The organism is Mesorhizobium sp. M1399 (genome assembly GCF_040317735.1).
Classification (GTDB): Bacteria; Pseudomonadota; Alphaproteobacteria; order Rhizobiales; family Rhizobiaceae; genus Mesorhizobium.
Genome location: NZ_JAMYKZ010000007.1, coordinates 114,598 through 172,268 on the forward strand (window position 1 = coordinate 114,598; position 57,671 = coordinate 172,268).

The 57,671-nt window shown below is 60.6% G+C and carries 52 protein-coding genes (2 of these 52 only partly in view); 26 read left to right on the plus strand and 26 right to left on the minus strand.

Features of this window, described 5'->3' with window-relative positions; all coding sequences use genetic code 11:
* On the plus strand, positions 1-675 hold the 3' portion of the coding sequence (locus tag NKH05_RS13870; RefSeq protein ID WP_353025572.1) for a GumC family protein. The gene continues 1,548 nt to the left of window position 1, outside the view; only the last 675 of its 2,223 coding nucleotides appear in the window; its start codon lies beyond the left edge, outside the window; it ends in the stop codon at positions 673-675.
* Positions 672-2,213, plus strand: coding sequence for a lipopolysaccharide biosynthesis protein (locus NKH05_RS13875; RefSeq protein ID WP_352639368.1), 1,542 nt, complete (start codon positions 672-674; stop codon positions 2,211-2,213). Before NKH05_RS13870 ends, NKH05_RS13875 begins: the two co-directional genes overlap by 4 nt.
* 182 nt (positions 2,214-2,395) lie before the next feature.
* Here the strand turns inward: NKH05_RS13875 and NKH05_RS13880 are convergent, their stop codons facing one another.
* Both NKH05_RS13880 and NKH05_RS13885 read right to left on the minus strand, forming a co-directional pair.
* Positions 2,396-3,478 (minus strand): NAD-dependent epimerase, encoded by a 1,083-nt coding sequence (locus tag NKH05_RS13880; RefSeq protein ID WP_352589636.1) that lies wholly within the window; start codon positions 3,476-3,478, stop codon positions 2,396-2,398.
* 305 nt (positions 3,479-3,783) lie between these two features.
* Entirely contained in the window at positions 3,784-4,494 is a 711-nt protein-coding gene (locus tag NKH05_RS13885) for a helix-turn-helix transcriptional regulator (RefSeq protein WP_031193850.1), read from the minus strand.
* Between the two features lie 289 nt (positions 4,495-4,783).
* On the opposite strand from NKH05_RS13885, the gene NKH05_RS13890 reads away from it, so the two are divergent.
* Positions 4,784-6,523 (plus strand): sensor histidine kinase, encoded by a 1,740-nt coding sequence (locus NKH05_RS13890; protein ID WP_352964315.1) that lies wholly within the window; start codon positions 4,784-4,786, stop codon positions 6,521-6,523.
* A gap of 182 nt (positions 6,524-6,705) precedes the next feature.
* Here the strand turns inward: NKH05_RS13890 and NKH05_RS13895 are convergent, their stop codons facing one another.
* Positions 6,706-7,380 carry a LuxR C-terminal-related transcriptional regulator gene (locus NKH05_RS13895; RefSeq protein WP_352484593.1) on the minus strand — a complete coding sequence of 225 codons (675 nt, stop codon included), beginning with the start codon at positions 7,378-7,380 and terminating at the stop codon, positions 6,706-6,708.
* A 511-nt stretch (positions 7,381-7,891) separates the two neighbouring features.
* Between NKH05_RS13895 and NKH05_RS13900 the strand changes: the two genes are divergently transcribed.
* The 5 genes from NKH05_RS13900 (at position 7,892) to NKH05_RS13920 (ending at position 12,877) form a co-directional block, all read left to right on the plus strand.
* Positions 7,892-8,614 carry a nucleotidyltransferase family protein gene (locus NKH05_RS13900; RefSeq protein ID WP_031193847.1) on the plus strand — a complete coding sequence of 241 codons (723 nt, stop codon included), beginning with the start codon at positions 7,892-7,894 and terminating at the stop codon, positions 8,612-8,614.
* A gap of 47 nt (positions 8,615-8,661) precedes the next feature.
* Entirely contained in the window at positions 8,662-9,798 is a 1,137-nt protein-coding gene (locus NKH05_RS13905) for a DegT/DnrJ/EryC1/StrS family aminotransferase (protein WP_023718557.1), read from the plus strand.
* Positions 9,795-10,469 carry a sugar transferase gene (locus tag NKH05_RS13910; RefSeq protein ID WP_031193846.1) on the plus strand — a complete coding sequence of 225 codons (675 nt, stop codon included), beginning with the start codon at positions 9,795-9,797 and terminating at the stop codon, positions 10,467-10,469. The genes NKH05_RS13905 and NKH05_RS13910 overlap by 4 nt, the downstream gene beginning before the upstream one ends.
* A gap of 74 nt (positions 10,470-10,543) precedes the next feature.
* Complete coding sequence (locus tag NKH05_RS13915) at positions 10,544-11,548, plus strand: SDR family NAD(P)-dependent oxidoreductase (protein WP_023718555.1); 1,005 nt, start codon at positions 10,544-10,546, stop codon at positions 11,546-11,548.
* Between the two features lie 66 nt (positions 11,549-11,614).
* Entirely contained in the window at positions 11,615-12,877 is a 1,263-nt protein-coding gene (locus NKH05_RS13920; protein ID WP_352964319.1) for a polysaccharide biosynthesis/export family protein, read from the plus strand.
* A 46-nt stretch (positions 12,878-12,923) separates the two neighbouring features.
* Here NKH05_RS13920 and NKH05_RS13925 read toward each other — a convergent pair whose 3' ends face one another.
* Positions 12,924-14,222 (minus strand): HlyD family type I secretion periplasmic adaptor subunit, encoded by a 1,299-nt coding sequence (locus tag NKH05_RS13925; protein WP_352589441.1) that lies wholly within the window; start codon positions 14,220-14,222, stop codon positions 12,924-12,926.
* 242 nt (positions 14,223-14,464) lie between these two features.
* Positions 14,465-16,216, minus strand: a complete 1,752-nt coding sequence (locus NKH05_RS13930; RefSeq protein WP_023718552.1) for a type I secretion system permease/ATPase — start codon at positions 16,214-16,216, stop codon at positions 14,465-14,467.
* 408 nt (positions 16,217-16,624) lie between these two features.
* On the opposite strand from NKH05_RS13930, the gene NKH05_RS13935 reads away from it, so the two are divergent.
* Positions 16,625-17,317: a N5-glutamine methyltransferase family protein gene (locus NKH05_RS13935; protein WP_023718551.1), complete on the plus strand. Its 693-nt coding sequence runs from the start codon at positions 16,625-16,627 to the stop codon at positions 17,315-17,317.
* Between the two features lie 87 nt (positions 17,318-17,404).
* On the opposite strand, the gene NKH05_RS13940 is transcribed toward NKH05_RS13935, so the two are convergent.
* The 9 genes from NKH05_RS13940 to NKH05_RS13980 form a co-directional block, all read right to left on the minus strand.
* Positions 17,405-17,671 carry an acyl carrier protein gene (locus NKH05_RS13940; protein WP_023718550.1) on the minus strand — a complete coding sequence of 89 codons (267 nt, stop codon included), beginning with the start codon at positions 17,669-17,671 and terminating at the stop codon, positions 17,405-17,407.
* A gap of 56 nt (positions 17,672-17,727) precedes the next feature.
* On the minus strand, positions 17,728-19,284 hold the full coding sequence (locus NKH05_RS13945) for a class I adenylate-forming enzyme family protein (RefSeq protein WP_352855582.1): 1,557 nt from the start codon (positions 19,282-19,284) through the stop codon (positions 17,728-17,730).
* Complete coding sequence (asnB, locus tag NKH05_RS13950) at positions 19,281-21,302, minus strand: asparagine synthase (glutamine-hydrolyzing) (RefSeq protein ID WP_023718548.1); 2,022 nt, start codon at positions 21,300-21,302, stop codon at positions 19,281-19,283. Before asnB ends, NKH05_RS13945 begins: the two co-directional genes overlap by 4 nt.
* A 3-nt stretch (positions 21,303-21,305) precedes the next feature.
* Positions 21,306-22,289 carry an NAD(+) synthase gene (gene nadE / locus NKH05_RS13955; RefSeq protein WP_031193946.1) on the minus strand — a complete coding sequence of 328 codons (984 nt, stop codon included), beginning with the start codon at positions 22,287-22,289 and terminating at the stop codon, positions 21,306-21,308.
* Positions 22,286-25,024, minus strand: coding sequence for an AMP-binding protein (locus NKH05_RS13960; protein WP_352494499.1), 2,739 nt, complete (start codon positions 25,022-25,024; stop codon positions 22,286-22,288). The genes nadE and NKH05_RS13960 overlap by 4 nt, the downstream gene beginning before the upstream one ends.
* Before the next feature lie 267 nt (positions 25,025-25,291).
* The gene (locus NKH05_RS13965) at positions 25,292-25,540 is read right to left on the minus strand and encodes a hypothetical protein (RefSeq protein WP_023718545.1); all 249 of its coding nucleotides are present in this window, start codon (positions 25,538-25,540) and stop codon (positions 25,292-25,294) included.
* A gap of 12 nt (positions 25,541-25,552) precedes the next feature.
* Positions 25,553-25,984, minus strand: coding sequence for a hypothetical protein (locus tag NKH05_RS13970; protein ID WP_352494498.1), 432 nt, complete (start codon positions 25,982-25,984; stop codon positions 25,553-25,555).
* A 98-nt stretch (positions 25,985-26,082) separates the two neighbouring features.
* Positions 26,083-26,982, minus strand: coding sequence for a proline iminopeptidase-family hydrolase (locus tag NKH05_RS13975; RefSeq protein WP_031193844.1), 900 nt, complete (start codon positions 26,980-26,982; stop codon positions 26,083-26,085).
* A gap of 172 nt (positions 26,983-27,154) precedes the next feature.
* Entirely contained in the window at positions 27,155-27,880 is a 726-nt protein-coding gene (locus tag NKH05_RS13980; protein ID WP_023718543.1) for a LuxR family transcriptional regulator, read from the minus strand.
* A gap of 301 nt (positions 27,881-28,181) precedes the next feature.
* Between NKH05_RS13980 and NKH05_RS13985 the strand changes: the two genes are divergently transcribed.
* The 10 genes from NKH05_RS13985 (at position 28,182) to NKH05_RS14030 (ending at position 38,876) form a co-directional block, all read left to right on the plus strand.
* Complete coding sequence (locus NKH05_RS13985) at positions 28,182-29,855, plus strand: ABC transporter substrate-binding protein (protein WP_352494496.1); 1,674 nt, start codon at positions 28,182-28,184, stop codon at positions 29,853-29,855.
* Positions 29,856-29,962: 107 nt separating this feature from the next.
* A complete protein-coding gene (locus NKH05_RS13990; protein WP_023718541.1) occupies positions 29,963-30,991 on the plus strand; it encodes an ABC transporter permease in 1,029 nt (342 codons plus the stop codon).
* The gene (locus NKH05_RS13995) at positions 30,991-31,965 is read left to right on the plus strand and encodes an ABC transporter permease (protein ID WP_023718540.1); all 975 of its coding nucleotides are present in this window, start codon (positions 30,991-30,993) and stop codon (positions 31,963-31,965) included. The genes NKH05_RS13990 and NKH05_RS13995 overlap by 1 nt, the downstream gene beginning before the upstream one ends.
* Positions 31,955-32,977 carry an ABC transporter ATP-binding protein gene (locus NKH05_RS14000; RefSeq protein ID WP_352494495.1) on the plus strand — a complete coding sequence of 341 codons (1,023 nt, stop codon included), beginning with the start codon at positions 31,955-31,957 and terminating at the stop codon, positions 32,975-32,977. Before NKH05_RS13995 ends, NKH05_RS14000 begins: the two co-directional genes overlap by 11 nt.
* Positions 32,974-33,960: an ABC transporter ATP-binding protein gene (locus NKH05_RS14005; RefSeq protein WP_023718538.1), complete on the plus strand. Its 987-nt coding sequence runs from the start codon at positions 32,974-32,976 to the stop codon at positions 33,958-33,960. Before NKH05_RS14000 ends, NKH05_RS14005 begins: the two co-directional genes overlap by 4 nt.
* A gap of 345 nt (positions 33,961-34,305) precedes the next feature.
* Positions 34,306-35,514: an ABC transporter substrate-binding protein gene (locus NKH05_RS14010; RefSeq protein ID WP_352484604.1), complete on the plus strand. Its 1,209-nt coding sequence runs from the start codon at positions 34,306-34,308 to the stop codon at positions 35,512-35,514.
* Positions 35,515-35,525: 11 nt separating this feature from the next.
* Positions 35,526-36,299 carry an ABC transporter ATP-binding protein gene (locus NKH05_RS14015; protein ID WP_023718535.1) on the plus strand — a complete coding sequence of 258 codons (774 nt, stop codon included), beginning with the start codon at positions 35,526-35,528 and terminating at the stop codon, positions 36,297-36,299.
* The gene (locus NKH05_RS14020; RefSeq protein ID WP_352484605.1) at positions 36,292-37,002 is read left to right on the plus strand and encodes an ABC transporter ATP-binding protein; all 711 of its coding nucleotides are present in this window, start codon (positions 36,292-36,294) and stop codon (positions 37,000-37,002) included. The genes NKH05_RS14015 and NKH05_RS14020 overlap by 8 nt, the downstream gene beginning before the upstream one ends.
* 7 nt (positions 37,003-37,009) lie before the next feature.
* Positions 37,010-37,897 (plus strand): branched-chain amino acid ABC transporter permease, encoded by an 888-nt coding sequence (locus NKH05_RS14025; RefSeq protein WP_031193840.1) that lies wholly within the window; start codon positions 37,010-37,012, stop codon positions 37,895-37,897.
* Position 37,898: 1 nt separating this feature from the next.
* Positions 37,899-38,876: a branched-chain amino acid ABC transporter permease gene (locus NKH05_RS14030; RefSeq protein WP_352855580.1), complete on the plus strand. Its 978-nt coding sequence runs from the start codon at positions 37,899-37,901 to the stop codon at positions 38,874-38,876.
* Between the two features lie 19 nt (positions 38,877-38,895).
* Here the strand turns inward: NKH05_RS14030 and NKH05_RS14035 are convergent, their stop codons facing one another.
* The 4 genes from NKH05_RS14035 to NKH05_RS14050 are packed head-to-tail and all read right to left on the minus strand — an operon-like array spanning position 38,896 to position 42,922.
* On the minus strand, positions 38,896-40,068 hold the full coding sequence (locus NKH05_RS14035; protein WP_023718531.1) for an ABC transporter ATP-binding protein: 1,173 nt from the start codon (positions 40,066-40,068) through the stop codon (positions 38,896-38,898).
* Complete coding sequence (locus tag NKH05_RS14040; RefSeq protein WP_353025575.1) at positions 40,061-41,203, minus strand: extracellular solute-binding protein; 1,143 nt, start codon at positions 41,201-41,203, stop codon at positions 40,061-40,063. Before NKH05_RS14040 ends, NKH05_RS14035 begins: the two co-directional genes overlap by 8 nt.
* A 22-nt stretch (positions 41,204-41,225) precedes the next feature.
* Positions 41,226-42,047: an ABC transporter permease gene (locus NKH05_RS14045; protein WP_352855578.1), complete on the minus strand. Its 822-nt coding sequence runs from the start codon at positions 42,045-42,047 to the stop codon at positions 41,226-41,228.
* Positions 42,044-42,922 (minus strand): ABC transporter permease, encoded by an 879-nt coding sequence (locus NKH05_RS14050; protein WP_023718528.1) that lies wholly within the window; start codon positions 42,920-42,922, stop codon positions 42,044-42,046. The genes NKH05_RS14045 and NKH05_RS14050 overlap by 4 nt, the downstream gene beginning before the upstream one ends.
* A 247-nt stretch (positions 42,923-43,169) precedes the next feature.
* Here NKH05_RS14050 and NKH05_RS14055 point away from each other — a divergent pair, with 247 nt between their 5' ends.
* The 7 genes from NKH05_RS14055 (at position 43,170) to NKH05_RS14085 (ending at position 50,131) form a co-directional block, all read left to right on the plus strand.
* Positions 43,170-44,096 carry an ArsR/SmtB family transcription factor gene (locus NKH05_RS14055; protein WP_352494491.1) on the plus strand — a complete coding sequence of 309 codons (927 nt, stop codon included), beginning with the start codon at positions 43,170-43,172 and terminating at the stop codon, positions 44,094-44,096.
* A 4-nt stretch (positions 44,097-44,100) separates the two neighbouring features.
* Positions 44,101-44,262, plus strand: coding sequence for a hypothetical protein (locus NKH05_RS14060; RefSeq protein WP_156948152.1), 162 nt, complete (start codon positions 44,101-44,103; stop codon positions 44,260-44,262).
* A gap of 18 nt (positions 44,263-44,280) precedes the next feature.
* Entirely contained in the window at positions 44,281-45,792 is a 1,512-nt protein-coding gene (gene arfA, locus NKH05_RS14065; protein ID WP_352855762.1) for an arabinosylfuranosidase ArfA, read from the plus strand.
* Between the two features lie 50 nt (positions 45,793-45,842).
* A complete protein-coding gene (locus tag NKH05_RS14070) occupies positions 45,843-46,934 on the plus strand; it encodes an ABC transporter ATP-binding protein (RefSeq protein WP_352589459.1) in 1,092 nt (363 codons plus the stop codon).
* A 19-nt stretch (positions 46,935-46,953) separates the two neighbouring features.
* Positions 46,954-47,871, plus strand: coding sequence for a carbohydrate ABC transporter permease (locus NKH05_RS14075; RefSeq protein WP_051409714.1), 918 nt, complete (start codon positions 46,954-46,956; stop codon positions 47,869-47,871).
* Positions 47,868-48,716 carry a carbohydrate ABC transporter permease gene (locus tag NKH05_RS14080; RefSeq protein WP_352484059.1) on the plus strand — a complete coding sequence of 283 codons (849 nt, stop codon included), beginning with the start codon at positions 47,868-47,870 and terminating at the stop codon, positions 48,714-48,716. Before NKH05_RS14075 ends, NKH05_RS14080 begins: the two co-directional genes overlap by 4 nt.
* A 95-nt stretch (positions 48,717-48,811) precedes the next feature.
* Positions 48,812-50,131 carry an ABC transporter substrate-binding protein gene (locus NKH05_RS14085; RefSeq protein WP_023720710.1) on the plus strand — a complete coding sequence of 440 codons (1,320 nt, stop codon included), beginning with the start codon at positions 48,812-48,814 and terminating at the stop codon, positions 50,129-50,131.
* Between the two features lie 181 nt (positions 50,132-50,312).
* Here NKH05_RS14085 and minE read toward each other — a convergent pair whose 3' ends face one another.
* The 8 genes from minE to NKH05_RS14125 form a co-directional block, all read right to left on the minus strand.
* Positions 50,313-50,585, minus strand: a complete 273-nt coding sequence (gene minE, locus NKH05_RS14090; protein WP_023720709.1) for a cell division topological specificity factor MinE — start codon at positions 50,583-50,585, stop codon at positions 50,313-50,315.
* Positions 50,582-51,397: a septum site-determining protein MinD gene (minD, locus tag NKH05_RS14095; RefSeq protein ID WP_023720708.1), complete on the minus strand. Its 816-nt coding sequence runs from the start codon at positions 51,395-51,397 to the stop codon at positions 50,582-50,584. Before minD ends, minE begins: the two co-directional genes overlap by 4 nt.
* Positions 51,398-51,416: 19 nt before the next feature.
* Entirely contained in the window at positions 51,417-52,136 is a 720-nt protein-coding gene (gene minC, locus NKH05_RS14100; protein ID WP_031194495.1) for a septum site-determining protein MinC, read from the minus strand.
* A gap of 233 nt (positions 52,137-52,369) precedes the next feature.
* Entirely contained in the window at positions 52,370-53,371 is a 1,002-nt protein-coding gene (locus NKH05_RS14105; protein ID WP_031194494.1) for a substrate-binding domain-containing protein, read from the minus strand.
* 107 nt (positions 53,372-53,478) lie between these two features.
* Positions 53,479-54,531 carry an ABC transporter permease gene (locus tag NKH05_RS14110; protein WP_352484056.1) on the minus strand — a complete coding sequence of 351 codons (1,053 nt, stop codon included), beginning with the start codon at positions 54,529-54,531 and terminating at the stop codon, positions 53,479-53,481.
* Positions 54,531-56,048: a sugar ABC transporter ATP-binding protein gene (locus tag NKH05_RS14115; RefSeq protein ID WP_352494489.1), complete on the minus strand. Its 1,518-nt coding sequence runs from the start codon at positions 56,046-56,048 to the stop codon at positions 54,531-54,533. The genes NKH05_RS14110 and NKH05_RS14115 overlap by 1 nt, the downstream gene beginning before the upstream one ends.
* The gene (locus NKH05_RS14120; RefSeq protein WP_352484067.1) at positions 56,045-57,043 is read right to left on the minus strand and encodes a LacI family DNA-binding transcriptional regulator; all 999 of its coding nucleotides are present in this window, start codon (positions 57,041-57,043) and stop codon (positions 56,045-56,047) included. Before NKH05_RS14120 ends, NKH05_RS14115 begins: the two co-directional genes overlap by 4 nt.
* A gap of 258 nt (positions 57,044-57,301) precedes the next feature.
* A protein-coding gene (locus NKH05_RS14125) for a glycosyltransferase (RefSeq protein WP_352494488.1) crosses the window boundary here: on the minus strand, positions 57,302-57,671 show its end. It continues 737 nt past the right edge of the window; the window shows 370 of its 1,107 coding nt (coding positions 738-1,107); its start codon lies off the right edge, out of view — the gene reads right to left on this strand; the stop codon is at positions 57,302-57,304.

The following is a 57,671-nucleotide window of genomic DNA, read 5'->3' on the forward strand; positions in this document are numbered from 1 at the left end:
TCCAGCTACAGCCGAGCCATCACTTCCCTCCTCGTCACCGTGACACTCAACAAGGCGAGGGGCCGCGCTTCGCACGTCATCCTCGTAACGTCCAGTATCCGGCATGATGGCAAGACCGAGCTTGCATGGAGCCTGGCGTTGGCAGCTACCCGACTTGGGGGACGAGTGCTTTTTCTCGATCTTGACAGCACGGGCGCCCGCCTCACGAACGAGTTCCTGAACGAATTCGGCGCGCTCCGGCCGCATAAATCCTTTGGAGACTATATGAACGACCGTTGTCCCCTGCACGACGCGGTCACGGGAATGCCTGAAATTGGAATCGACTTCATGGCGCTGGCACCATCAGAGGATCTGCTGCCGCAGCTGTCGATGATCGACGGATCCCTGGTCACAGATGAGCTGCGCTCAATCTACAGCGTCGTCATTATAAATGGACCGCTGGGACTTGGAGGACCTGAGGCCAGGCTACTGACGGGCTGGGCTGACGTGGTTCTGTTCGCCGTTCGCTGGGGCAGGACGCGTCGCAGCATCGCGCGCGGTGTTCTGCAGCTGCTGACGGAGGACGAGACGGCTCAGGTCCCCGTAGGCAGCGTTCTCACGCACGTCAATCTACAGAAACACGCTGGCTATCGGTTTGGGGACAGCGCAGATCTCTTGCTCGAGAGAACATCATGAGTGTCACATGCGGGCTTCCGCGTAACGACCGTCGCGGCAGTCAGTCTGTCGAGCGGAAGATAATATCGAAGAGTTCGCAGACCGGAGCTGGGCCCGCCGGCGCAAGAGACATCGACGATTGCAGCGATCCGAAGCTCGCCCGCTTCCCTGCGGCCTCCGTTGCTCCAGCAAATATGGTTTTGCCGCACGAGGAGGACACGGGCCGGGGTCTCGGCTATGCCAGCATCTTCGCTCTTTTGGTCTATATCGGGGGTGCGGGCTTGACCAGCTTGGCGCAGTTATTGATTGCGCGCATCGTTGGCTCCACCAGCTATGGCATCTACTCCTATGTTCTGGCCTGGACCTCGGTGCTTGCCTATCTTGCAACGCTTGGGTTCCATGTATCCTTGCTGCGTTTCGTCTCCGCCTACAGTGCCAAAGGGCGGCTTGACCTGGTACACGGGGTAATCAGGTTTGCTCTGCAAAGGTCGCTGGCGGCAGCGACACTATTCGGCATCATTGGCGCCGCCTTGGTCTTGTTCTTTTCGGATTCTTCTCACAAGGAGCTTCAAACCAGCCAGCTGCTAGGCATGGCAGCAGTGCCTTTGGTCACCGCCTACGCGTTGGGCGCAACACTTGTTCGTGCTTTCGGCGGCGGTGTCTCGGCCCTCATGCCGGAACGCATCGTGCGCGACGGCCTATTGTTGACGTTGCTGGGAATGGCGGTCTTATCCGGATCATGGACCCCCAACGCACCCCTGGTGATGCAGGCGGTGCTGGCAAGTTCAGCCATCACGGTCGGCCTGGTGTTCATCATGGCGGCAAAATTTCAGCCGCCCGGCTTGCGGCAGGTTCAGCCAGGCGACGAGTCGCGGGAATGGTGGTCCGCGGTTCCGCCAATGATGCTCATGGCCGGGCTCGATGTTTTCATCAGCCGGGCCGGGGTCATGGTGCTGGGCTGGACGCATCACATTCGCGAAGCGGGCATTTTCGCCTTGGGATTGAACGTCGCATTGCTTGTGAGCCTTTCCCTGGTCGCTGTCTCGACGATGTTTGCGCCGACAGCGGCCGCCCTTCATGCCCGAGGCGATCGGATGGCTCTGCAGCAGCTGTTTTCACGGGCCGCCCTACTTTCCTCTGGCGGCGCCATAGCGATGGCCATCCCGATGCTTGCGATTATTGAACCTCTGTTGAGCTGGTTCGGCGGAGATTTCAGTACAGCGGCACCCGTCGCGCGGATACTCATTCTCGGATATGTCTTTGTCGCGCTATGCGGACCCCAGATGCTCCTCTTGATGATGACTGGAAACGAATGGGCGGCAGCCGCAACCATGATCGCCGGCGCCGCGGCCAGCATCATGGGCTGTGCCGCAGGAATTGCGCTCTACGGCGCGCCGGGCGCCGCAGTGGGCCTCGCGCTTGCGTTGGCGATTTGGAATGTGGCGATGTCGATTTATATCAGCAAACGGCTGAAAATTATCCCTGGGCTGATCTTTGCGCTGGCGTCGCTCAGAACGCGCGCAGTCGAAGGCCAGCCGCCTCATTGGTTCCTGCGCTGATCTGATGTTATCGCGCCCGATACTCGACGGCATCAGCGTTCAGGAATTTCGAGTCCAAGATTGTGTCGGATAGAGGCTGGCGGGGGCGGCTTTGGGGCCGACACTCGCTTTATTCTCTGTCCGAAAAAAATGCGAAATCTCAAATTTGCCGAGTGGCAGATCGTTGCCCGACAAGGCGCGGCCTACACTGTGGCCTCATCATTCACCGACGTTTGTTGCCGTATGCTGACCGCGTCATCCGTTCCATGAAAGTCCCGGTACCATTCGACAAAGCGTTGCACTCCGTCCTCAAGCGGTGTCGCCGGGGCGAAGCCGACGGCCTTGCGGAGATCGCTGACGTCGGCGCGCGTCTCCAGAACGTCGCCAGGCGGCAACGGCACATCCACGCGAAGCGCCCGGCTGTCAAGGGCGGTCTCGATGATCGAAATCAGTCGGTTGATTTCCTCGGGCCGGTCGTTGCCGATATTGTAGACGCGACACGGCGCGGAACTTGTAGCAGGGTCGGCGGTGCAAGGGTCCCAATTCGGATCGGGCCGCGGCGGTGCAGCGAGTGCCCGAACCACGCCCTCAGCGATATCGTCGATATAGGTGAAGTCTCGCCAGACGCGGCCGGCATTGGCTACTTCGATTGGCTTGCCCTCGATGATCGCGCGCGTGAACAAATAGACTGCCATGTCGGGCCTGCCCCAGGGGCCATAAACGGTAAAGAAGCGCAGTCCCGTCACGGGCAGGTCGAACAAATGGCTGTAGGAATGCGCCATGAATTCATTCGAACGCTTGGTGGCGGCGTAGAAGCTGACGGGATGATCGGCGCCGTGGTGCTCGGAAAACGGTATGGTTCGATTTAAGCCGTAGACGGAGCTCGAGGAGGCGTAGACGAGATGACTGACGCCGTAATGCCGGCAGCCCTCAAGGACGTTTAGAAACCCCACTATGTTCGATTGCACGTAGGCGTGCGGGTCAACAATTGAATGACGCACGCCGGCCTGAGCCGCGAGATGGACAAAGTGTGAGGGGCGAACGTTTGAAAACAGCAACTGAACGCGCGCGGCATCCGCCAGATCCATTCGTATCGGCGTGAACTCCGCCTCGCTACAGAGGCGTGCAAACCGCGCTTCCTTGAGCCGCAGATCGTAATAGGGTGTGAAATTGTCGACGCCCACGACTTTGACACCCAGACGCAAAAGCCGCGAGGCCACGTGAAAACCAATGAAACCTGCTGCGCCGGTGACGACGATCGGTCCTGTCCGTGCAAGTCTCTTCACCGCTTGATCCGAACGCGATCGGGCGATTTCCACCTTCTCCGTTGCGGCAAGGACAGACTCGCTGCATAGATCGTTGTCCAACTTGTCGCCTTTCGAATTCCGTTCGACAGTACCGAATTGCCGGTCCGAGATTCCAGCTTCCGATATTTACGTCAGCGCATCGAACCTGGTGGAGTTCAGGCGACGTCGGTGCCACGAACCGCGCAACGCGATGCACGACCTGCCAAATCATGACACTCCAAATTGCGTCGTCTGGATCCCGGGCGGACGCCGACGTCCGGCGATTGCATTTAAGTGGCCGGCCCTTATGGCAGGACCGAAATACGCCCAAGAAGGGCCACCAGTTCCGCCTGGCGTTTCGTTTCGGTCTTGGCGAACAGCGAGGCAAGCTGGGAACGGATCGTGGTGCGGCTGAGACGCCAGCTGCGAGCGATCTCCAAAGGTGCGTCGCCCTGAGCCAAACGCAAGGCGAGGTGCGTTTCTGCGCTCGTCAAGCCAAACATTCTTTGCAACGTGCGAGGATTTGGCCCCGACCTGTTGTCCCGGTCCAGCAACGCCACGATGCTCGTTCCGTCGGGAGCAATAACTCCGTTCTCGTTCAATATCACCGGCCGGTCGCCCCTGCTGCGGATTACCACCCAGGATAACGAGCCCGGCAGGAATTGGCCCGGAACATTCGCGATCAGCCGCCTTAGTGCGGCCGTAAGCCCGCTCGCCGTGTCAGCCGCTTCGCCCTGGCGCTCAAGCGTGGTTTGGGCGGCTGCGTTCCACTCGACTACTTTTCTTTCGCGATTCAGCACGAGATAGCCACAGCCAATGCGATCAAGCACGCCGGTTATGGATTCCAGACTGCGGCCTTTTGGTTCCCCAAGCCGTGCGTCCAATGGATCCGATGCGCGATCGGGAAGGTGACCAGAAGAGGGTCGCGTATTCCGCGCGTCAAAATCGTACTTGGTCCTCGTAGCAATGTACCTACCGCCCGAAGAAGCATCAACATGTCTATCGATCAGGTTCATTTTCTACCCCTAACCCAAAGTTTCACACACGCCCGAAAATAAGTATTCGGGATTCGGATAGTCTTTTATGTTTAGATGGATTCTAGTCTTCTATGCGCTGACGGATAACGTGTTCATCACCACCTTGAAAACTCAATATGATCTGACAGTTCTAAGGCAGCTCATAGCCCCTGCTGCATCCGATAAAATGCGCGCTATGATAGCGGTATGGCAATCCGGCAGTGGTACTAAGCTGTACGTTTTTTGCTCTAGTCTCGACGGGCTAGTCAGAAGGTTGTAGTCTGTGTCCATGAGCTCGCAGTCGCGCAGGTCGAATTCGAAACCGTCGGGCAGATTGCTAACTCATATTGCCTCTGCATCCGTACTAGCTGCCACACTGATATTTGAAATAAAATCGTCAGCCTATATTGGGCAAGGCGCCAGTTTTCTGGAATTTGTTCCGGCTATTATTATTATCGCTTATCTCGAAGATCGTGTGCCTGCGCTCGCTGCGACCATTCTGATGGTGGCGGTCGGCCTTTGGGCGCGAGGATACGATCAGATTTCAAATGGCGATTGGGCACGCGCAATCCTGCTTCTGGTTTCGGGTGGGGTGATTGCCATGACGTTCCATCGCCTGCGGCAGGACTTGCGTGAGCTGCTGGAAGTCGCGGAGGCCAGGCTCGCTGCCGTCGAGGCGACCGAAAGCCGCTATCGTTGGGCCTTCGAACGTGCTGCCATGGGATTCGCGAACACCAACGAGAAAGGTGAGTTGCTGCAATCCAACAGACGCCTTTGTGAGATGACCGGGTACAAGGAGGAGGAGCTTGCCCAATTGCAGCTCGATACGCTCGCCCACCCGAACGACCGGGACACCTTGGCGCAATTGTTGGCGGGCCTAGGCAACGACATTGCTTCGTTCGTTTCGGAGGTCCGTCTTTTAAGAAAGGACGGTACGGCATTCTGGGCCAGGCTAACGCTTTCTTCGTCCGTGCCCGAGGGGGGACTCTCGGAGAGCATCTTCGTGGTGGTCGACGATATTTCGGAACGACGAGCTGTTCACGAAGCGCTTCGGGCTCAGAAGGAATGGCTAGACCTCGCTCTGTCTGCTGGACGCTTGGCCACGTGGCGGATCGACCTTAAAGACGGGACAGTCACAGGCTCGGACACGTTCTGGGACGTTCTCGGCTTGGCCCAGGCCAATAGCCGCAGTTTGGAGGAACTATCAGCTGTCGTTCATCCGGCGGACTGGCCAAAGCTGGCGGCATCGAGAAAGCCCGCATCATCGGTCATGAATTACGATGTTGAGATACGCGTCCGTCGACCGGACGGGCATATCCGCTGGGTTGCCCTGCGCGGAAGGGAGGAAAGACAGGGTGATGGAGGACAGCGGCTTGGAGTGGCTGCCGACCTGAGCGAGAGACGACAAACCACGCTGCTGCGCGCCGCGGCAAAGAAGCGGGAGCGCATTATGCTCGAACAACGCCACAGGTTCGGCAACGTTTTCGCGGTGATCACGGCGCTCGTGAAAATGGTCGATGTTCCTGGAAACAATGTTGCCAAATACAAGGAAATGCTGATCGACCGGATACGCGCGCTCGAGGCAACCCATCTGCTTCTTTCACGCAACGGCAGCGTATCGGGGGCGCTAAACGATCTCGTTGCTCAAGAGTTGCAACCATATATGGGAACACGCGCCATATCGGTCAGCGGTCCTTCCGTGGTGATGTCGGGAGGCGCCGCCGAGAGTTTTGCAATGATCGTCCACGAGCTTGCCACCAATTCCATGAAATATGGAGCGCTTGGCGATCCAAAAGGCCGGATCGACGTAAGCTGGACATTTGCACCTGAAGACACAGGCAGTGAGATCGTGTTCGAGTGGGTGGAATCGGGACGGCGGCGGACCTCGAGCGTAGTCCGTCATGGCTTCGGTTCCATGATAATCGGAGTAGATGGAGCGCCGCTTGTCGGTCACTCTCCCAAACTGGAAATAACTGACCACGGGTTGCGGTATTCGCTGCGGCTGTCACGCAAGGAAATCGGATCCTAGTGCAGTGCTCCGATCGAAAAGCAGATACCTAAAAGACGCGTCGCGCTGAATGGCCTTGGAGATGCGCTTAGGTTCTTTTCCAGGGATGTCGTTGGCCAAAGGCCGCAGCGCAGTTTCGGTATATGCAGTATATGCATGAAAGCTTGGGCGCCGTTTGCATGTCCAAAAGGACGCGCGGCGCCCTAGCTGGCATGTCTCGAAAGCCATGTCTTCAGCATAACCGCAGCTTCTGTCCGATTGCGTACCCCCAACTCACGCAGGACCGCAGCAGCGTGGATTTTCGTGGTCGCCTCTGCGATTTCCAGGTCGCGAGCAATTTCCTTGTTTGAATAGCCTTCCGCCATCAGCTTGAGGACTTCCTTTTGCCTCGAGGTCAGCCTGCCAAGGTTGAGGCCTGTGGTACGTCGCTGTGGGCCTTTCTCGGAGTGTGTATGCGCGTGGGTTGTTTGCGTTGCACCCGGGCGTGACAGAAGTGCAGGAACATAGATGCGGCCGGAGAGGATTTCATTGACAGCCAAAACGACCTCTTCGTCCGTCTGCGACTTTACGATGTAGCCGTGAAGCCCGATCGAAAGAGCCGTGAGTATTTCCGAGCGTGAATCGTTTCCGGAAACGATCGCAAATCGCGTGTCCGGATAGGCGGACAGGATCCCGCCGAGCACCTCCTGATTGAACAGGCCCGGCATATTCAGGTCCAGGATCGCAAGATCCACGAACGATTGCTCTGCCAGCAAACTGAGCACCGCGTCGAAACAAGACGCTTCAAATATCTCCACACCTGGAATGCCTGCGGTCAGTGCCAATCGCAAGCCACGACGATACAAGCCGTGATCGTCGGCGATGACGATTCGATACATTGAACTACCCCAACGCGTATCTGAATGGATTGAACGGTGATGGGCCTGAAAGTCGTAGCCATTCACTCGTCGATTCATCCAGCCGACGCCGCGGCACCCCAACGCCGCAAACGCCAGATTTCTAATATAATCTTAAATGACGGGAAACGCTCCTCTTTTTTTGCCCCTTGTGAGCGAAACCCGCCGAACGTCGTCGAACATGTGTTCTGACCTCTTGGAAAGCTGACAGACCGGCTGGTCGTTCAGCACTGCCATAGGTCTGTAGGTATAGAACAGCAAAACGGCTGAATTGTTACCATTCGAATGCACGACGACATCCACCCCGACGGCCACATACCATCCAGATGCAATGTCCGGATCAGGGATCGGTGGGGAAATCTCACCGGTCTTCTACGGGAAATCTCACCGGTTCTTCTGAGGGGACAAGAACGCGTTTCCCGGGTGCTGACCAGGGTAGGATAACCGGCCCGTGACGATGGCGTTCAGGCCGAATGAACAAGGGAGGACCAGGATGAAAGCGGTGATTCAATGTGGTGGAATGGGAACACGCCTCCGCCCCTTCACTTCGATCTTGCCGAAGCCGCTCATGCCGATTGGTGCACGGCCGGTTCTCGAGATGCTTCTGAAATGGTTGCGACGCAACGGTATTCAGGAAGTCTATATTACAACCGGGTATCTCGGCCACTTGATCCGCACCGTGTGTGGAGATGGCTCGCAGTGGAACCTGAAAATTCGATACACGCAGGAGATGGAGCCGCTGGGCACCATCGGGCCATTGTCTTTGATCAGGGACGAACTGACGGAGCCATTCATCGTTCTCAATGGCGATGTCCTTACGGATCTAAGCCTCAGTCGATTTGTAGCAGCGCACCGTAAGCACACCGATCCAGTGACGATCGCAACAGCCTGTCGCCTGATCAAGATGGATTTCGGCGTCATCGACGAAGTCGACAATACCGTGCAGACCTTTCGCGAGAAACCGACGCTGTCGCATCTGGTCAGCATGGGGATTTACTGCATGAATCCAGACGTTCTGCAGTTCATCCCGTCCGGCATACCCTTTGGGTTCGACGACCTGATGCTCCAGATGATGCAGAACGGCACAACCGTGCACGTGTACAAGCATGAAGGTCTCTGGCTCGATATCGGGCGCGTCGACGACTTTCAGAACGCACAGACCATTTCCTGGGAAGACCAGTCGGCCTCGATCGAGGTCACTGCGACGGCTGCATGATGAAGTCACCAGCGCGGTTCCCACAGTTATCAGTCTAGGAGGTTGTGATGCTCTTGGTCAGTGCCCCGATCTTGGGTGTGCCGGAGAAGACTGCTTTGACCAAGGTCATCGACAGCGGCTGGCTGACCATGGGGGAGCAGGTACGAGCCTTCGAACAAGCCTTTGCCGACGTGCATGGTGCGGAGGATTGCGTCGCGGTCAGTTCTTGTACCGCAGCGCTTCATCTCATTTTGCACGCACTTGGTATCGGCCCGGGCGACGAGGTGCTGGTCCCATCCTTGACTTTCGTGGCGACCGCAAATGCGGTCCTCTATGTTGGTGCGACCCCCGTTTTCGTCGACATCGAGTCGGTCGATGTGCCGCTGATGTCCATCGCGGAAGCCGAAGCGAAATGCACGGCCCGCACCAAGGCAGTCATTCTCGTCCATTTCGCCGGCTACCTCGCCGATCGGGAACAATGGCAGAAGTTCGCCCGTGCCCGTGGGCTGCATATCGTCGAGGACGCGGCGCATGCGCCCGGCCTGAAGGAGGTGGGGACATTTGGTGCCGCGGCCGCCTTCAGCTTCTACGGCAACAAGAACATGACCACGGCGGAAGGCGGGGCGGTGATTGCCAGGGATGCCGGTCTGCTCGAGACGATCCGCCAGGCGCGTGGACATGGGATGACCACCGGGACACGTCAAAGGCTGAACAGCCGCACCCCGCAGTATGATGTCACCATGCTCGGATTCAATTATCGCATGGATGAATTGCGGGCTGCGATCGGATTGGTCCAGCTGCAAAATCTGCAGGAGTGGAATGAGATCAGGCGTATCCTGGTGATGCTGTATCGCCGTCTCATCGCGAAGCATTGCCCGGCCGTGACCATCCCGTTCCACGAGCCGCGGACGTCGGCCTACCACATCATGCCTATCCTTTTGCCGCGTTACGCCGACAGGCAAGACGTCATCGACGCACTGCGCGCGCAAGGGATACAAACCACTATCCACTACCCGCCGGTGCACCAGATGACGCTCTATCGTGAGCTCATTCCCGGTACTCATTTACCGCGCACGGAAGATTTCGCCCAGCGCGAACTCACTGTACCGCTGCATCCGCAGATCACCGCACCTTTGGTCGAAACGGTAGTGGTCGCTCTTGCCGCGGCGGTCAATAACTGCGCTCAGACAGGAACAGCCGCATGAATGCCCTGGACCTAGCCATTCACCGGCCTAACGTCTCGAGCGCCGCCCATGGGGCTGTGAGACGAGCAATCGATCTCGTCATTGCTGCAGCTGCGGCGATCGTCTTCGCTCCGCTGATGCTGCTGATTGCCCTGGCGCTGCTGCTGGAAGGCGGTCGGCCAATCTTCTTTACGCAGACCCGCGTCGGGGCCGGTGCTCGCCCATTCCGCATGTACAAATTCCGCAAATTCAGAGTGCGATGCGATCCCGGTGGCCTGGCGCTGACCATGGCCGATGACAGCCGCATGACGCCAATCGGGCGGTTCCTCGCCGCCACCAAATTCGACGAGCTGCCGCAGCTATGGAATGTCTTCAGAGGCGAGATGGCAATCATCGGTCCACGCCCGGAGAGCCTTGCCTTTGCCGATTGTTTTCGTGGGGGCTTTGAGGACATTTTACAATACAAGCCAGGCTTGTTGGGTCCGGCCCAGGTTCTCTTCCGGAATGAAGCGCATTTTTATCCGCGATCCGTGGACCCGCTATTGTTCTACCGCCAGGTTCTGTTTCCTGCCAAGGCCAGGCTCGACCTTTCCTATTATCCGCAGCGCACGATCGTCTCTGATGTCGTCTGGATGGTGCGCGGCTTGCTGGCGGTGCTTGGCGTCGTTTCGCCGCCGCCGATCGGAACTTGAGAGCAGGTGGAATACCCGCGCTCTCGTGGATTTGCAAAGTCAGTGCCTCACGTCATAGGGGGAACGCTTGGGTCATGGCATACAAGGGCAGGAAAGTTCTGGTTACCGGTGCCGATGGGTTCATCGGGTCGCATCTCACCGAAGCACTCGTCCGTAGCGGCGCGGACGTCACTGCGCTGGCTCTCTACAATTCGTTCGACAGCCACGGCTGGCTGGACGATTTGCCGGACACCATTCGAAGCCAGCTGAACCTCATCCGCGGTGATGTTCGTGACAGCGCATTTCTTAACCGGATCGTGCGTGGCCAGGCGGTGGTGTTTCATCTCGCCGCACTGATCGCGATCCCATATTCGTATGCCGCGGCCCAGTCCTATGTAGAAACCAACATCCTGGGCACGGTCAACGTCCTCGAAGCGGCGCGCCAATGGGAGACGGAGCGTGTGGTGCACACCTCGACAAGCGAGGTTTATGGCACCGCGCTGACAATGCCCATCAGCGAATCACACCCGTTGCAGGGACAGTCACCATATTCGGCATCCAAGATCGGTGCGGACATGATGGCGGAGTCGTACGCCAGATCGTTCGACGTCCCCGTGGTCATCATGCGGCCCTTCAATACGTATGGCCCACGCCAGAGCGAGCGAGCCATCGTACCGACCATCATACGTCAGGCTCTCGACAAGAAATGCTCGGCGATCATGGTGGGAGACACCAGCCCGATCCGCGATCTTACTTTCGTGGAAGACACTGCGGCGGCGTTTTTGACCGCAGGTTCGGCCGAGCTCGAATTTGGCCATGCCTACAATGCCGGAAGCCAGCGCGCCGTGACGATCTCGGACATATTGGATCTGGTGGTCGAGTTGAGTGGCTGCAAGAAACCAATTCACCGCGACGAGCGCCGCCTGCGGCCGCAGAATTCAGAGGTGCGTGCCTTGCTGGCTGATTCTTCGCTCCTCGAAAGCAAGACTGGATGGCGCGCCCAGACCAGCCTGCGCGAAGGGTTGGAGCGGACCATCGGATGGTGGCAGGGACGCCTCAGCGAAGGCCGGGTGCGCCATGAGATGGGTTACATGACATGAGCTTTCGCCTGGGTGGATTGGCTCCGCAGTTGTCGCTGGATTCGAACCAGAAGGAGATTGTCACCAATGGTCCTTGTTAACCGAATCCTTCTTGTCGTGCTCGGCATGCTGGCTGCCATGGATACGGCCGCTGCAGCGGAAGCGCAGGTCGCCTATCGACTTTCCGCCGGCGACACCGTCGAGATAGGAATTGCCTCCATCCCGGAGCGAACGCAACGTGCCGTGGTCCAGATGGACGGCACGATCGCGTTTCCCGAAGTCGGGATGGTTTCGGTGGGCGGCCTAAGCCCGGCCGAACTGCAAACACGCATGCAGACGATCCTGCCAACCAAGATATTCCACCATCGTCTGCCTGACGGGCGGGAGCAAATGATCGTCATCAAGCCGACAGACGTGACCGCCGTGGTCGCAGAATATCGGCCGATCTATGTGACAGGGGATGTGCTCACTCCCGGACAGCAGGCCTACCGGCCGCTGATGACCGTGCGGCAGGCGATTGCCGTGTCAGGTGGTTTCAGCCTTTTGCGGTCCCGGGCAAACCAGGTTGGCCCCGATCCGGTGGATCTGCGGCGCGATTACGAATCGCTTTGGGGGGAATACACGAGAGACTACTATCACAGCGCCCGCATTCGCGCCGAACTTCAGGGCAAATCGAGCTTCGACATGCAGCCACCACAAGGATCGCCCTTGCCGGCAGTTTTTGCATCGGCGATCGCCCAGGCCGAAGCAGAAGGGCTGAAGCTCTCGTTGGACAACTTCCAGCAAGAGCAGAGCTTTCTCGATAAAAGTGGCAAGGATGCCGCTGCACAAACCGAGACCTTGCTCAAACGCGAGCAGGCCGAAGCGGATGGCGTGAAGGCGGACGAAGACGAGCTGGCGCGCGTAAGGAAGGCGTTTGAGTCCGGAAATCTCACCAATAACCGGCTCGCCGACGTCCGGCGCGCTTTGGTACTCTCTTCCAGCCGGGCACTCGAAACGTCGGTTGAACTTATGAGAGCACGACGTCAGCAGGCTGATTTTGCCAGACAGCACGAACGCAATGACAACCAAAGAAGGATAGGTCTGCTGACTGAGTTGAAAGATACCAATGTGCGTCTTGCCGACATCAATGCAAGACTTCGCGCCGCCAGCCAGAAGTTGCAGCCCACGGGAGCTGCCGCCCTGCCGTTGCCGGTTGCCGGTGAGACGATCCAAGCCGAGGTCACGATCGTTCGCAGGGTGGGCGAAGAATGGCGGAAACAGCCGGCCCAAGAAGACACCGAGGTCATGCCGGGAGACACGATCGAGGTAAGGTTCAGCAGCGCTCTCGAGAGCGCGGCGATCCGATAGATCGGCTGCGCTCGAGCCAAGCGGCCGCCACTGGGTTGGCAGCCGCTTACTGCCTGAAAGCTCTGGAAAATTGGTCGGTAAGAGGTTTCATCAAGTAGGACCAGACACTGCGCTCGTCGGTTCTTATATGGACTTCGGCGGGCATGCCCGGTTTGAGGATTTTCTCTCCTGTCAGGCAGGTCGCTTCGTTCTCGACATCGATGCGCGCCGAAAAATAGGAAAGCTGACGTTGCTGATCCTTGATCAGATCTGCGGAGACGCGGTTGACCGAGCCTTCGCAAGCCGGTGTAGTGCCGGCGTCGAACGCCGGAAAGCGGATCGACACCTGCTGTCCGGGATGGATCTCATCAATGCGCGACGGAGGAATGGAAGCGTCTACGACAAGGTTGTCGGAATCGGGCACAATCATCATGAGCACCTCTCCGGCGCCAATCACGCCTCCGACGGTGTGGACCGAGGATTCTTGTACCGTGCCTGATTGCGGGGCGCGAATGTCTGTCCTGCCGAGCTCGTCTTCGGCCACCACCTTGCGCTCACTGAGTTCGGTCTGCTTGGCTTCCGTTTCGCGAAGTTCGTTGGTCACGTCGCTCCGCATTTGTTCGTCGAGCTGAAGCACCTGCAGGTCCGTTTCACTGATGTGAGCTTGTACCTCCGCTATCGCTGCGACAAGGCGTCCCGATTCGCCGCGAGTCCGGGTCTTCTCCAGGCTGACAGTGCTCAATCTCTCCTTGGAGACCAACTTCTTTGCGTAGAGAGATTCAACGTCAGCAAGGTTCTTGGTCAGCAGATCCAGAGACTCATCCGTCGCAGACTGCTGCGATTTGAGGCCATCGATCTGACGTTCCAGCTGCTTCGCGCGGCTTTGCAATTGTGCCTTTTGGCCAGCCAGCGCCGCAGCACGGCTTTCGAACAAGGCACGTTCGCCACTGACAAGCGCCGCCACTTGCGGGTCACCCATTTGAACCCGAAGGCCAGGCGGGATCTGCATTTCCGGCAGACCCTGGCGCTCGGCTTCCAGCCGGGCCAGACGAATGGTGGCTCGATTGAGGTCCTCGGTGATTATCTGCAGGTTTGCTCGGGTCAATGTGTTGTCCAGCCTGACCAACACGTCGCCGGCCTTCACGTGATCGCCGTCCTGCGCGAAGATTCCGCCGATGGTGCCGCCGGTTTGATGCTGGACTTTTTTTATGTTGCTTTCGACCACCACAGTTGCAGGCGCAATCACCGCGCCGGCAATCTTGGTCAATCCCAACCACAGCCCTCCGCCAAAGATCAACAGCAAGCTGGTTGCCAAGCCCAAGAGCAGATTGGCCCGGATGCCATCCGGATCCGGCTTCGTTTCCAACGAACGGCTTTCGCCACCGGGCGCGGCGTATGGCGACACGGTAAAAGTAGAGCGATACCTCACATATGCCCGGCTGCACCTCTGTGCAGCGGAACGAGAATGTTCTGCCAGGCTCCGGAGCAGATTGCCCCAGGGTAAATTGGCTCGAATGCCATCCGGCTCTGGCTTCGCCCCGGTCGGCTGGCCTTCGCCAGCGACCGCAGCATATGACGACATGGTCACGTTAGACACTAAGCAATACCTCACGCATGCCCGCTTGCACCGTGCTGCAGCGGAACGACAATGTTTGGCTTGTCCGGACGCGGGAAGGGCCGGATCACATTTGCCAGAACGTCTTCGCGCGAACCGAACGAATGGAGCATCCCGTTCGACAGGACGAGTACCTGATCGATGTTGACGAGAGCGGAGGGGCGATGCGCAACGACGATCACGATACCGCCGCGCTGACGCACTGCCAGGATCGCGCCGGCCAAAGCAGCATCGCCGTCTGCATCCAGATTGGAATTTGGTTCGTCAAGAACGACGAGGAATGGATCACCGTAAAGTGCCCTGGCAAGTCCGACGAGCTGCCTCTGCCCAGCCGACAGGGCTGCGCCGCCTTCTCCGATGCGTGTTTGAAAACCCTGCGGAAGACGCATGATCATCTTGTCCACGCCCGCAGCTTTGGCAGCTGCCAACACGCCCCTTGCGTCGCTTTTGCCGCCGAACCTTGAAATGTTGTCGGCGATCGTGCCGTCGAACAGCTCAACGTCCTGCGGCAGGTAGCCAATATGAATGCCGAGCAGCTCTGAATTCCACTGATCGAGCGAGGCGCCGTCCAATCTTACCGTTCCTCGAAGCGGCTTCCATGCCCCGACCAAAGCGCGCACGAGCGTGGTCTTGCCGGAGCCGCTCGGGCCGACGACCGCCAATCCTGCGCCCCTCGCCAAGCGGAAGCTTACATTGAAGATTGTTGGCTTCTGCAGACTTGGTGGCGCGACCGTCAATTCCTCGACCGCAAGCTCCGCCTTTGGGCGTGGCAGTTCCATTGGCTCTTGCTGGCTATCAAAAGCATCCAGCGCTGCCGCCAGCTCGGAATAGCTTTTGCGGGTTGCCAGAAACCCTCTCCAATTTGCGATCGCCACATCGACCGGCGCCAGTGAGCGGCCCAGCAATATGGACGACGCTATGATCACACCCGGCGAGGCCTCGCCCCCGATCACGAGGTAGGCACCAAGCCCCAGCACGCATGATTGCAAGGCCATTCGGAGCGTCTTCGACAGTGAGCTCGCTGCGCCAACGACGTCGGAGAGCCGTTCCTGGTTCTTCAGATAAAGATGACTGACCTCGTTCCAGCGCCGGCTAAGCGGGGCGGACAGGCCCATAGCCTGAACAACCTCTGCGTTGCGGCGGCCGGAATCGGCCAGAAGCCGCTGCGCAACGAGTGTTTCAGACGCACGAGCCGCAGGTTTGCGGCCGATGATCTCCGCAGCCACCGTCAAAAGCACAACGGCGCATGCGCCGAGCGTTGCCAGCACGCCAAGCGCAGGGTGCAGCAGATAGATGACCACCATATAAAATGGTATCCAGGGAGCGTCGAATAAGACTGTCGGCCCCAGTCCGGAAAGAAAGCCACGTAGCTGGTCCAGATCACGAAGCGGATGTACCCGGTTCGCATCCGGCCCGGCAACGAGGGGCAGGGAAAGCGAGGCTGCGAACGCCTTTTGCTGCAGATTTCTATGCAGGCGGCTGCCGATGCGGACCAACAGGCGAAGCCTCACGAAATCGAGGAGCCCGTAGGCCGCGTAAAGTCCCAGCATCCCGACTGTAAATCCGACAAGAGTCGGCACGCTCTGCGAAGGCAGCACGCGATCGTAGACCTGGAGCATGTAGACGGAGCCGGTCAAGGCGAGGATATTTATCAATGCGGAGAAAACGCCTACGCCAACGAGGCCGTGCACACAGCCGAACATCGCGGATCGTAGATCGAGCGAGCGCCCTTTGGTTGACTTCATGATATGCGCTCTTTGACGCGAAATTGCCGCGCAATCTCGTCGGTTCTTTCGATGAGGGACAAACTTTAACCTTCCGGGAAGCAGCAGCTCCGCCCTTCGCTGCTGGAACATTACGAATTGCTTACATATGTGCCTTCTTTGATTAAAATGTAGCAAAATCGTGACGCCAGGCTGAGAATTCGGCAACTGGCTCGCCAGGCTGGGGATAACCGGGTCTGGTAAGGAGATATTCCTAATCATGACACAGCGCAGAAGCTTATGGTCATCTTTGTAGCATCAAGGCGTCGAAGCGTCTGGGGACGGATGGGTTTTGATTTTGTCGATCGAGAGTTAAACGGTTTTGAGATACACTTCATCGGAACGCAATTGTCGGCCACCAACGCCGGCTAAAACGGGGAGGCGAGTGTCGTGAGCGAAGAGATCAATGTTGCCGACGCCTACGGCAGGGGCCGCAGCACCTTCATGGGATTGCAGCTGCTGGTCTCGCCCGGTGCGCTTGTTCCTCGGCCGGAAACGGAACTGCTCGGCAACGCCGCTCTCGATGTTCTGAGCCAACTGAACTTGCCGGTGCCTCGCGTTGTCGACATGTGCTGTGGGGCGGGCAATCTGGCGTGCGCCATCGCGCACCACGCTCCCACCGCGCGCGTGTGGGCAAGCGATCTTACCGACGGATGCGTGGAGGTCGCGCGCCGCAACGTCACCCATCTTGATATGGAGGAGCGGGTAACGGTGCTTCAGGGCGACTTGTTCGGCGCCTTCTCCGGCTTGGAGCTTGACGGCACGATCGACGTGATCGTTTGCAACCCGCCCTATATTTCGGAAAAACGGCTCGAGGGCGATCGTTCGCATTTGGTCGAGCTCGAGCCGCGTGAAGCGTTCGCAGCCGGACCCTACGGTCTGAGCATCCATATGCGAGTGCTCAAGGACGCGCCGCGTTATTTGCGGCGCGGAGGCATCCTGCTTTTCGAGGTTGGGCTTGGCCAGGACCGGCAGGTCATGAGTTTGCTCGAGCGTTCCAAGGCTTATGAGAGTATCCGGGCAGTCACCAACCAGGCCGGCGAGGGCAGGGTGGTTGTGGGGCATACGAAGGCGCAGGCGTAAGCACCGCCGTCGCGACAGGCCTAGACGCGCTGTCGCAACCGGAAACGGTCGGGGACTTGAAACAGAGTTGCGCGAGATGTCGGCAAATCAGTTTCTCTTGCGCATGACATATTGCGCAATTCCCTCGATGGAATCGAGATTCTCGGGCAGCAGCTCGCTGTCCTCGACCGTGATGCCGAAGGTCTCCTCGATGAAGCCGATAACCTCGAGCACCCCCGTCGAGTCCACGATGCCTTGGTCGAGAAGCGAGGTGTCGCTCTCCAGGCTCTCTGGATCGGCTATATAGAAATTCGACGCCAGGAAAGCGCGAATTTGATCGCTGCAGGTATCGGTTCTATCCTTGGTAGACAACATTGATTTCGCCTCCGGTACAAAAAATGAATGCTGATCAACTTCGCCCTGATACCGACTCATGACAGGGCGGTTTTTTTGAGTTTGCCCGTGTCGGTCATCGGCAGACTGGGTACGATGACGATCGACTTTGGAACCATGAAGTTTTCCAGTCGTCTCTGGCACTCTTTCTGCAACTGCTTTTCACCGATCATGCTTCCTTGCTCCATCACGACAAATGCCTTCACTGCTTGTCCAAGCAACTCGTCCGGAACGCCGATGACCGCGGCTTCCCGTACGCCCGCAATCTCCATCAACACGTTTTCCACCTCCTTCGGCGCTATCTTCTCGCCCCGCGATTTTATGATCTCGTCGCCGCGACCGACAAAGTAGAGGTAGCCCTCGGCGTCCATCCGGCAGTAATCGCCGGTGTACAGGACCTGCTCGCCCGGCAGCGGTCCGGGCTTGAGCTTCCTGGCCGTCGCCTCCGGCTTGCCCCAGTAACCCTTCATCACCGTCGCTCCGCGGATGACGAGCTGGCCAACGACACCGTGGCCGACCCGCCTGTCATGCTCGTCGACAATCCACATTTCCGTATTGGGGATGGCGATCCCGACGCTCAACGGCTTTCGCTCGAGATCCTCCGGCGGCAGGTAGGTACAGCGCTTGCATTCGGTAAGGCCGTACATCGAATAGATACGGGCACGAGAAAATAGCTCCTGAAGCAGGAGAATGTGCTTGAGCGGCAGAGCGGCCGCAGTGTTCGTGACATAGCGAATACTCGAAAAATCCTGATCCCTGAGAGACTTGAGCTCCCCGAGTGCGGCGAAGATGGTCGGTACGCCGGGAAAGCCCGTCACCCTTTCTTGCTTGATCAGCCCAAGGATCTGCGCGGGGAAGGCGAACGAGCGTTCAAGCACCAGCCGGGCGCCCGCGCCGAATGCCATGATCATCTGGTACAGGCCGTAGTCGAAGGCGAGCGGCAGGACGTTGAGGATCACCTCGTCTTCAGCAAGCGCCAGGTATGAGGAAATCGAGGCGCACGCGGCAACCATGTTTCGGTGCGTCAGCATCACGCCCTTGGGCTCGCCCGTCGAGCCGGACGTATAAATGATTGCAGCAAGATCGATATCGATGCAGCGGCGCGCGGGCGGCGTGCTGCGGGCTGCCGCGACCGCAGTTTCCCAGCGCACAGCATGCGGCGGTTCTTGCAGGTCGTCGCGTTCGATCGGCCCGGAGACGATCATGCAGCGCAACGATGGGCAATTCCGCGCCGGCTCCCTGAAAATCGAATGCAGGTGGTTGTCGGTGATCAGTGCCGTCGGGCGGCAATCGTTGAGCAGATAACCAAGCTTGTCGCTTTTGGTGAGTGGATTGACGATGCACACCACGGCGTTGGCCTTGAGCACGGCCCAGAAAGCGACGACGGCCTCGACAGTGTTGTCGGCGAAGATCACCACCCGATCGCCGCGCGCGATTCCGGCCTGGCTCAAATGATGCGCTATGGCGTTCGAGCGCATATCGAGATCGCCGTAGGTGACACGTTGATTACCGCACACCAGGGCCACCTTCCCGCCGAGCCGGCTGGCAGAGTGGATGAGATAGTCGTGCAGGAGCGGTACGGCGCCATGCATCATGCGAGCACCTCTGCGCGATGCTCGCGGTCGATATCGACGCTGAGCTTGAGCGTGCGAGCTCCACTTGGTCGGCTCGCGATAAATTGCTCATGAAGAAGCTGCGTCGACAGCACCCCGACCAGCGCCATATTGTCGGAGTTGGACAGGTCGGCGCCGCCGGCGCTGGCCTGGCACTTGCTCAGGAGACGGGCAACCGACTTAGGATCGAAGACGTTTGCCTCGCGCAGCGCCGCCTCCGAAAGTGCTTCGCGAATATAGGCCGGAGCGCCATCGGCGACGAAGCAAAGCGCGTTGGGGGCCCGGTAGGGCTGCTTCTTGCGAGTGACGATTTCCGACGGCACAATCGGTTGCGCCACACGCTTCAGAACATGCTTTTCATCGAGCACGCGCAGCTTATAGGCGGCCGGAAGCGAATTCGCGAGCCTCACGAGTTCATGATCGAGGAATGGGAAGCGCCCCTCGACGGAATGGGCCAAGAGCATCCTGTCCCCTTGCGATGAAAGCAGGTATCCCGACATCAGCGTCTGGATCTCGATATGCTGGTCCTGCGCAAGGGAGCCCCATCGCGAAAACTCCGCCGGCAGGCGGGCAAGCAGCTCGGACACGGCGTTGCGGCGCTCCGTTTGGGCCCGCATGTCTGCCGAAAACAGCCGCTTGATAGCGCTCGTGGTACGCCAGCGCGTGCCATGCGCAAAACCAGGCGCGTCATGGGCGTGGATGTCGCGCCCGAAGAACTGGCGTGCCATCGCCTGCTGTTGCACCGGCGAGCGGCTGAGATAGGGATAGAGGCGCTCCAGCAGCCGGGAGCGTCGCGTCGAGGCGGGCTGGCGTCCCCAGAAACGGCGGACCTTGCCCTCGCGGAACAGATCGTAGCCGGCGAACATTTCGTCGGCCCCTTCGCCGGTCAGCACGACCTTGATGCCATGCTGACGCACCAGTCTCGATAGCAGGAACAGCGGCGCCGGCGCGGTCCTGAGGATTGGCCGCTCGGTGTGGTAGATCACCTCAGGGAAGATGCCAGCGATATCGCTGCGCGAAACAACCACCTCATGGTGCTCGCTTCCCGCCACGCCGGCAACCAGGCGCTGGAAATGAGTCTCGTCATACTCGGCGTCGGCAAAACGCAGGGAGAAAGTCTGGAAGCGCCCGCCGGCGAAGCGTCTTCCAAGCGCGGCGACCAGCGAGCTGTCGAGCCCGCCGGACAAATAGCAGCCGACCGGCACGTCGGCGCGTACTATCCTGAGCGCCGTAGCGGCTTCCAGGGCGCCGCGCACTTCCTCCACCGCGTCATCAAGTGAACCGGCGAATTCGTCATCGCCGGGTCCGTCAACCTCTGGATAGCTTGGCTTCCAAAAAGCCCGCTCGCGAACGATGCCACTGTCATAAATGCGAATGTGCCCTGGAGTGAGTTCGCTTACTCCTCCAAACACGCCTTGTGGCGGCACGACGGTCCAGAGCGTGAAAGTCTGATCGATGCCGGCTGGATCGAAGGCGCGGGGTATATCCGCATCGGCCGCGAAAATGGCCTTCACCTCGCTGGCGAAGTAAAGCCGTCCGCCGTGCTCGCAAAAATGCAGCGGACAGATGCCGAACCGATCCCGCGACAAGACGAGTCGACCCGCCACGGAGTCCCAAATGGCGACTGCCCATTGCCCATTCATCCGCTCGAAGGCGGCCTCGCCCCAGGCATGATAGGCATGGACGATGACCTCCGTGTCGCTGCGTGTGCGGAAGCGATAACCGAGCGCGACCAGGTCTTGTCGCAGCTCGATGTAATTGAAGATTTCGCCGTTAAAGACGATCCACATTGTGTCGCCCGCGCCAGCGAGTGGCTGCTGGCCACTGGCGAGATCGATGACGGACAGACGGGCATGCGCCAATCCCGCACGTTTGTCCCGGTAAAGACCGCGCTCGTCCGGGCCGCGATGCGCCAGTGTGCCTACCATGCGCATCAGCGCATCACGGGAAGGGGGCGCCGCGGCGGCGCTCAGCGACACAATTCCGGCGATGCCGCACATCGCCTAGCCCTCGCCCATTGAAGAGGACACCAACGGCCGCGCGTGAAGATAGCGTGCGGCGCGCCGTTTGCTGTCGATATCCTTGAAAACTTTCTGAACCTGCACCACGGTGAGACCGGTGGCCTCGGCGACGTCTTCGCTAGCGATCCCGTGGTTTAACCCGTAGAGGCACAAATCCATCAGATAATAAGGCAGTGCGAAGTAGAACTCCTCCTGGCTCTGCGCCATCGAGAAGGTGTCCGTGGTGGGCGGTCTGCGCCGGACCTCTTCCTCCACCCCAAGATATTCGGCCAACTGGTAGACCTGGGTCTTGTAGAGGTGAACGATTGGCATCAGGTCGGCGATTCCGTCGCCCTGCTTGACGAAGAAGCCCTGGTCGTATTCCAGGCGGTTCGGCGTGCCCGCTACCGCGTAGTTGAGGCGGTCGGCATGATAGTACTCGGTCATCTTGCGCAGGCGCTGCTTGTAATTGGTTGCGGCGACGATCTGCAGATAGGCTGCCGACGGCAGACGCACCGTGTCGGTCCTGCCCTCAGGGTCCTGAACCGTGAGGCGCGTGATGTTGAGACCATTGCTCTCGAGAACTGAGGCCAGCACCAGCTTGCATTTCCAGCCGTCCCCATAGTCGGGAACGACAGTCTGGATTGCCTCGGTCTGCCGACAATAGGCGCCGATCGCTTCGAGGGCCGGTGTTATGTCCTCCAGGATCGCATCGATGCCAAGCTGTGCGGCGACAGTGCGGCCAAGCCTTAGCGAGTCACCGGAGGAGTGGCGCTCCGGCATGAATATTCCGAGGACCTTGTCTTTCCCAAAGGCGCGAACACACAACGCCGCGACGACGGAGCTGTCGATGCCGCCTGAGAGGCCGACAACCGCGCCTCGACGTCGCAGCGTGCCAAGGACCTGCTGGCGCAGGATCTGGACGATGCGATCGACCTCCGCAGCAGCGTCGAGCACAAGCGCGTCCTTGCTGAATGTTGAGATCAGGTCGATAGCTTGTACTCCAGTTTGCGAGACTCGGTTGGCGAATAGGTTTGCGCCACCGCTTTCTCGATAAGCGGGCGGTTGGTGGCGAGGTGAGGTTCTACGACCAGATCGATGTGGCTGCCGACGATCGGAATCACGTCCAGATGTCCGAAAGCGCGATCCCAGCCGATGGCCAGAGGCATTCCGGGTCGAGCACAGCGGAACAGGGTGCCTGTGATCGGCAGCGCCGGCTTTGGCTCGGCCACCCACTGGAAGAAGGCTCGCGCGCGCAAAACCTCTTGCAGTTCCAGTTTGGTTCTAAAACTCGTCGCGTTGAACTGTCCCTGAGCGAAACGATCGAGAAACCGGACCAGTTGCGCCTCGCGCCGCATTGCCACGGCGACTTTCGCGAGGGCCCGGCAAGCCATCCGATAAGCGGATACGCGGTTGGTTCGGATTCGATTGAATGTGCGCGTAAACGTCTCCCAGCGAGCGCTTCGCTCGCCGACGAGACTGGTGTCGAGAATGCCAAGGAACCTTACGGTCCGCCCCGCGGCCAGCAGCCGCGCCGCAACTTCGAAAGCGACAGCACCGCCGAGCGAATGACCGAGAAGTCGTATATGACCCGCGGGTTGAGCGCGGCGGATCTGCTCGACGGCGGCATCGGCCATGTCGGAGAGGCTGTTTTGCCCGCGCAGGATCATGGTCAGGGCTGGGTACCTGATCGGGGCAACGCGGGTGATCTTGCCCATCGCTGCTGCAAAGGCAGCAAGGCTCGGGCCGTAGCCGACGGATCCCGGGAACAGAAAAAGAATTGGAGGATCATGCTTCTGGGCGCGCGCGCTTTGGTCGCCTGCCTGTGCAGACGCGACCGCCTTGACCATCTCGTCCAGGCTCATTCCAACGGTGAACGCCTCAAGGCCGAGTTCCTGCCCGATGGCGCTTTCGATTTCCATGACGCAGTGCAGCAGCTTCAGCGAGTCTCCTCCGGCGTCATCCCAGCGTCCCGCCGCTACGCGCGTATTGAGGATGCTGGTCCACGCCCGCTGGACGATCTGCTGCGCCGTCAGCTTGCCTCGCGGCTCGAGCGGACGCGCCGTCGCTGCCGTCCCTCTGGCTGAAAGATCCATCTCTGCAAGTGTCGAGATGTCCACCTTGCCGCTTGGCAGACGCGGGATCTCGGCGATCGTGTGTAACCGCAAGGGACGCAGCGGCGGTGGCAGATTGGTCCTCACAAGCTGGCGAAGCTCGTCCGAAAAGCTCGCTTCGGCCGAGCGCCGAGGAACGGCAAAGGCGACAAGCTCATTGGCCGCAGTCACGATTGCCACGGCATCCGCAACAGCAGGCGCGCAACGCAGCACCCGTTCGAGTTCGGCTGGCTCGACGCGTCGACCGTTGATCTTTACCTGCCGTCCCTTGCGACCGACGATGTGCAGTAAGCCTTGATTATCAAGTCGGACGAGGTCACCTGTCGCGAAAATCCGAAGGCCTGGATCGTCCGGGTCTGATGTCGCCGGCATAACCGCCCCATCCTCCCAATGGCCAAGCAAGACATACGGGCTCCTGATCAGAAGCTCTCCGCTGCGGCCCGATTGAACGCAGCGGCCCGCTTCGTCGACAATTGCGAAGGTGATTCCAGGCAGCAGCCAACCAACTGGAACCGAATCTCCATGCTCCGGCCAGTCTCGCGGCAAGAACCATTGTGAGCCGGTGGTCTCGGTTGACGAGTAACCGATCTGGATGAGGCACGTATCGGAGACGGCCTTGCGCAGCAGTGCGATGTCGGTCCAGGGCACCTTCTCGCCACCGATCCGGGCGACTCTAAGCGAATGGAACGCTTCAGCAGGTCCGTCGGCCATGAGCGCGCGAAGCAGCGCCGGCACCAGATAGGTGATTGTCACGCCTTCGGATCGCACTAGGCGCTGAACGGCGCGCAAGCCGACCGCTTCGACTTCGACCAGATGCAAAGTGGCCCCGGTGAGAAGGGCTGCAAGAATCTCCCGGTACCCGGCGATTGTGGCGGGTCCGGTCAATGGCAGGAAAACATCATCCGAGTTGATGTGGCATGCATCGACATATTGCTGGACCCGGCACAGCAAGCTGCGCTGGCTGTTAACGATGCCTTTGGGGCGGCCTGTGCTCCCTGACGTATAAAGCACGATGGCGGGCGCATCGACCGAGACGGGGTAAGGCTGAGGCACTTGTACCGATTGCGAGGCCGCACTGGTGGGCACATCGATCCAACTGACTTGGTGAGGCAAACCGGCGGGTCGGACATTGCCCTCGCCCAGGATGGCCGAGAGCCGCGCCCCCGCCACGATTTCCAGGATCCGCGAGCTGGGATCTCGCGCGTTGAGTGGCACCGAAAGTCGCCCAGCCGTCATGCTTGCCAGGATGGCGATGGGATACCAGGCCGAGTTGGCCTGAAGAATCCCTATCGCCTGTCCGTCTGGGACGGCGGCAGCGATCTGGTAGGACAGCGTCTCAACTGACCGGAGAAGCTGGGAATAAGTCAGACGATTGGCGCCGTCGCTGATTGCGAGCTTGTCGGGGTACTGGCGGACCATATTTCTCAGGTGATCGAATACGGCAACGTTGGTAAAATCGGTGCCCAATCCTTGAAATGGGCGCAGTACCGGACCACCCTGATCCAGTGCGTATTGTGGAACACTTGACCATTTATTGGAGGTCGTTGTCTGACAATCCACCGCTAGATCCTGATCCGCGACTTCTGATCCCAAATATGCCGAAGACATGAGTTGCCCACGCTAAGATTAGGATCACTTATCGCCTCCCGCCCCAATCTTTTCATCGATCATTCTGATGATGCCCCGATCTTCGCCCAAGGACGCTTGGTTAGTCACTTCGCCTGTTTCGCAAGCCGCCGGCAGAGCCAATCATGCCGGGCTCGCGTGGTGCGCTTGACGCAGCGAGCACTGGCGTTCGTGCCAAGTTGGCAACGCCTGTTACACATCTGCCAAGGTGGGATCGAAGACGGAATCGCCGCTATTCAGGCACATTGCCTATTCTGTGGTTCTCCCGGGCGATACCGGCAATGGTTCAGTATCGGAGTAGCTGCCGGCGACAAAACAATATGCATAGATCTGTCCCCGATTTTCGTCAGTCACGCGGATCCAGTCTTTTTCCCACTTTCGGAAGGTAATATGTCCATCGGTCACCATGGCCGCAGCCTTGAACGGACTCGGCGCGTTGACGACGCGCACCGAGATCACATCGTCGCCGTCCATACGCTCGACGAGATACGTCTGCATGAAAGCCTCCCGCTAAACCACCCGCACTTTAACGCCGGCTAATAGATTCGGTTGCAACGTGCTTGGCGAAACTTGGGGTGGACACGTTCCATACCTGCAGGCACCTTCGCACTCGGCGTCGGCCGCGATGGTCTCGCCTGTCGGCAACGGTTCGCGCGCCCTGAGCGTCGAGACCAAAAGAAGCTCAAGACAGCTCAGCGGGCTGAGATATCGGCCGGATGGCTGAGCGCGCAGCCTGCGCGCCGCCCAGACCGGCACCATCGCCGCGCCGATTTCGGACGTCACCAATCCCTTTTTCGCCGAGTTCGTACGCGGACTGGAGACGCAGCCCACCAGCGCGCCGAGCGCTATAATATTCTGCTGTTCAGCACCGAGGAGAAACACGGCACGCGAAGCGCGCGAGATCGACCGGGTGCTGGAGCGCCGCATCGACGGCATCGTCATGGCACCGGCGGCGGCAACGAGGAGTTGCTCGCCGACCTCGCCGAGAGCGGACTGTCACTCGTCTTCGGCCACCGCAGGCTGAAGGGCGTGCTGGAACGTCAGTCGTATTTGGCCAGGAAGCGCCCGACGGCGGCGAGGCAGTCGTGCTTTTCCTCGACATGCGGCATGTGGCTGGAATTCGGGAAGACCAAACCTTCGACGTGCGGGATAAGATCCAGAAAGGGCTGGACGCAGGCCTCGGTCGCTTCGTCGTAGAAGCCGCGGAAAACCAGGGTCGGCGCCTCGATCTGATGCAGGCGGTCGACGATGGTCCAGTTCCGCATCGTGCCGATGACGTGGAACTCATTGGGACCATTCATGGTGTGATAGACGGTCGGATCTTCCTCGATTGCCGCAAATGTCCGGGCGACCTCTGGCGGCATCGGAACGACGCGACAGACATGGCGGTCGTAGAAAGCCTTCGTCGCCGCAACATATTCCGGATGATCGGTGGTTCCTGCCGCTTCGTGCCGGTCGAGCGCGCTTTGCACATCGGCTGGCAGCCCGGCGCGCAATTGCCGGGCTCCTTTCACCCACAGCACCATCGAGGCCAGCGAATTGGCCAGGATCAATGCCTTGAGCCCCTCCGGGCGGCGCACCGCGTGCTCGGCCGAAAGTATGCCGCCCCAGGATTGGCCCAGCAGGGCGTAGCGGCTGGCAATGCCGAGATGGGCGAGCAGCGCATCGAGTTCGCCCAGGAAGAAATCGACGGTCCAGAAGTCACCGCCCTTATCCGGCAGATGGGTCGATTTGCCATTGCCGATCTGGTCGTAGTGGATGACGGCTCGTCCGGTTTCGGCAAGCTCCTTGAATGAATCCACATAGTCGTGCGTGCAGCCCGGTCCACCATGAGCGACGATCAGGGGCAGCTTGCCCGAGGTGAGGTTTCCGGTCACTCGGTACCAGGTGCGATAGCCCTGGTATTGGCTAAATCCTTCGGTGATCGCATGCGCCGTCACAATCAAAGCTCCGCATCATGGCGCGGCAGGAGCCGAAGTGTGGACCCTCCCAAGCCTTGTTTTGCGGCCGACGGTACTAAGCGGCCCGGCGCATTTACAGCTAGCACTATTTATAGGTTTGCCGGTTATGAGTTTGCCCGAGGCAAGGCCGATCGCCCGCAGGTCGAGAGCCTCAATGCTCCGGTTCAAGCAGCCGGTAATGGGCGGCGAGCGCGATGGCATGGAAGCGGTTGCGCGCGCCAAGCTTTCGCGTCGCCGCGTTGAGGTGCAGCGTTGCGGTAGGCACCGCGCGGCCAATCTCACGCGCGACCTGCTTGGCCGTCAGTCCGGCAGCGGCCAGGCGCAGGCACTGGCGTTCGCGCGACGTCAGATGGACATGTTGGCAGGTGCGGATTCCAGCATCGAAACCGGCATAGACGGAATCATGCAGCAGATGACCCAGATCGCCGATCTCGGCGATGAAGGGTCTGGCTTCGGCCTCGAACCCGGCCTCCGGATCGGCACGGATAGCGGTGAAGGTGGCGAGATCGCCGCCGGCAAGGCGAATGGGTACGGTGACGCCGCAGGTCATCCTCGTGTCAAGCAGATAGCTGACCACAGGATCGTGCTTGGACTGAAGCACACGCTGCATGACGTTGCTCTGAACACCGTTGTGCGACCAGAGAAACGGTCTCGATACCGCGAGCGCGGCCTCCTGCACCGGGTCGAGCTGATAATATCCGCCCTTGCACCAGAGATCCTGCATGTCGCGCGGCACGTTGCGCAGAGCCATCAGCGAGGGCGTGATAAGCTCGCCCTTGTGGCTGACCGGCACCGGCGTATAGTCGTAGATGAATGCGGTGAAACCGATGGGCTCCAGCACCTCCGTCGCCATCGCCATGGCAGCGTCGATGCTCATTCCAGTTCGGAACCGGCTCTCTAGATCGCCTGGAAGGCTTTGCATCCGGCAAGCTTACCCGCTGATGATTGCTTGTCAAATAGCCATGTCGGGCGACTGCTCAACAAATAGGCGGGAATAAGCCTGTCCGACCCTATCTATCTTAATAGCTATCCCGTCCGGCTTCGCTCGCCGTAGTCTTTTGCGATTGGGCGAAGTAGCGAACGCCGTTCGCAAACCCAGGACTGTTTTCAGCCGCGCGGCGGTCGATCGACCGGATTCAGCGCGGCAAAAGCCGACACGCCTCCATGAGGGAACAAATATGCGACCCCAAAAAGCATTTGCAGCGTTGATACCCGGGCTGGCTCTGCTCGGCGTGACGATGATGTCGCCGGCAAGCGGTGCCTTGGCCGCCGAGGGCAAGCCAGGCGGCACGCTCCGATTGCTGGCCAATGCCGCGGCAGGCACCGCCGATCCGCACATCAATTACACGCTGCAGTATTTCCAGATCAATTATGTCCTCTACGATGGCCTGGTGACCTACAGGAAGGCCAGAGACAAGACCGGCTTCGAGGTCGTCGCGGACCTGGCGGAAAGCCTCCCGCAGGTCGAGAACGGCGGCAAGACCTATGTCTTCAAGCTGCGCAAGGGCATCAAGTTCGCCGATGGCTCGGACGTCACGACCAAAGACGTGGTCGCTTCGTTCCAGCGCATCTTCAAGATCAGCGGGCCGACGGCCGGGACCTTCTACAAAGGCATCATCGGCGCGGATGCATGCTTGAAGGCGCCCGCGACATGCTCCCTCGAAGGTGGCCTGTCTGTCGACGATGCGGCCGGAACCATTACCTTCAACTTGGTCCAGCCGGATGCCGAGTTCCTGCAGAAGCTTGCCGTTCCACACGCGTCGATCCTGCCGGCGAGCGCGCCGCTCAAGGACGCCGGCACCGATCCGATTCCGGGCACCGGACCCTATATGATCGCCAGTTACGACCCCAACAAGCTGATGAAGATTGTGCGCAACCCTCACTTCAAGGAATGGAGCAAGGAAGCGCAGCCGGCCGGATATCCGGACGAGATCGACTATGAATTCGGCCTTACCGACGAGGCGGCGGTGACGGCGGTCGAGAATGGCCAGGCGGACTGGATGTTCGATCCGCCGCCGTCCGACCGTCTCGCCGAACTCGGCACCAAATATGCCAAGCAGGTCACGGTTCACCCGCTGACGGCGATGTGGTACGCGCCGATGAACACCAATCTGGCGCCGTTCAACGACATCCGCGTTCGCCAGGCGGTGAACTTCGCCATCGACCGCGCCGCGATCGTCAAGCTTTTCGGCGGCAGCAATCTGGCGCAGCCGGCCTGTCAGATCCTGCCGCCGGGCTTCCCGTCATTCGCAGCCTATTGCCCGTTCACCGCCAATCCGGGTGAGAAGTGGTCCGCGCCGGATATGGATAAGGCCAAGCAATTGGTTGCTGAATCGGGAACCGCAGGTCAGGAGGTGACGATCATCACCGAGGACACCACTGTCTCCAAGGCGATCGGCGTCTATCTGCAGGACGTGCTCAACCAGCTTGGCTACAAGACGTCGGTCAAGCCGATTTCGCAGAACATCCAGTTCACCTACATCCAGAACACCAACAACAAGGTGCAGATTTCGATCTCGCAATGGTTCCAGGATTACCCGGCGCCATCGAATTTCCTGCAGGTCTTGTTCAGCTGTGCCTCGTTTACGCCAGGTTCCGACGCCTCGGTCAATATTTCGGGGTTCTGCGACAAGTCGATCGACGCATCGATGGACGAGGCAGAGGCAGCCACCATCGCCGATCCGGCCAAGGGCGCGACACTCTGGACCGCCATTGACAAGGCGGTGACGGACAAGGCGCCGGTCGCCGTCCTGTTCACGCCGAAGCGGGTCGATGTCATCTCGTCCAGGCTGAAGAACTTCACCTTCAGCCCACAATTCTACTGGATCGTCAGCCAGTCTTGGGTGGAATAACCTCCCGGAGCCAATGCGACGGAGCGCCGCCGGCTCTCCGTCGCATTTCCTTTTCCGGCGGATCAGCGCATCTTTCAGGCCGAGATTTTTCCTAGGCAATCCTGTTCATGGTCAATGTCATTGCGGATCAGCCCGCCATCTCGGTTCGCCGGGCCACCGATGGCCCGTGGCGCACGGCATGGCGCAAGCTGAAAGGCGATCGTTCGGCAATATCGGCATTCGCCGTGCTCGTCGTCGTCGTGATCGCCTCGCTCGCGGCGCCGCTTTATGCGCGGTACGTCTCCGGCACCGATCCATTTGTGACCAATCTCAATGGCGAGGTCGTCGTCGATGGGGTGACCCAGCCGGTGCTGCAGCCCTCCACAGAAGGCCTTGGCCTCGGCATGACGCCGATCGGGCCGACGTGGCGCATCGGTCCCTACCTGCTCGGAGCCGACAACCAGGGCCGCGACGTCGCGGCGCGGCTGCTTTACGGCGGACGGGATTCGCTGTTGATCTCGGGTGCTGCAGCCGCGCTGTGTCTCGTCCTCGCGACGTTTCTGGGGGTCGTCTCCGGGTTCTTCGGTGGCATCGTCGACATCGGCCTGTCGCGCATTCTCGACGTGCTCTGGGCCTTCCCGATTTTCCTGCTGGCGATCTCGCTGTCGATCGTGCTGATTGCGCAGAGTATCCAGATCGGTCCATTCGAAATCCGCTCCGGCAGCCTGTGGCTACCGGTCTTCATCATCGGCATCGTCTATGTGCCCTATGTGGCGCGGCCGATCCGTGGCCATGTCCTGACCTTGATGCATGCCGAATTCGTGACCGCTGCGATCGGCCTGGGCGCGTCGCCCTGGCGCATCCTTTTGCGCGACATCATGCCCAATGTGGTGACCCGGATCATCGTTTTCGTGCCGTTGATCCTGGCGCTCAACATGATGACGGAATCCTCGCTGTCGTTCCTGTCGATCGGCGTGCAGCCGCCGGATGCCAGCTGGGGCACCATCATCCAGGACGGCCAGGGCCTGCTCTATTCGCGGCCGGTCGTTGCACTGGCGCCGGGGCTGGCCATCGTCATCACGGTCCTGGCCCTCAACATTCTGGGCGACAGCGTACGCGACGCGCTCGATCCGAAATCCTCGCCGAGGGGCGTCTAGTGGTTGCCGCGCTCGGCTTCCGGCTTGGCCAGATGGTGCTGGTCATGTTCGGCATAAGTGTCGTTGCTTTCCTGATTTTCTTTGCGACGCCGGGCGCCGATCCGTCGGCGCGCATTGCCGGCCGCAATGCTTCGCAAGAGACGTTGATCCAGGTGCGCCACGATTTCGGTCTCGACCGGCCATTGCCTGTGCAATATGGGCTGATGATGAACCGGCTTTTTGTCAGCCGTGATCTCACCTCCTTCGTCAATCGCGGGCAGCGCGTCATCCCGACCGTGATAAGCGCCATTCCGGTGACGCTGTCGCTGGTCGGCGGCGCGGCAGTGCTGTGGGTGCTGGGTGGACTGATTGTCGGGGTGATCGCAGGCGCAACGCGCGGTACATTCGTTGATCGCGCGCTGATGATCCTGAGCCTGGTCGGCGTGTCGATCCCGGTCTTCTGGCTGGGCGAGGTCGCCAACCTGCTGACACAAAGCCGCTGGCACGACAGCTGGCTGTTTTCCTGGGTTCCTCCGCTCGGCTACATCCCCCTGACCGAGAATCCCTGGGGCTGGTTCAAGGCGCTCGTCATTCCGTGGTTCACGCTGGCAACCCTCTATGTCGGCCTCTATGGACGGGTGCTGCGCGCAAGCCTGATCGAGATGATGCAGGAGGATTTCATCCGCACCGCCCGGGCCAAGGGGATCGGCGAGCGCCGGGTGTTGCTGCATCATGGCCTCAGGACCTCGCTGGTCGCGTTCGTTACCATGTTCGGCCTCGATTTTGGTGCCCTGGTCGGCGGCGGCGCACTGTTGACCGAAGTGGTCTTCGGATTGCAGGGTGTCGGGAAACTGACCTATGAGGCACTGCAGACCCTCGATCTGCCGATGATCCTGGCCACGGTGATCTACGCCGCCTTCTTCGTGGTGATGGCAAACTTCATCGTCGACGTCGTCTTCGTCATCATCGACCCGAGGGCACGCAATGTCGGCTGATGCTCCTCTTCTGGTGGTCAAGGACCTCACCGTCTCCTTCCGCAGCGACGAGGGCCTGGTGCGGGCGGTGGGAGGCGTCTCGTTTGCCGTCGAGCAGCGCGAGATCATCGGGGTGGTCGGCGAATCCGGTTCGGGCAAAAGCCAGACCTTGCTCGCCATCATGGGGCTGATCGACAGCCCCAACGCTATCGTCTCCGGTTCCATCCGTTTCATGGGACAGGAGCTGATCGGGCTCAGCCGGCGTGCGCTCGATGCCATTCGCGGCCGCCAGATCGCGATGATCTTCCAGGATCCGATGTCGGCGCTCACTCCTGTGCATACGATCGGCAACCAGATCGGCGAGCAGGTGCGCGCGCATGAAAAAGTGTCGGCGAAAGCCGCGCGGGCGCGGGCCGTGCAATTGCTGGATGCGGTCGGCATCGCAAATCCGGATCGGGTCGTCGACAGCTACCCGCACCAGCTTTCCGGCGGCATGCGCCAGCGCGCGGTGATTGCCATGGCACTCTCCTGCAACCCGGCGCTGCTCGTCGCGGATGAACCGACCACAGCCCTCGATGTTACCGTGCAGGCGCAGATCCTCGAGCTGATCGGACGATTGCGCGACCAGTTCGGCTCGGCGGTGATCCTGGTCACGCATGATCTTGGCGTCGTTGCCGAAGTCGCGGACCGGGTGCTGGTGATGTATGGCGGACGCTTTGTCGAGGAGGGCGGCAAGAGCAGCGTGTTCCGGGCGCCGCTGCATCCCTACACATGGGGCTTGTTCGGCTCGATCCCGCCGATGGAGGGACCACGTCCGGCCCGGCTTGCCGCTATCCCGGGGATTCCGCCCTCGCTCTCCAACCTGCCGAAAGGCTGCGCCTTCGGCCCCCGGTGTGCCTTTCGCCACGACGCCTGTCTGGTCCAGCTGCCGATCATGCAAGGCGAGAGCCATCGCGCCGCCTGCGTGTTGCCGGAGTCCACGCGCAGACAATTCGCTGTCCAGAAGGCTGGCGGCGTGGAGATGCAACGATGAATGCCGTGCCGCGCCCGCTGCTTCGCGCCGGCGATCTGTCGAAACGTTATAGCGTCGGCCGCTCGATCTTCCCGGCACAGCGCCGGACCGTACATGCGGTCGATAAGGTGTCTCTCGACATCTGGCCCGGGGAAACGCTCGGCATCGTCGGTGAGTCCGGTTGCGGCAAATCCACGCTTGGCCGGTGTCTGGTGCGTCTGACCGAAATCAGCTCGGGGTCGCTGGAATTCGAGGGCCGCGACATCAGCGATGCCTCCCAGCGCCAGCTTCGTCCGTTGCGGCGGCAGATGCAGATGGTCTTTCAGGATCCCAGCGCTTCGCTCAATCCGCGCCGGCGGGTCGGCGATCTGCTGGCCGATCCATTCCGTATCCATGAACGCCTCTCGGCATCGGAAATGGCGGATCGCGTGGCCGACCTTCTGCGCCGGGTCGACTTGTCGCCCCAGCACGCATCGCGCTATCCGCACGAATTCTCCGGCGGCCAGCGCCAGCGTATCGGCATCGCCCGTGCGCTGGCGCTGCGGCCACGGCTTATCGTGGCCGATGAGCCGGTCTCGGCGCTCGACGTGTCGATCCAGGCGCAGATCGTCAATCTGCTCGCCGATCTGCGCGAGGAGTTCAACCTGACCTATGTGTTCATCGCTCACGACCTTTCCGTGGTGCGTCAGATCTCGAGCCGTGTGGCGGTAATGTATCTGGGATCGATCGTGGAGAGTGGGCCGACCGACGAGGTCTTTGCGGCGCCCAGACACCATTACACCGCGGCGCTGCGTTCCGCCGTTCCGATACCCAGCATCGACCGGGCGCGGCGCGGGCGGTTGGTACTCAAGGGCGACCTGCCCGGCCCGATGAACCCACCTTCGGGATGCCGGTTCCACACCCGCTGCCCAGCCGCCACCTCCCTCTGCCGCAGCGAGCGTCCGCTTCTTCAAAGCATCGGCGATGGCCGCCTGGTTGCATGCCATCATCCAGCCGGCGGTTGAGAACACACGTTTCTCGTTCAGCTGCATCATCTGATCACGACCGCTCGGGCCGGGATTTCATCACGGCACGTCGGCTTCAGAGAGATCAGACGCCATCTGGACCCTGCACGATCCGGCCCTATGTTGCGCTTCGACGTCCGCGGCATGGGCACCGCGAGCCTAATACTAAAGTAACTGTTCTCGCGTTGCCGCGCGATGCTACGATTTGAGGGACGGGCATAGGCGGCCGTACAGCGCTGCGATTTTCCGCCGGAGAGGACGGAATATGGGAGGCCACTCTTCGTGCCGCAGCAGGCAGCCGCCGACATGTTGCTCGGTTGTCGACCATAAGGGAGGAAGTCACCAATGAAGATATCGTACCTGGCCTCGGCCGCGCTTCTTGCAGCGACTGCGATGCCTGCCGCAGCCGCCGAGATTTCTGACGGCAAGGTCAAGATCGGCATTCTCAACGACCAGTCGGGCGTCTATGCCGATTTCGGCGGCAAGTGGTCGGTCGAGGCCGCCAAGATGGCGGTCGAGGATTTCGGCGGCAAGGCACAAGGCGCGCCGATCGAGATCGTCAGCGCCGACCACCAGAACAAGCCGGACATCGCCTCCAACATTGCGCGGCAGTGGTATGATACCGAACAGGTCGATTCCATCATGGAACTGACCACCTCCTCGGTGGCGCTGGCCGTCCAGGGGATTTCCAAGGAAAAGAAGAAAATCGACATCGTCACCGGCGCCGCAACCACCGAGCTGACCGGCAAACAATGCTCGCCCTATGGCTTCCACTGGGCCTATGACACGCATTCGCAGGCGGTAGGAACCGGTGGCGCTCTTGTCCAGCAAGGCGGCGACAGCTGGTTCTTCGTCACCGTCGATTATGCATTCGGCTATTCGCTCAAGGAGCAGACCGCCAAGTTCGTCGAGAGCCATGGCGGCAAGGTGGTTGGCGAGGTGCGCTATCCGCTCGGCTCGACCGATTATTCATCCTTCCTGCTGCAGGCGCAATCGTCGGGCGCCAAGGTCGTCGGGCTGGCGAACGCCGGCCTCGACACCTCCAACTCGATCAAGCAGGCGGCCGAGTTCGGTATCGTGCAGGGCGGTCAGCGGCTTGCAGCGCTTCTGTTCACGCTGGCCGAGGTGCATGGGCTCGGCCTCGAGGCAGCGCAAGGCGTGGTGCTGACCGAAGGCTTCTACTGGGATCGCGATGACAAGAGCCGCGAGTTCGCCCAGCAGTTTTTCAAGCGCACCAACCGCATGCCGAACATGATCCAGGTCGCCACCTACTCGGCAGTGACGCAGTATCTGAAGGCGATCGACAAGGCCGGCACCGACGCGACTGAAGCCGTCGCCAAGGAATTGCATTCGATGCCGGTGAACGACGTCTTTACGGCGAACGGCAAAGTGCAGTCCGACGGCAACATGGTCCACGATATGTATCTTTATCAGGTCAAGTCGCCGAGCGAGAGCACCAAGGAATGGGACTATTACAAACCCCTTGCCACGATCCCCGGTAACGAGGCGTTCCTGAGCCCCAAGGAAAGCGGCTGTCCTACGGCCAGCGAGTGATTGGCGGGCCGATGGCGCCGCCCGAACCGAATGGGCCGCGGGTGGTGCTTTCCGCCCGGGGCCTGCGGCGCGACTTCGCCGGTTTCGTCGCGGTCAGGAATGTCGATCTCGACCTCTACCATGGCAACATCCACGCGCTGATCGGGCCCAACGGCGCCGGCAAGACCACCGTCTTCAACCTGCTTACCAAGTTCCTGCCGCCGACGAGCGGCAGGATCGAACTGCTCGGCCACGACATCACCCGCACGTCGCCGGCCAAGGTCGCGCGGATGGGCCTGGTGCGCTCGTTCCAGATATCGGCGGTGTTTCCGCATCTCAGCGTGCTCGACAATGTGCGCGTTGCATTGCAGCGGCCGGGCGGGCTCAGCGTTCAGTTCTGGCGCTCGCTGGCAGCGCTCGATCGATTGACGCCGCGCGCCGAGGAGCTTTTGCGGTCTGTCGGCCTCGACGATGCCAAGAACAGGCCCGCCGCCGATCTCTCCTATGGCAGGAAACGCGTGCTCGAGATCGCCACGACGCTGGCCCTCGATCCGAAAGTGCTGCTGCTCGACGAACCGATGGCCGGCATGGGGCAAGAGGATGTGCGCACGGTTTCAGACATCATCCGCTCGGTCGCCAGGGATCGCGCCGTGCTGATGGTCGAGCACAATCTGACTGTTGTAGCCGATCTTTGCGACTGGATAACCGTCATGCAGCGCGGCGAAATCCTTGCCGCCGGCGACTATGCCACGGTCAGTCGCGACGAACGGGTGAGGATCGCCTATATGGGCACCGCCGATGAGTGACGCCGCGCCTCTTCTTGCAGTCCGCGGCCTCAACGCCTGGTATGGCGAAAGCCACGCGCTTCACGGCGTCGATCTGGAGGTCTTTCCAGGTGAAACGGTGACATTGCTGGGCCGCAACGGCGTCGGCAAGACCACGACATTGCGCGCCATCATCGGGCTGATCCGCCAGCGGACCGGCCAGATCGCTTTCGACGGCAAGGATCTGATGCCCCTGCCACTGCACCGGACGGCGCATCAAGGCATTGGCCTGGTGCCGGAGGAACGCGGCATCTTCGCGACGCTGACCGTGGACGAGAATCTGGTCCTGCCGCCGATCGTAGCCGAGGGCGGCATGAGCGTGGAGGAAATATTCGATCTCTTCCCCAATCTGAAGGAGCGCCGCAACAGCCCCGGCACCAGGCTGTCGGGCGGCGAACAGCAGATGCTGGCGATCGCGCGCATGCTGCGGACCGGCGTGAAAATGCTGCTTCTCGATGAACCGACCGAGGGACTGGCTCCCGTTATCGTGCAGCGCATCGGCGATCTGCTGGCGACGATGAAAAAGCGCGGCATGACAATCCTGCTGGTCGAGCAGAATTTCCGCTTTGCCAGCCGTGTCACCGATCGTTTCTATCTGATGGAGCACGGCAAGGTAGTGTCGGGCTTTCCGGTCGGCGAACTGCCTGATCGCATGACGCTGCTGCATGAAGTGCTGGGTGTATGATGGCGCCATGACGATGATCTTCGGAATACCCGTTCAGGCATTCCTCGGCCAATTGCTGGTCGGCCTCATCAACGGCTCTTTCTACGCCATGTTGAGCCTCGGCCTGGCTGTCATATTCGGCCTGTTGCGCGTCATCAATTTCGCTCACGGCGCGCTCTATATGCTCGGCGCCTTCATCGGCTATCTGCTGCTCACCCGGTTCGGCATCGGCTATTGGCCGGCTCTGATCCTGTCGCCGCTGATCGTCGGCGGCTTCGGTGTCGTGGTCGAGCGCCTGGCGCTGTCGCGGCTTTACGATATCGACCCGCTTTACGGTCTACTTTTCACCTTTGGCCTCGCGCTCGTGCTCGAAGGCGTGTTCCGGTACTACTATGGGGTATCGGGAAGTCCTTATTCCGTGCCGCCGCTGCTGTCCGGCGGCACCAATCTCGGCTTCATGTTCCTGCCAAATTACCGCGGCTGGGTGGTGGTCGCCTCGATGATCGTCTGTTTCGGCACCTGGGTGCTGATCGAGAAGACCAAGCTGGGCTCCTATCTGCGCGCGGCAACGGAGAACCCCCGCCTGGTCCAGGCTTTCGGCGTCAACGTGCCGTTGCTGCTGACCCTTACCTACGGCCTCGGCTGCGCTCTTGCCGGTCTCGCCGGCGTTCTCGCCGCGCCGATCTATCAGGTAAGCCCGCTGATGGGATCTGATCTCATCATCGTCGTGTTCGCCGTTGTCGTGGTCGGCGGCATGGGATCGATCCTCGGGGCGATCGTTACCGGTTACATGCTTGGGCTCGCCGAAGGCCTGACCAAGGTTTTCTATCCCGAAGCCTCCAATCTGGTGGTCTTCGTCATCATGGCGATCGTGCTTCTGGTCCGGCCAGCCGGCCTGTTCGGAAGGGACGTCTGAGATGGCCGAACTCTCACTTCGCGAGACGCGCGCCAAAAGTTCGGTATGGCTTGAATGGACGCTGGTGGGGCTCGGCATCCTGGCGCTGCTGGTGGCGCCTTTCTTCGTCTATCCGATCTTCCTGATGAAAATGCTGTGCTTTGCGCTGTTTGCCTGCGCGTTCAACCTTCTGCTCGGCTACACCGGGTTGTTGTCCTTCGGCCATGCGACGTTCTTCGGCGGGGCAGCCTACTTCAGCGCATATGCGGTCAAGGTCTGGGGCTGGCCGCCGGAAGCGGGCATCCTGCTCGGCGTCCTGGGTGCCGCGCTGCTTGGCCTTGTGATGGGCTTCTTTGCCATCCGCCGGCAAGGCATCTATTTCGCCATGATCACGCTGGCGCTGTCGCAGATGTTCTTCTTCTTCTGCGTGCAGGCGCCGTTCACCGGAGGTGAGGACGGCATCCAGGGCGTGCCGCGCGGCAGGCTGTTTGGAATGCTCGACCTGAACGTCTCGATGAACATCTACTATTTCGTTCTGGCGGTCTTCCTGATCGGCGTGTTCGCCATCTGGCGCATCATCAACTCGCCTTTCGGCATGATCCTGCGTTCCATCCGCGAAAACGAGAGCCGGGCAATTTCGCTTGGCTATTCCGTCGCCAACTACAAGCTGGCGGCTTTCGTCATGTCGGCAACATTGGCCGGGCTGGCGGGCGCGCTCAAGGCGATCGTTTTTCAGTTTGCCACGCTCACCGACGTCACCTGGCAGATGTCGGGCGAGGTGATCCTGATGACGCTCCTCGGCGGCATCGGCACCATGGTCGGGCCGATCATCGGCGCCAGTCTGGTCGTCGGCCTGGAAAACACGCTCGCTACCTCGAATTTTCCGGTGACCATCGCCACCGGCCTGACCTTCATGGTCTGCGTGCTGGTTTTCCGGCGCGGTATTGTCGGTGAGGTCTATGCGCGGTTTCTCGGGCCAAGGGGTGACGCGAAAGACTGAACGGCTCAGCGCCTCGTCGCTACGCGATACGTACGCCTTGCGCGTCGAGAAGCACGCAACCCAGCGGGTCGAAGCAGACATCGACCGTTTCGCCTTCACGCAGCGGCTGGCCGTCGATCAGCGTGTTGGCGCGCAACGGCGTGCCAGCGCCGATGTCGATCTCGTAGACCGCATTGCCGCCGAGATAGGAGGTCGAGACTATTCGTCCCGACAGCCTGTTGGCAGCACCGGCGGTGCCGACGGTAAGCTTCTGCGGGCGAACGACGACGGTGATCGCGCTGCCGGCCGTGAGCGCCTTCGGTGCGGCCGCCTTTACGACATGGCCGCTGGCCAGCGCGATCGTTGCCATGTTGCCGTCCATCGCCGTCACGCTGCCGGGCAGCATGTTGGCCTTACCCAGGAAATTGGCGACGAATGCGGTGGCCGGCTGGTCGTAGACCTGCGCCGGGGAACCGATCTGCTCGATCAGGCCGGCGTTCATCACGACGATGCGGTCGGACATCGACAAGGCTTCTTCCTGGTCGTGCGTCACAAAGATGGCGGTGATGCCCGTCTCCCGCTGGATTTTCTTGATCTCGACGCGCATGTCCTCGCGCATATTGGCGTCGAGCGCCGACAAGGGCTCGTCTAGCAGCAGCACTTCCGGTTCGAAGACGATGGCGCGGGCCAGTGCGATGCGTTGCTGCTGGCCGCCCGAGAGCTGTGACGGCAGCTTTGTCTCACTGCCGGGCAGCCGCACCATATCCAGCGCCTTCTTGACCCGGCGCACGATTTCCGGTTTCGGCACGTTCCGGTATTTCAGCCCGAATGCGACGTTGTCGAAGACGTTCTTGTGTGGAAAGAGCGCGTAGTTCTGGAACACCAGGCCGATGTTGCGCTTGTAGATCGGGATGTCGTCGACGCGCTTTCCGCCGATCGAGATCTGCCCGCTGGTGATATCCACCAGGCCGGCGATCGATCGCAGGATCGTGGTCTTGCCGCATCCGGACGGCCCCAGCAAGGTGACGAAACTGCCCTTGCGGATCGCCAGTGAAAAATCGCGCACGGCGGCGAACTTGCCGTAGAAAATATCGATGTCGCGAAACTCGACCGCAGGCTTTCCTGTCGGCTGGCTTTCGCCCCGAGCGAGCGGGTCGCGATCAGCCCCGGCCGATGCCGGCCGGGGCTGATCGTGGCTGTTATCGTCATGCACCTTTCGACACCCTGTCCCATTGCTTGGTCCAGGCGTCTTCGTTCTTCGCCCAGTAGAGCGGATCGGCGAAGGTCAGCGACTTCATCGATCCGGTCGGGTCGAAGGCCGGAAGCGCTGCGATCTTGTCGGTCAGCTTCACCTTGGTCGGATCAAGCGAGGGTGGATAATTCTGGCCTTCGGCGACAGCGATCGACGTGGCCGGATCCAGCATGAAGTTGATCAGTTCCTCGCATTCGGCCATCGGCGATCCCTTGAGCACCAGCATGTCCTCCATCCATGCGTATGAGCCGGCGGGGTCGAGATAGCCGATCGGCTGGCCCTGCTGCTGCAGGGCGGCGACGCGTCCGGACCAGGCATCGGTAACGACGATTTCGTTGCGCGACAGGAGGTCCATCAGTTCCGCGCCGGAACTCCAGAACTTCTTGGCCAGGTCGCGGGTCTCGCGAACCTTGGCCCAGACCGCATCCATGTCCTGGATGTTGTTGGGGTCCTGTTTCGTCTGCAGCGCCGCATACCAGACGCGCGTCGTCATATCGGCGTAGCCGCCGACCTTGCCGGCATATTTCTTGTCGGTAAGCAGGTTGGCGCCGTTTTCCTTGGCTTCCTCCGGCGAGATGACCTTGTTGTTGTAGGCGATGCCGGTGGTGCCGTAATCATATGGCACTGCCGACAGCTTCGGCGTGATCTTGCGGAACGGCTCGATCATGGCGGTCAGCACATTCGCCATGTTCGGAATGTTCGCCTCGTTGATCTCCGAGTTGAAGCCGCCATTGACGTATTTGATGTAGTAGTTGACGCCGGAAGAATGGACGATCTGGAAGTCGCCCGGCTTCGACGTCTTGATCTTGGTGATGATCTCGTTCTCGTCGCCAAAGGTGCCCTGGACGACCTTGACCTTGGACTTGGCGGTGTAGGGCTGGAACGCGTACTTATCGATCGCCTCCTGCACCACGCCGCCCCATCCGTCGAAGCGCACTTCCGAAACCGCGGCCAGCGCGCGTCCCATCCAGGGCATGGAAAGCCCGGTGGCGGCGGCAGCGGCGGCCGTCAGCGTCAGGAATGATCGCCGGCTGATGTCGCCATTGGCATAGCGTTCGTTGAGCCGTTCCAGTCGTTTGGTGGTTGTCAGTTTCATTTTCATTCTCCCATTTTCATTTTCACTTGCCTGCCTTGAACCAGGTGAGGCTTTGCAGGATGAGCCCACCAGCCAAGGGAATGCCGACCGTCAAAAGGATCATGACAGTGCCCAGCGCGTTCACCTCGGGGCTGATCGAGATCTTCAGCATCGAGAGGATTTGCGTCGGCATGGTCTCGACGCCCGCCGGTCGCCAGAACAGGCTGGCCGAGGTGTTGTCGAACGAGATGGTGAAGGCGAGCAGCACGCTGGCAAGCACTGCGGGAATGAGCAGCGGCAGCGTGATCTCGCGGAATGTCGACACACGCGGCGCCCCGAGCGACAGTGCCGCCTCCTCATAGGAACGTTTAATGCCGACCATGCGCGCCTGAACGATCAGCACCACGTAGGGGAGCGTGAGCAGAATGTGGCCGAGCACCAGAAGCGTCATGCTGCGCGGTTGGTCGACGGCTTTGATCATGACCAGCAGGCCGACGCCCAGTATCGTCTCGGGGACCAGCGCGGGAAGAATGACAAGCGTGTTGATCGCCTGCTTGCCACGGAACTCGAAGCGCACCAGCGCCAATGCCGCCATGATGCCGAGCAGCGTCGTCACCGTTGCCGTCACCAGGGCAATCCACATCGATGTCCGGAAGGCATCGAGGACCGGCTCGTTGGTGAGCAGCTTCTCGTACCAGCGCAGGCTGAAGCCGGTGAGGGGAAAGCCGCCAAACATCGAGGCGTTGAAGGAAAGCACGACCGTGGCGAGGATCGGGGCGAACATGAAGACATAGACGCACACCGTGATCGCGCCGGTTAGCCGCCACGCCCATCTGCCTTCGCGATCGGGATGCTCCGCTCTCATGCACTGAGACCCTTCATGATCTGCGACAGGCCCATATAGCGGCTGTAGGCGGCCGCGGCCGCACCGAGCAGAACGAACAGGACGATGGAAAGCGTGGCGCCCATCGGCCAGTTGAGCTGCCCCATGATGGTGTCGTAGATCAGGTTGCCGAACAGCGCGTCGCGGCTTCCCCCGAGCAATTGCGGCGTCACATAGGAGCCGGCCGCCAGCACGAAGCAGAGCAACAGTCCGGCGCCCAGCCCCGGAATCGACAGCGGCAGGGTCACTTCGCGGAACGCCTGTGCGCTGGTGCAGCCCATCGAGCGGGCGGCGGCGATCAAGGTGCGGTCGATGCCCTCCAGGCTGACATAGACGTTCAGGATCATGTAGGGCAGCAGAAAATGCAGCAGCCCCATGATGACGGCGCCCTCGGTGTAGAGCATCGGCAACGGCTCGTTGATGACCCCCAGCCGGATGAGCACGACGTTGATCAGCCCCTGTTCGCCGAGAATATGGATCCACGAGAATGTCCGGATGGTGAAGCTGATCCAGAACGGCACGATGAGCAGCAACAGCAGCAGCCATTTGTGCTTGAAAGTCGTGGCCCAGATGAAATAGGCGGGGAAATAGCCAAGGATCGCGCAGATCACAGCGGTGATGGCGCCGACGCGAACGGTCTTCCAAAGAAAGCCGTGATAGTAGCTGTCGGTGAGGAATTCCTTCCAGTTGTCGAAGGTCAGCACCGCCGACTCCACCCCAGCGGTAACGAAGGTGAAAAACGTGTAGACAGTCATCATCGCGATCGGCAGCAGCAGAAGCAGGGTAAGCAGCAAAAGCACGGGCGCGACGAGGACCCAGGCCAGTCGCTGATCATATAATTTCCACCCTTTGGTCACGACCCGTCCAACCACTTCATGTCCAAGCCGCCATCACCGGGCTCGGCTCCGGACTAGATTGGGCGATCGGCGTTCAGGTGTCCACTCTGCATATGGCTCCTGCACAAATTCTGTGCAGGGCCACCGCGCGACCGTCGCCCTGCTGGATTTAACAAATTGCTCGGGTTCGCCTGCGCATTGATTAAATCAGATATCCCGATATACAGGATAATTTCGGATATAGATTTGGCATGGGCCCGGGCATTTCATGAGTCGCAATTTTCTGGTGATTGAACCTGAGGAAGGCATTGCCGTGCTCAAGGGGCTTGCCTCCTCGGCGCGTATCTCGATGCTGAAACTGCTGCATGAGAAGGGGCCGATGAATGTCAACGAAATCGCCGCCGTGCTGTCGCTGCCGCAGTCGACCGTCTCGACCAACATCCAGGTGCTGGAGGATGCGGGGCTGATCCGCACCGAGAACCTGAAAGCGAAGAAAGGCAGCCAGAAAATCTGTTATCCGACGGCCGAAGAAGTGCTCGTCGTGTTCAAGAGCGAATATCGTGCGGTCAAGAACGACGCGATCGAAGTGTCGATGCCGATCGGGCTTTACACCGGCTTCGAGGTTACCGCGCCCTGCGGCCTTTGTTCGCCGGACGGCATCATCGGCTTGCTCGATGTACCGAACACTTTCCTCGATCCGGATCGTATGAAAGCCGGGCTGTTGTGGTTCACCCGCGGTTTTGTCGAATACCAGTTTCCCAATAATGCCAAGCTCGCCAATGCCGAGATCACCGAGCTCGAAGTGGCGATAGAGCTGTCTTCGGAAGTGCCGGGCACCAGCGCCGATTGGCCCTCGGACATCACGCTGACGATCAATGGCGTCGATGTCGGCACCTGGACGTCGCCGGGGGATTTCGGCGACAAGCGCGGCGTCTTCACGCCGTCCTGGTGGAAACTCAAGGGTTCGCAATACGGCAAGCTCAAGAACTGGCGAATTGCCAATGACGGCACCTATGTCGACGGCCTCAGGATTTCCGAAACCGGCCTCGCCGCACTCGATCTGAAGAGCCATCATTCAATCCGCGTCCGTATCGGCGTCAAGGACGACGCCAAGCGCCCCGGCGGGATCAACATTTTCGGCAAGGGCTTTGGAAATTACGATCAGGACATCCTGCTCCGGATCAAAACTGGTTGATATCATGAAACCGGGTTCTGAAGATAACGCAGCAATTTCAATGAACTGGCTTTCTGCTGAGCCAAAACCTTCGTCTAATTGTCCTACTTTTGGCTATTTTGGCTTGACGAAGAGCTGCCAGTTCCTCTTTGATATCGGGCAAGATGATTTAAATCATCGTTTGTGATATCGATGGGAGGAATGCATGAAGGCAGCCGTTACGGCACATCCGCATTATGTTGTCTCGGAAATCGATCCGAGGCTCTACGGATCCTTCATCGAGCATCTCGGGCGGGCAGTTTATACCGGCATCTACGAGCCAGGCCATCCGACGGCGGATGCCAATGGCATGCGTCAGGACGTCATCGATCTCGTCAGAGAACTTAATGTTCCGATCGTCCGCTATCCCGGCGGCAATTTCGTCTCCGCCTACAATTGGGAAGACGGCATCGGCCCCAAGGAAGAGCGCCCGGTGCGGCTCGACCTCGCCTGGCATACGTCGGAAAGCAACGAAGTCGGCCTGCACGAATTTGCCGATTGGTGCACCTCCGCCAACACCGAGATGATGCTTGCCGTCAATCTCGGCTCGCGCGGCCTTGACGAAGCCCGCAACCTTCTGGAGTACGCCAACCATCCCGGCGGCAGTAAATGGAGCGACAAGCGCATCGCCAATGGCCGCAAGGAGCCCTTCGACGTCAAGCTCTGGTGCCTCGGCAATGAAATGGACGGCCCCTGGCAGATCGGCCACAAGACCGCGGACGAGTATGGCCGCTTAGCGCATGAGACGGCCAAGGCAATGCGCGCCTTCTCCAAGTCGCTCGAGTTGGTGGTCTGCGGCTCTTCGAATGCCAAGATGCCGACCTACCCTGAATGGGAAGCGACGGTTCTCGACCATACCTACAACGAGGTCGACTACATCTCGCTGCACATGTATTTCGACAACGAAGCCAACGACGCTTCGAACTATCTCGCCATGAGCGAAAAGCTCGACGACTACATTGTCTCGGTCGCCGGCGTCATCGACTATATCAAGGCCAAGAAGCGCTCCAACAAGCAGCTCTACATCTCGTTCGACGAATGGAACGTCTGGTACCATTCCAAGGAGCAGGACAAGAAAATCCTCGGCGGCAGCGACGGCTGGCCATTCGCCCCGCCGTTGCTCGAAGACATCTATAATTTCGAGGATGTGCTGCAGGTCGGCCTGATCCTCAACACCTTCATCCGCCGTTCCGATGTCGTCAAGATCGCCTGCCTGGCACAACTGGTCAACGTCATCGCGCCGATCATGACCGTTCCGAATGGCCCGGCATGGCGGCAGACGATTTTTTATCCCTATCTGTTTGCTTCTAACTACGGCCGCGGCAATGCGCTGGATCTCAAGGTGGAAAGCCCGACCTATAAATCCACCGTTGCGGGCGACGTCGCCTACGTCGACATTGCCGGCGTGCACGACACGAAGACCGGCCACGTCACCTTCTTCGCCGTCAACCGCCATTCGAGCGAGGCAATCGAAACAGTGGTCGACCTCACCGGCTTCGGCGAAGCGGAAATCGTCGATCACCGGGTCGTGGCGCACGCCGATCTGAAAGCCGTCAATTCGGCCGAGAACCCAGGCAATGTCGGCCCAAGGAAGGGTGAGGGCGCCTCACTCGCCGGCGGCAAGCTGAGCCTGTCGCTGCCGGCCTATTCCTACCAGGTCATTCGCCTGAGGCTCTGAGTTCAGGCGGATCATCGAGACAAGCGCAAGCGCTGAGGAGGAGCGTCGACGTGACGGCCGATATCGAGATCAGAAACGTGAGCAAGCAGTTCGGTGCCATGACGGTGCTGGATCATCTGTCGCTCTCCATAAGGGCACGCGAATTCATCGTGTTCCTGGGGCCGTCCGGTTGCGGAAAATCGACGCTTCTTCGAATGATTGCCGGTCTCGAAGCTGTCGATAGCGGCGAGATTGCCATCAACAATGAGCGCATCGATCATCTGCCGCCGGGCAAGCGCGGCATTGCCATGGTGTTCCAGTCCTATGCGCTTTATCCGCATATGACGGTGCGCGCCAACATGGCCTTCGGGCTTGCGAATATCGGCGTTCCAGGCAAGGTCATCGAGGCGCGCATCAACGAAGCCGCCCGCATCCTCGAAATGCCGCATTTGCTCGATCGCAAGCCGGGCCAGCTCTCCGGCGGTCAGCGCCAGCGCGTCGCCATCGGCCGTGCGATCGTCAAGGAGCCGAAGGCGTTCCTGTTCGACGAGCCGCTCTCCAATCTCGATGCGGCGTTGCGCACCCGCACCCGCATCGAACTTGCCCAGCTTCATCAGCGCCTGCAGTCGACGATGATCTTCGTCACCCACGACCAGGTCGAGGCAATGACGCTCGCCGACCGCATCGTCGTCATGAACAATCGCAAGATCGATCAGATCGGCACTCCGATGGAGATCTACGAGCGTCCGGCGACCAAATTCGTCGCAGGGTTCGTCGGTGCGCCGGCGATGAACTTCGTTGATGCGACGCTCAACAAATCCGGCGAGAACGCCACGGCCAGGTTTGCGGACGGCATCTCGGTGCAGACCGAGATCGCCTCCAGCCAATTGACCGATGGCAAGTACACTTTCGGCATCCGTTCGGAAGACGTCCGTATCGTTGCCGCCGGACAGGGCAATGCCGATGGCGTGGTCGATGTGCTCGAGCGGCTCGGCGAACGCACCCTGATCTACGCGCGGCTGGGCGATGGCCAGCAGATAGTCGGTTCCGATGCCGGCAACAGTCGCGTCGCCGTCGGCGACAGGATCGGGCTCGCCTTCGACGGCCAGAAATCGCATCTGTTCAATGAGACCGGCCGCGCCTGGCATGCGAGGGAGGCCTGAGATGGTTGACCGGCTGGCGATGTCCCCGACCGCGACGCTTGCTGTCGGCGCCAGAACGCCGACCGCCGACATCTATGCGCCGCAATGGCGAAACTTCATTTTCGTTGCGCCATTCTTGTTCTTCTTCACGACGCTGCTGCTCTTCCCGCTGCTCTGGGGGATGTGGCTGAGTTTCCACAAGGCCGACACGTTCTCGTCCGGAAATTTTGTCGGTTTCGGCAATTACGTCAGGCTGTATCACGACAAGGTCTTCCTGCAATCGATCTGGAACACCTTCTACTTCGTGCTGCTGACGGTGCCGACGCTGGCGCTGATCGGTCTTTTCCTGGCGCTTTGCCTCAATCGCCGGACGCGCACTGCTGCGGTTTTGCGGACGCTGTTCTTTTCCTCGTCGGTGCTGTCGGTCACCATCGTCACGCTGATCTGGCGCATCGTCTTCATTCCGAATGTCGGCCTGTTGTCGACGATCTACGGATGGTTCGGCGCGACCGCGCCGGCTTTCATTTCCGATCCCAACCTGGCGATGGTCGGCATCGCCATTGCCACCATCTGGTGGTGCATCGGCCTGCCGATGATGCTCTTTCTCTCGGCGCTCCAGCAGATTCCGCAGGATATCTACGAGGCGGCGGCGCTGGACAATGCCAATCGCTGGCAGACGCTACGCTCGATCACGCTGCCGTCGATCAAGCGGACCTTCATCCTGGTGATCATTATCCAGATCGTGCTGCAATTCCAGCTGTTCGGCCAGGCTTGGCTGATGACGCGGGGCGGTCCGAACAACCTGACCAAGCCGATCGTGCTCTACATCTACGACACCGCATTCCGCCGCTGGGATCTCGGCCTGGGCGCCGCTGCATCGGAAATCCTGTTCATCCTCATCCTGATCGCGGCCATGGCCCAGTACCTGGTGACACGCAGCAGGGGAGACCAGGCATGAGCGCTCCAGCCGCTTCCATCAAGGGACGGGCATTTGGCGACCATTTGTTATTGGCCCTGGTCCTCCTGCTTTCGATCGTCATGATCGCGCCGGTTCTGTGGGTCATCGGCCTGTCACTCAAGGACAATGCGGAGCTGATGGCAGATCCGAATTCGGTGTTTCACGCGCCCTATACGCTGAAGAACTACATCAACACCGTCGGCACCTCGTCGGTGTTCATCTGGGTGCGCAACAGCATCATCGTCTCGGGCGGATTGACGCTCGGCACCTTGATCCTGTCGTCGCTCGCCGGCTACGGCTTTGCACGGCTGAATTTCCCCGGCCGAGACGTGCTGTTCGTGATCGTGCTGTTCGGCCTGGCGGTCCCGGAGCAGGCCGTGCTCGTCGCCCGTCACCAGATCTTCAGCATGCTGAAGTTCCACAACACCTATCAAGGGCTCATTCTGCCGGGCCTTTCGGCTCCGTTCGGCGTCTTCCTGATGACCCAGTATTTCAAAGCCATCCCGAAGGAGTTGGACGAAGCCGCCATGCTCGATAACGCCAGCCGGCTCAGGATTTTCTGGAAGGTGCTTCTGCCGCTCACGCTGCCTGCGCAGGCAACGCTCGGCATCTTTACCTTTCTCGGCGCGTGGAACGATTATTTCTGGCCGCTGATTTCGGCAACGAGGAAGGACATGTTCACGCTGACGGTCGGCATGGCCTCGACGCAGACCAACTTCGCCCAGTCCGAAGGCATCGGCTTCCTGATGGCGCAGGCGGTGTTTGCCGGTGCACCGATCCTGATCGTCTACCTGTTTTTCCAGAAATACATCGTCACGGCGGTCTCCGGCGCTGCGGTGAGATAACGAAGATTGCCTGACGGCCGGGGGGAATGCGCAGCGATTGAAGCACGAAGGCCAATCCAGGGTGGAGCGGCGGAAACTCAGTAGGAGGAACTGATATGAAACTGAAGAAAATGCTGTTTGCCGCAGTCTCTGCGGGCGCAATGATGCTCGCAAATCCAAGCTTCGCGGCCACGGAACTGAGCGTGCAGCGCTTTTTCGGCGCCTGCGATGCCGATTTCGGCACCAACACCGATCCCACCAAAGCCGTTGGCGAATGCGGAATCATCACCTCGCTGATCAACAAGTTCAACGCCGACAATCCCGATGTCCACGTCAACGTCACCACCGTGGAATGGCCCGGCTACGATCAGCTGACCGCGCAGTTCGCTTCAGGCGACGCTCCGGACATCGTCACGATCCATGAATCCGTACTGTCGGATTATCAGTCGAAGGGCCTGTTGATGCCGCTCGACGATCTCTTGAAGTCAGTCGGCGTGACACCCGACGCCTTCACCGACGCGGCGCGCAATGGCGCCACCAAAGACAGCAAGATCTATGGCCTGCCGATCGACAGCTGGACGATGCTCTATCATGTCAACATGGATCTTTTCAAACAAGCCGGCCTCGTCAGTGCCGACGGCACGCCGATTTTTCCAAAGTCGCCCGAGGAACTGCTCGCCCAGGCCGAACAGTTCAAGCAGAAGACGGGCAAGCCTTATTTCGTCCAGAACCTGACCAATGAGACTGCGCTCTACACACGCAATCTCTACACTTATCTTTTCCAGCAGGATTCCGATTTCTTTGCCGATCCGAAGCATGTGAAGTTGAATACGCCGGAAGCCAAGAAGGTCGTCGAGATGTACAAGGCGATCTTCGAGAAGGGCTACACCACCAAGGACCTCGATTATGGCGGCTCGATCAATGCCTTCCTTGCCGGCGAGGGTGGCGTCCACCTCAACGGCACCTGGGTGGTCGGCGATTACAACGCCCAGTCCGAAACCAAGGGTACGGCGCTCAACAAGGGCGGCTATGCGGTTTATCCGTATCCGCAGCTGTTTGGCGGCACCCACGCGCAATATGCCGACGGCCACACCTGGGCCGTGTCGCAGAAAGACCGCACGCCTGAACAGATCGCGGCCATCGGCAAATTCCTGAAGTTCTTCGCCGACAACGACTTTGAGTGGTCGCGCACCGGTCACCTGCCCGCCTACAAGGCCGTCATCACCTCGGACGCCTTCAAGGCCCTGCCGCATCGCAACACGATCTCTGCGGTCGCCGACCTCGGCAAGCCGCTGCCGTCGGCCGTACAGCGCCAGTTTGCGATCCAGGACATTATCGGCGAAGAGATGAGTGCAGCAATCAGTGGCCAGAAGGACGTCGACACCGCCCTTGCCGACATGGAAAGCCGCGTCAACGAATTGCTCGCCAACATTTGACCACGGGTTTCGAAAGGCCCTCCCAAGGCGCCCCCGCGGCTGGAAACGGCCGCGGGGTTTTGGTGAGGCGGTGGTTGCAGTGGTTATTGCGTGACTTGCCCGTGGCGACCGGGTCGAACACGCCAATCACGGCGCCGCAACCTCGGCAGCAGCCGACGCGAGCCCTGACTGGAGGATTCCGCTAGAACGCCGCGGCCATGGGCATTGCGATCTTGTTGGGGATCTGGATGTCGATCTCCAATCTCGACGTCGTTTCGCCGTGATCCATGCTCACCTGCAGGAAATCCTGGTCGACCTGAACATGCCGGGCGATCACCGCCATGATCTCCTCGCGCAACACGGAGACGAGATCGGGCTGGTTGCGGCTTCGACGCTCGTAAGCCAACAGCAGTTGCAAGCGCTCGCGCGCCACGGGCGCGCTGCCGCGGCGCTTGAAGATATCGAGCAGGTTCATGCTGCCCTCCTTCCCAACAGCCGGTCGAGGAGGCCCCTCCGCTCGAAAGGCAGAACGACCGGCAGGTCCTCGCCCTCGAGTCTTCTTGCCGCGTCGATATAGGCGCGTGCGGCGGGGTTGGTGTTTTCGCTGAGCGTAACCGGCGCGCCCACATTGGATGCGCGCAGCACGTCCTGGCTCTCGGGAATTATTCCCAGCAGAGGCGTGGACAGGATCTCGAGAACGTCATCAATGCTGAGCATCTCGCCGCGGGCAGCGCGGGCAGCGTCATAGCGCGTGACGAGGACGTGTTTGGCAATCGATTCACCTTGCTCGGCTTTCATCGTCCTGGAGTCGAGCAGGCCGATAATGCGATCGGAATCGCGGACCGAGCTCACTTCCGGGTTGGTCACGATTACCGCCTCGTCGGCAAAGCGCATGGCAAGTTGCGCGCCGCGCTCTATGCCGGCGGGGCTGTCGCAGAAGACGTAGTCGAAAACCGATCGCAGCTTGTCGATGACATCGGCGACGCCTTCCTCGGTGAGGGCATCCTTGTCGCGCGTTTGCGAGGCCGGCAGCAGGAACAGCGTGTCGAGCCGCTTGTCACGGATCAGCGCCTGCGAAAGCTTGGCAGTTCCCTGAATGACGTTGACGATATCGAAAACCACGCGCCGCTCGGCGCCCATGATCAGATCGAGATTGCGCAGGCCGACATCGAAGTCGACGAGGGCCACCCGCTTGCCGGTTTTCGCGACCGCCGCGCCGAGAGCGGCCGTCGAGGTCGTCTTGCCGACACCCCCTTTGCCGGATGTGACAACCACTACCTTGCCCATATTTGTGCCTCCAATGTTGTTAGTTGAGCGGTGCGACGCAAAGTGCGCCGTCCTCGAGAAAGGCCTGTACCGGCCTTCCTCGCGAGGAGGCGTCCATCTCCTCGGCGGTGCGGTACCAGCCGTCTACCGCCAGAAGTTCGGCTTCATTTTTCCGGCAAAAGATACGAGCCGCAGAATTTCCCGTGGCGCCGGCGAACGCACGCCCACGCAGCGTGCCGTAGACGTGGATCGACCCCCCGGCGATGATTTCGGAACCGGAACTGACGGAGCCGACAATGACCACATCGCCATCGGGGTGAAAGATCGACTGGCCGGAGCGGATCGGTGCCTTGATCATCAATGAGTTCGGCGCCTCCGGCTCTTCCGTCTTGGCCTCAGCGGCGGCTTTTGGGTCCGGCTGCACGTAAAGCGCGTCAGCGGTGGCCTCCTTGGCGCCAACGAGGAGCGGCGGCAGATCAGCATCGAGACCAACATTGCCGTCCGCCTCGATCGCGTAGATGCGAATCCCGCGCTCCGCGAGCTGTGAGACCAGATCTTCGATCTCGCCCGCCTCGGGCTTGAGCATATTCAGGTCGAGCACGACCGGGCGACCGGCAAAGAAGCCGGGAGAGTTTTCGGTCCAGTGATCCAGGCTTTGCAGCCATTCCCCCAACGGGGCCTCAGGGGTGAGGGTGAAGGCTACAAACGAGCGCGCTCGAAAGCGTATGGACTTGTTTTGGATGGGAGCGACGCAGGTCACAGAGGCGACTCCTTACTGATTGGTTAAGGCTAGCCCGGCATGGTTAACGAACAGTTAATGGCGGCCTTCCGAGGCTTCCATTCTTGCTGTTTCGGAGCGCACCGACGGTCGATCTGATTGGACCCTGGAGACCCTCGCCGTTGCCGAAGACCGGCCGATGGGCGGAAATGAGGCGTTGCGACGGTGCGGAGGTGCCATTCGACCTCCGCACCGCAATCGCCATGGCACTTTTGTCAGTTACCCATCATCTGCTTGGCGTTTTCCGGCGTGATCGCCGTCGTTGCAACTGTGACCGTCGGCTCGACGGATGTGGCGCAATCGAGAAGAACCGACTTTGCCATATCGATCGCCTCCTTGGCGCCCGTCGGATAAGTGAAGGTTGCAGCCCATTCGCCTTCGGCAACGGCCCGGATGCCGCCGGCAGGACCTGGCAATCCGTCGGTGCCGATGATCTTGATCTGCCCTTCCTTGCCGGCGCCCTTGGCGGCAAGGCGCGCTCCGGCGGCCATCATGTCGTTGCTGGCGTAGACCATCTTGATATCGGGATTGGCCTGAAGCATGGCTGCGAACGCCGTCTGTGCCTTGTCCGGCAGCCAGTCCGCCGCCTGCTCGGCGACGACCTTGATCTTGTCGTTCTCCTTGACGCCGTCCTTGAAGCCGTTGAGCCGTTCCACGGCAGGGGTCGAACTGGGCAGCCCTTCCAGAACGGCAACTTCACCGCCGTCAGGAAGCAGTTTCGTGGCGGTATATTTGCCGGCTTCGAAGGCGATCTTGTAATTGTCGCCGCCAATAAAAGCCGTGTAGTCCTTGCCCGGATCGCCAACCGTCTTGCGGTCGAGCTCGATGACGGGGATGCCGGCCTCCATGGCCCGCTTCACCGCCGGCGTCAGCGGCGATGCTTCGAAGGGCGATATCAGCAGCAGGTCGACCTTCTGGGTGATGAAATTGTCGACCTGTGAGGTCTGGGTGTTCACGCTGCCGGCGCCATCGGCGATCTGCAAGGTGAACTGGGACACTGCCTTGGCGGCGGCGGTGAGTTCGTCATTGACGTGCTGGCGATACGGCTCGGCATTGTTGGCCTGAGAAAAGCCGATTACGAATTCGCCGGTCTTGGAGCAAGCCTTGACCAATGGTTCCGCAGCTTGAGCGCCTCCGGCGGCTGCGAGAAAGGTCCCGGCAAGCAGACACGTTTGCCAGGCCCTTTGTCTGCTATTGCGTGTGCTCCTGATAACCATGGTTGTTTCCTTCCTGTCGATGCCCTTGGCTCGACTGTTGGTTTGCTGAGCTTCACTCTCCCGACGCCGGGTAAGCTGGCGTTCAGGGGTCTTCCAATGTCGCCCACTTAACGGACCAGACCTTCGCGGCGACGGACGAGGGACTGAAGAACCGCCGCCAGGATGATGATCGCGGCTGTCGCGAGCAATTGCAGGGCGGGTGTGATGTTGTTGAGTTGCAGGACGTTGGCGAGCGCGCCGAGCATGATCGTGCCGGCGACCGTGCCGACCATCGATCCGGCTCCACCGAACAGGCTGGTACCGCCGATGACGACCGCGGCGATGGCGGTAAGTTCGTAACCGGCGCCGTCATTGGCACTGCCGAAGTTGAACTGCCCTGCATGGACGATGCCGGCGAGAGCGGCCGCGAAGCCGGTGATCGCATAGACGGTGATCTTGACGGCGGACACCGGAACGCCCGAGAGGCGCGCCGCCCGCTCATTGCCGCCGACGGCAAAGACATAGCGGCCAAAGCGGGTCGTGTTGAGAACCACTGTGGCGATCGCCGCAAAAGCGATGAAGACGATGGTTGCCACCGGCACCACATTGTTGAACAAGCGCTCGCCCAGAATGGCAAATACCGGAGGGGCAAGCCCGGGTCCGTCGCCATAGGAGATGTTGATGTACTCGTTGCCCGAGACGACCAGGGCCAGACCGCGCGCGGCCTGAAGGCCCGCGAGGGTGACGATGAAGGGCTCAAGGCGGAAGCGCGTCGAGATCGAGCCCTGAACGGCACCGAAGACCACGCCGGCAAGAAGCACGGCAAGGATCGTCGGCACGAGGCCAACGCCACCATTGATCATCATCGTGGCCGTGACGACACTGGCCAGGCCAAGCAAAGCGCCAACCGAGAGGTCGATCCCCGCAGTGATGATGACGAAGGTCATGCCGATCGCGATGATGCCGGTCTCGGACACGGCGCGTACGATGTTGGCGATGTTGTCCGGGGCGATGAACAGTATCTGTCCGTGCCGGCGCGGCGAGAAGATGATGCCGCCGATCACGACGACCACCAAGCCGATCAGGCTCTGGAAGCGGACGATGAGTGCAAGCGGATCGCGCCGCTTCTGAGCTGTCTTGCCGCTCGGCAGTTCGGTATCCGCCGTGCTGGTGTCGGACATCAGGAGGCCTTTCCGGTTGCGGCGGCAAGCACCGTGTGTTCATCGACGCCGCGCTCGAATTCCGCCACGTTGCGGCCCTCCCGAAGAACCACGATGCGATCGCATAGGCCAATCAGCTCAGGCATTTCGCTCGAGGCGACGAGTATGCCGAGGCCTTGCGATGCCAGATCGCGAAGCCTGGCATAGATTTCCGCCTTCGCGCCGACGTCGACGCCACGCGTCGGTTCATCCAGCAACAGCAGCCGCGGATTGCCGAGGATCTCCTTGGCGAGCACCACCTTCTGCTGGTTGCCGCCCGACAGCGCGCCGACCGGGATGGCCGCATTGCGCGGTCGTATGTCGAATTGGCCGAACGAGCGCGCCACAGCGGCTGCTTCGCGTGCAATCGACATGAAGCCGCGCGGCGAGATTCGTCGCAGCACCGACATGACCAGGTTGCGGCCGACCGCTGTACGCAGCATCAGCCCGCTTCCTCGCCTGTCGTCGGTGACGAGGGCGACGCCGGCCCTGCGCGCAGCTCTGATGGACTCGAGGCGCACCGGGCGATCGTCGACCTCGACGGTGCCGGCCCAACGGCCGGCCAGGCCGGTGCCATAGAGCGCGCTGAGCAACTCGGTACGGCCGGCACCCATGACGCCCGCCAGGCCGACAATTTCGCCCTCATGCACGTCGAGCGAAACGTTTTGGGGAACCTGCCAGCCGGCGCTGGCTCGAGCGGGATGGAAACGGGCGTCCTTGAGATGAAGGAGCCGGCGACCTGCGGTGCGTGTGCGTTTCGGGTAAAGGTCCTCCAGAGGCCGGCCGACGAGAAGGCTGACCAGTTCGGCCTGTGGTGCGTCCGGGGCTGTCGTCCCGGCCACGCGGCCATCGCGCATCACCGTTACCCGGTCCGCAACTTGGGGAACCTCCTCAAGCCGATGCGAGATGTAGATGATGCCCACGCCGGTGGCACTGAGCTTGCGCATGATGGTGAAGAGCCTGTCCACCTCGCTGACCGTCAGGGCCGCCGTCGGCTCGTCCATGATCAGGACACGCGATGCATAGGACAGTGCCTTGACGATCGCCACGACCTGACGATGCCCGATCGACAGTTCGCCGACGGGCCGTTCGACATCGATGTCCAACTCGATGGCGGTCAGCCGGGTGCGGGCTTCTTCGCGCATCCTTGCGACATCGAGAAAACCGCCGGGCTTCACCAACTCGCGACCGAGGAAAAGATTGGCCGCGACATCGAGGCCAGGCACGAGATCGAGTTCCTGGAAGATCGTGGCGATGCCGGCGGCCTGCGCTTCGCGCGGATTGGCAAAATGCACCGGTGCGCCATCGATCGTGATCGTTCCTTCGTCAGGGGCGTGCACACCGGACAGGATGTTCATCAATGTCGACTTGCCAGCGCCGTTCTCGCCCAGCAGGGCATGGATCTCGCCCACGCGCAGTTCGAAATCGACGCCGCGCAAAGCGTGAACGCCACCGAAACGTTTAACGACGCCATTCATGGTCAGAAGCGGCGAAGTCATGCCGGTCTTCCGCAGGATGCGCGCAGGCGCAGCGTTGGCTCAAGGCGAACCGTGCGTCGTTGGCCATCTGGAAGTCCAATCCGCTCAATCAGCAACGCGGCTGCCTGCCGGCCCAAATCCTCGCAGGGCTGTTCGACCAGCGTCAGTCGCGGCTCGAAGTAATCGGCCCATTCGAAATCGTCGAAGCCGACCACCGATATGTCCCTGGGGACAGCGAGCCCTCGCTCACGGACCGCGCGCATCACGCCTATCGTCGACAGATTGTTGCCGGTCACCAGGGCAGTCGGAGGCACCAGCAGCGACAACAGCGCATGGGCGGCGGTGCTCGCACTGGCGGTGGTCGCGTTTCCCGTCACGACGTAGTCCGGCACAAACTCCAGGCCGTTGGCCTCCAGTGCCGCGCGAAATCCGTTCATGCGCTCCAGCGTGGTGGCAAATCCCCGCTGTCCGGCAACAAAACCGATGCGGCGATGTCCGAAGGACACGACGTGGTCGATCAGCGCGCGGATGGCCTCGAAATTCTCGACACCGACCTGATCAAAGCGATCGTCAGGTAGTCGGTCGATCAAGACGCAGGGCAGGGACCGTTCCGAGAGATATCGCAATGCAGCTTGCGGCGCGGCAGAGGGCGCCAGGATGATCCCGTCGACGCGTCGCTGGTGCAGTGCCTGGACGACAGCCAGTTCCTTGTCGGGATCGTCCTGCGTATCCGACAGGAACACCATGAGGCCAAGGCGCGCGCACTCGGTCTCGACGGCGCAGATGATGTCGCTGAAATAGGGGTTTGAGATCGCCGAAATCGCCAGGCCGACACTGCTCGTCGAGGCCAGCTTTAGCGAGCGTGCGACACTGTTGGGCATATAGCCGAGAGCAGCGATCGCCTCGCTCACCGATCTGGCAGTGGCCGGGGAGACATAGCGGGTTTGATTGACGACGTGTGAAACGGTCGACACCGACACGCCTGCCCTGCGAGCGACCTCGACGATCGTCGTCATCGCGGAGCTGTCGCGCTCGACGTGGTGACGGGCAAGCGCACGCACGCTCCTCCTCGAATCTTGCGTTTCCCAGTCTCACAATCTGTGAATCCGCCTGGGCGGCCGTTGTGACTTTCCGAAAGCTAGCGCCATCGAAACGTTTGCGCAACCGGTTTTCTGGCTTGATGTGACTTGCTTGCGCCGAAATCAGCCAGGACTTCCGTGCCGGCCATCAGCTGCGGCTGGATGCCACCGCGATCTGTTGGCCGGGCGCGACAACTAGAGCAAGGCTTCGTACCGATCGCCAATCTTGTCGACTGCGAAATCCGCCGCCCGGCTTTTCAGGACGGCAGCAGGGGTGGGGTGGTCCAGCATCTCGGCCATCGCCTTCGCCAGGGCTGCGGCGTCACCGACCGGCACCAAGGTGCCGAAACGGCCGTCACCGAGTATCTCGCGCGGGCCATGCGGAGCATCGGTGGAGATTACCGGGACACCGGCAGCCATGGCCTCGACCAACACGTTGCCAAAGCCTTCGCTGGTGGATGTAAGGACGAACAGATCGGCTGCGGCATAACAGGCTGCCGGATCGTTGACGTAGCCGGCAAAGAGCACTTCCCCGCCTATGCCGGTCTCTTCGGCATAGGCGTGC

Excerpts from the sequence above, each read along its gene's own strand:
- NKH05_RS13875 (WP_352639368.1), top strand. The coding sequence starts at position 672 with ATGAGTGTCACATGCGGGCTTCCGCGTAACGACCGTCGCGGCAGTCAG.
- NKH05_RS13885 (WP_031193850.1), bottom strand. The coding sequence starts at position 4,494 with ATGAACCTGATCGATAGACATGTTGATGCTTCTTCGGGCGGTAGGTAC.
- NKH05_RS13890 (WP_352964315.1), top strand. The coding sequence starts at position 4,784 with ATGAGCTCGCAGTCGCGCAGGTCGAATTCGAAACCGTCGGGCAGATTG.
- NKH05_RS13895 (WP_352484593.1), bottom strand. The coding sequence starts at position 7,380 with ATGTATCGAATCGTCATCGCCGACGATCACGGCTTGTATCGTCGTGGC.
- NKH05_RS13900 (WP_031193847.1), top strand. The coding sequence starts at position 7,892 with ATGAAAGCGGTGATTCAATGTGGTGGAATGGGAACACGCCTCCGCCCC.
- NKH05_RS13905 (WP_023718557.1), top strand. The coding sequence starts at position 8,662 with ATGCTCTTGGTCAGTGCCCCGATCTTGGGTGTGCCGGAGAAGACTGCT.
- NKH05_RS13910 (WP_031193846.1), top strand. The coding sequence starts at position 9,795 with ATGAATGCCCTGGACCTAGCCATTCACCGGCCTAACGTCTCGAGCGCC.
- NKH05_RS13915 (WP_023718555.1), top strand. The coding sequence starts at position 10,544 with ATGGCATACAAGGGCAGGAAAGTTCTGGTTACCGGTGCCGATGGGTTC.
- NKH05_RS13920 (WP_352964319.1), top strand. The coding sequence starts at position 11,615 with ATGGTCCTTGTTAACCGAATCCTTCTTGTCGTGCTCGGCATGCTGGCT.
- NKH05_RS13930 (WP_023718552.1), bottom strand. The coding sequence starts at position 16,216 with ATGAAGTCAACCAAAGGGCGCTCGCTCGATCTACGATCCGCGATGTTC.
- NKH05_RS13940 (WP_023718550.1), bottom strand. The coding sequence starts at position 17,671 with ATGTTGTCTACCAAGGATAGAACCGATACCTGCAGCGATCAAATTCGC.
- NKH05_RS13945 (WP_352855582.1), bottom strand. The coding sequence starts at position 19,284 with ATGATGCATGGCGCCGTACCGCTCCTGCACGACTATCTCATCCACTCT.
- asnB (WP_023718548.1), bottom strand. The coding sequence starts at position 21,302 with ATGTGCGGCATCGCCGGAATTGTGTCGCTGAGCGCCGCCGCGGCGCCC.
- NKH05_RS13960 (WP_352494499.1), bottom strand. The coding sequence starts at position 25,024 with ATGTCTTCGGCATATTTGGGATCAGAAGTCGCGGATCAGGATCTAGCG.
- NKH05_RS13965 (WP_023718545.1), bottom strand. The coding sequence starts at position 25,540 with ATGCAGACGTATCTCGTCGAGCGTATGGACGGCGACGATGTGATCTCG.
- NKH05_RS13970 (WP_352494498.1), bottom strand. The coding sequence starts at position 25,984 with ATGACGATGCCGTCGATGCGGCGCTCCAGCACCCGGTCGATCTCGCGC.
- NKH05_RS13980 (WP_023718543.1), bottom strand. The coding sequence starts at position 27,880 with ATGAGCATCGACGCTGCCATGGCGATGGCGACGGAGGTGCTGGAGCCC.
- NKH05_RS13985 (WP_352494496.1), top strand. The coding sequence starts at position 28,182 with ATGCGACCCCAAAAAGCATTTGCAGCGTTGATACCCGGGCTGGCTCTG.
- NKH05_RS13990 (WP_023718541.1), top strand. The coding sequence starts at position 29,963 with ATGGTCAATGTCATTGCGGATCAGCCCGCCATCTCGGTTCGCCGGGCC.
- NKH05_RS14000 (WP_352494495.1), top strand. The coding sequence starts at position 31,955 with ATGTCGGCTGATGCTCCTCTTCTGGTGGTCAAGGACCTCACCGTCTCC.
- NKH05_RS14005 (WP_023718538.1), top strand. The coding sequence starts at position 32,974 with ATGAATGCCGTGCCGCGCCCGCTGCTTCGCGCCGGCGATCTGTCGAAA.
- NKH05_RS14010 (WP_352484604.1), top strand. The coding sequence starts at position 34,306 with ATGAAGATATCGTACCTGGCCTCGGCCGCGCTTCTTGCAGCGACTGCG.
- NKH05_RS14015 (WP_023718535.1), top strand. The coding sequence starts at position 35,526 with ATGGCGCCGCCCGAACCGAATGGGCCGCGGGTGGTGCTTTCCGCCCGG.
- NKH05_RS14020 (WP_352484605.1), top strand. The coding sequence starts at position 36,292 with ATGAGTGACGCCGCGCCTCTTCTTGCAGTCCGCGGCCTCAACGCCTGG.
- NKH05_RS14025 (WP_031193840.1), top strand. The coding sequence starts at position 37,010 with ATGACGATGATCTTCGGAATACCCGTTCAGGCATTCCTCGGCCAATTG.
- NKH05_RS14030 (WP_352855580.1), top strand. The coding sequence starts at position 37,899 with ATGGCCGAACTCTCACTTCGCGAGACGCGCGCCAAAAGTTCGGTATGG.
- NKH05_RS14040 (WP_353025575.1), bottom strand. The coding sequence starts at position 41,203 with ATGAAACTGACAACCACCAAACGACTGGAACGGCTCAACGAACGCTAT.
- NKH05_RS14045 (WP_352855578.1), bottom strand. The coding sequence starts at position 42,047 with ATGAGAGCGGAGCATCCCGATCGCGAAGGCAGATGGGCGTGGCGGCTA.
- NKH05_RS14055 (WP_352494491.1), top strand. The coding sequence starts at position 43,170 with ATGAGTCGCAATTTTCTGGTGATTGAACCTGAGGAAGGCATTGCCGTG.
- NKH05_RS14060 (WP_156948152.1), top strand. The coding sequence starts at position 44,101 with ATGAAACCGGGTTCTGAAGATAACGCAGCAATTTCAATGAACTGGCTT.
- arfA (WP_352855762.1), top strand. The coding sequence starts at position 44,281 with ATGAAGGCAGCCGTTACGGCACATCCGCATTATGTTGTCTCGGAAATC.
- NKH05_RS14075 (WP_051409714.1), top strand. The coding sequence starts at position 46,954 with ATGTCCCCGACCGCGACGCTTGCTGTCGGCGCCAGAACGCCGACCGCC.
- NKH05_RS14080 (WP_352484059.1), top strand. The coding sequence starts at position 47,868 with ATGAGCGCTCCAGCCGCTTCCATCAAGGGACGGGCATTTGGCGACCAT.
- NKH05_RS14085 (WP_023720710.1), top strand. The coding sequence starts at position 48,812 with ATGAAACTGAAGAAAATGCTGTTTGCCGCAGTCTCTGCGGGCGCAATG.
- minE (WP_023720709.1), bottom strand. The coding sequence starts at position 50,585 with ATGAACCTGCTCGATATCTTCAAGCGCCGCGGCAGCGCGCCCGTGGCG.
- minD (WP_023720708.1), bottom strand. The coding sequence starts at position 51,397 with ATGGGCAAGGTAGTGGTTGTCACATCCGGCAAAGGGGGTGTCGGCAAG.
- NKH05_RS14105 (WP_031194494.1), bottom strand. The coding sequence starts at position 53,371 with ATGGTTATCAGGAGCACACGCAATAGCAGACAAAGGGCCTGGCAAACG.
- NKH05_RS14110 (WP_352484056.1), bottom strand. The coding sequence starts at position 54,531 with ATGTCCGACACCAGCACGGCGGATACCGAACTGCCGAGCGGCAAGACA.
- NKH05_RS14115 (WP_352494489.1), bottom strand. The coding sequence starts at position 56,048 with ATGACTTCGCCGCTTCTGACCATGAATGGCGTCGTTAAACGTTTCGGT.
- NKH05_RS14120 (WP_352484067.1), bottom strand. The coding sequence starts at position 57,043 with ATGACGACGATCGTCGAGGTCGCTCGCAGGGCAGGCGTGTCGGTGTCG.